The sequence below is a fragment of the Pseudomonas sp. RV120224-01b genome (genome assembly GCF_003208145.1).
GTDB classification, from domain to species: Bacteria; Pseudomonadota; Gammaproteobacteria; order Pseudomonadales; family Pseudomonadaceae; genus Aquipseudomonas; species Aquipseudomonas monteilii.
In genome coordinates this window covers 170,210-227,880 of sequence record NZ_QKMQ01000006.1, presented here as the reverse complement: position 1 = coordinate 227,880, position 57,671 = coordinate 170,210, and the positions used below count along the sequence as shown (strand labels likewise).

Here is a 57,671-nt window from a genome sequence, read left to right as displayed (position 1 = left end):
ATCACCAACGTGCAGCTGTCGATCATGCTGATTGCCGTGGTGATCATGCTTGGCCTGTGGCTGCTGGTGGACAAAACCCGCCTGGGCAAGGCCATGCGAGCTACCGCGCAAAACCAGGAAGTGGCCGGGTTGATGGGCATCAACATCAACCGCGTGATCAGCGCCACCTTCCTGATCGGCGCCAGCCTGGGTGCCATCGCCGGGGTAATGCGTGCGATCAACTACGGCCAGGCCGATGCCTACATGGGCTTGCTGCTGGGCCTGAAGGCGTTCTCGGCGGCGGTGCTGGGCGGTATCGGCAACCTGTTCGGCGCCATGGCCGGCGGCCTGTTGCTGGGGCTGATCGAGTCGCTGGCAGCGGGCTACACCGGCCAGATCACCGGCGGTTTCCTGGGCGCCAACTACCAGGACATTTTCGCCTTCGCGGTGCTGATTCTGGTGTTGCTGTTCCGGCCAAACGGCCTGCTTGGCGAACGCCAGGCCGACCGGGCGTGAGGAGGCGGTCATGAAAAACCTCAAGACCCAGTACCTGCTGTTGATCCTCGGCTTCATCGCCTTGCCGTTCCTGATCGAGGCCATCCCCATGCTCGGCCCCACCTGGGTGCGCATCCTTGGCTTTGCCATGCTCTACGTGCTGCTGGCGTTGGGCCTGAACATCGTCATCGGTTACGCCGGGCTGCTCGACATGGGCTACATCGGCTTCTACGCCATTGGTGCCTACCTGTACGCGCTGCTGGCCTCGCCGCACTTGCAAATGGCCGGCCTGATCGAGGTAGTGCTGGACTGGCCGGTGTGGGTGATCATCCCGCTGGCAGCCGTGGCCGCAGCCATTTGCGGTGTGTTGATCGGGGCGCCGGTGCTCAAGTTGCGCGGCGATTACCTGGCCATCGTCACCCTGGGTTTCGGCGAGATCATCCGCATTTTCATGAACAACCTGGACCAGCCGGTGAACCTCACCAACGGCCCCCAGGGCATCAGCAACATTGCCCCGCTGCACGTCGATTTCGGGCCATGGGCCCATGCACCGGATGCAGGTGCGGCACCCGTGCTGTCGTTGCAGCAAAGCTGGAGCTTGTTCGGCCTGCAGGTTTCGCCGGTGATCAGCTACTACCTGTTCTTCCTGTTCATCGTCATCCTCTGCATCGTGCTGTCCAAGCGCCTGGAGGTGTCGCGCATCGGCCGTGCCTGGATGGCCCTGCGTGAAGACGAAGTGGCCGCCGAGGCCATGGGCCTGAACAAGCGCAACCTCAAGTTGCTGGCGTTCGCCATGGGCGCGACCTTTGGCGGGGTGTCTGGCGTGCTGTTCTCCAGCTATCAGGGCTTTGTCAGCCCCGAATCGTTCACCCTGATGGAGTCGATCATGGTGCTGGCCATGGTAGTGCTCGGCGGCATGGGCTCGATCCGTGGCGTGGTGCTGGGGGCGCTGATCCTGTCAGTGATGCCCGAGCTGTTCCGCGACCTGGTCAACTGGATCCAGCCATGGGTGATGGACAACGTTACCTTCATCAGCCGCGACATCCTGCGCAACGTGCTGGATGCCTCGACCCTGCGCATGCTGGTGTTCGGCCTGGCGCTGATCCTGGTCATGCGTTTCCGGCCCGAAGGGCTGTGGCCATCCGACCGCCGCCGTGCCGAGCTGCACGAGGGTGAAGCGCAAGCAGAGCCCGCGCCGGTCGTTGCAGTACCTCAACAGGCACCCTTCGAACTCCCGATCAAAGAGGCGGACAAGGCATGAGCGATATCCTTCTCGAACTGCATCAGGTCAGTAAATTCTTTGGTGGCCTGCAGGCCCTGCACGGCATCGACCTGAGCATTCGCCGTGGCGAGATTCGCGGGCTGTTGGGCCCTAACGGTGCTGGCAAGACCACCCTGTTCAACGTGCTTACCGGCCTGTACCGGGCCGAGCAGGGACGTGTGATGTTCGACGGCAAGCCGCTGCGCATCAGCAAGCCGCACAAGGTGGTGGAGGCGGGTATTTCCCGCACCTTCCAGAACATCCGCCTGTTCCACAACATGACCGCCCTGGAAAACGTGATGATTGGCCGCCATGTGCGCACCCGCAGCGGTGTGTTCGGCGCCATCCTGCGTACCCCGGCATGCGTGCGTGAAGAACGCGAAATCCGCCAGGCCGCCCGTTACTGGCTGAATTACGTGGGCATCGGCCACCTGGCCGGCGAGTTGGCCAAGAGCCTGTCCTACGGCGACCAGCGTCGCCTGGAAATCGCCCGGGCGCTGGCCACCGAACCCAAGCTGATTGCACTCGACGAACCGGCTGCAGGCATGAATGCCTCGGAAACCGAAGGCCTGCGCCAACTGATGTGCAAGATGCAGGCGGATGGCAAAACCGTGTTGTTGATCGAGCACGACGTGAAACTGGTGATGGGCCTGTGCGACCACATCACCGTACTTGAATTCGGTCGCAAGATCGCCGACGGCTTGCCGGCCGACGTGCGCAAGGATCCACGCGTGATCGAGGCTTATCTGGGTGCAGAGGCAGTGGCATGAAGAACATTCTGCAAGTGAGCGACCTGAAGGTCAGTTATGGCGCCATCCAGGCCATCAAGGGCATCGACCTGAGGGTGGGCGAGGGTGAGATGGTGGCGCTGATCGGCGCCAACGGCGCGGGCAAGACCACCACCTTGAAAACCCTGGCCGGGCTACTGAAACCGAGTGCCGGCAGCATCACCTTCGATGGCAAGGCGCACGCGGCGATCAAGGGCCACGACCTGATCCGCGAAGGGCTGGCGCTGGTGCCGGAGGGGCGAGGGATCTTTCCCAAGCTGACGGTGCACGAAAACCTCGAAATGGGCGCCTTCAGCCGGCGCGACGGCAAGGACGCCATCGCTGCCGACATCGAGCGCATGTACGGCATCTTCCCGCGCCTGAAGGAGCGCGCCTTCCAGCTGGCCGGCACCATGTCGGGTGGCGAGCAGCAGATGTTGGCGATTTCCCGGGCATTGATGGGGCGGCCCAAGCTGCTGTTGCTGGACGAGCCGTCCATGGGGTTGGCGCCGATCATCGTGCAGAAGATTTTCGAAACCATCGTCGAGGTGGTCAAGGGTGGGGTGACGTTGCTGCTGGTGGAGCAGAACGCCCGGCTGGCATTGCAGACCTGCCAGCGCGCCTACGTGATTGATGGTGGGCGCATCAGCCTGGAAGGCTGCGCCAAGACCTTGCTGCATGACGACCAGGTGAAGAAGGCCTACCTGGGCGAATGATTCACTCACAATGACAAGAGCGTCTGTCCTGGGGTTGAACGTTTGTATCGCCGGCCTCTTCGCGGGCACGCCCGCTCCCACAGGAATCGCACAAGCCTGGGATCTGTGCAGTACCTGTGGGAGCGGGCAAGCCCGCGAAGAGGCCGGTAAGCCCTTGCCTGATTTTCGCCCTGGCGAGGCACCCGAAAATGCTTAAATGTGTGGCGCGCTGTGAGCCGTCACTCCTCCCGCATACTCAGGCTTCAGATGCCCCTGCTCATCCAGCAGATAAGCATCCATCACCTCCCGCACCACCGGCCCTGCCACCCGGCCCCCAGCCTCACCGTTCTCGATCATCACCGCCACCACCACACTCGGGTGGTCGGCCGGTGCAAAGCCGACAAACAGGGCGTTGTCACGGTGTCGCTCCAGGGTCTTGTTGCGGTTGTAGCGCTCACCTTGCTTGATCGCCACCACCTGCGCGGTACCACTCTTGCCGGCAATCCGGTATTGCGCCCCCGCTGCCGCCGCACGGGCGATGCCGCGCGGGTCGTGCATGACCATCTGCATGCCCTGGCTGACCTGGTCCCAGGCATGTTTGTCGTGCAGCACGATGTTGGGCATCGGGTTAGGGTCGACTGGCGCATCGCCGCCCACGGTCATCGCCAGGTGCGGGCGGTGCCACACCCCTTTGCTCGCCAGCAGGCTGGTGGCCTGGGCCAGTTGCAGCGGGGTGACCTGCATGTAGCCCTGGCCAATGCCCAGGATCAGCGTTTCGCCCGGGAACCATGCCTGGCGGCGCGTGGCGCGCTTCCACTCGGCCGACGGCATCAGCCCGGAGGCTTCCTCGAACATGTCCAGTGACACCTTCTGGCCCAGGCCGAATTCGGCCATGTAGTCGTGCAGGCGGTCGATGCCCAGCTTGTGCGCCAGGTCGTAGAAGTAGGTGTCGTTGGAGCGCATGATGGCGGTGTACATGTCCACCCAGCCGTCGCCGCTGCGGTTCCAGTTGCGGTACTTGTGGTCGTAGTTGGGCAGCTCGTAGTAGCCCGGGTCGAATACCCGGCTGCCCGGGGTGATCACGCCGCTGTCGAGGCCTGCGATGGCTACCTCCGGCTTCACCGTCGAGCCTGGGGCATACAGGCCGCGCAGCACGCGGTTGAACAGCGGCCGGTCGATGGAATCGCGCAGTTCGGCGTACTGCTTGAAGCTGATGCCTTTGACGAACAGGTTGGGGTCGAAGCTGGGGTTGCTGACCATCGCCAGTACATCGCCATTGGCCGGGTCCAGCACCACCACCGAGCCGCGGCGGTCGCCCAGCGCTTTTTCTGCGGCTATCTGCAGGTGGGCGTCCAGGGTCAGGACGATGTCCTGGCCCGGGGTCGGGTCCTTGTGGTTGAGCACGCGCATCACCCGGCCCTGGGCGTTGGTCTCGACCTCTTCGTAGCCCACGTGGCCGTGCAGCTGGCTTTCGTAGAAGTGTTCAATGCCGGTCTTGCCGATCGATTGGGTGCCTCGGTACTCGGTACTGTCGAGGACCTTGGCCTCTTTCTCGTTGATACGCCCCACATAGCCTACCGAATGGGCGAAATGTTCGGCCAGCGGGTACTCGCGGATGAACCGCGGCTCAACCTCCAGGCCTGGCAGGCGGAACTGGTTCACGGCCACCAGGGCGATCTGCTCTTCGCTCAGCCCCACCATCAAGGTTACGGGCTCGAACGGTTTGCGGCCCCGGCGCAGGTCCTTGTCAAACTGCTTGCGGTCGTCCTCGGTCAGGCCCAGTACCTGGGTCAGGGCATCGAGCACCTTGGCCGAATCGCCACCGGCCCGCTCGCGGGTCATGGTCAGGTCGAAGCTGGGTTTGTTGTCAGCCAGTACTACGCCGTTGCGGTCGTAGATCAGCCCGCGTTCGGGGGCGATGGGCAGTACGTGCACGCGGTTGTTTTCCGACACGGCGGTCTGCTGGTCGTGCTGCAGCACCTGCAATACGTACAGCCGGCCCACCAGAACGGCACACAGGCTGAACACCAGGGCGGCGCAGGCCAGAAGCCGGCGGTTGACCAGGTGCTTTTCCTTTTCGTGGTCCTTGAGGGGAATGGGCTGTGGCATCGGGGCTCTTCTTTCTACGGGTATCGCGTTGGCCATGCGGGCGCGCGAACGGGCGGGGGATGCTACGCAACACGCCCCGCAGCCTCAAGGTGAGTGGCGCCCGTCAGAAAGCGCGTATGGGCTGTGTGCCCCGTGATCAGGGCGCTGGCGCACATCATGAAGATTTGTTCATGGCTAACCCTTGGTGAAGGGGATTGGAGTCGATTCTGGTGTATTTATGGATCCATAAATAAAATTTGTGCGATAAACGAACAAGAAATCATTTTTAGGATAAATATCTAAGCTATTGAAAATAAATAATAAAAATTGATGTTTAGTGGTTTCGTTTCTTTGTTCACCGCGTTTAACCCCGAGCCTCCACGTTTGAAGTGATTGTTTGTGGATCCACTATCTGGTTGATTAGCGCCTGACAACGGCCGGAGCCCTCCAGCCGTATGCGACAACAATTACAAAAAGGGTCCAGTCATGAGTGGTTTTCCAGGGCTACGGAACCGTCAGGGTTCCTTGCGCTTTGCCTGCGTGTGCGTATCTGTTCTCCCACCTGTGAACCGGCAGGTGACCTTATGAATGCCGATCTCAAGCAACGCCTGGACAACGACCCGATGGGCCGCTTCCAGTGCCTGGCCATTGGTATTTGCATCATCCTCAACATGATCGATGGCTTCGACGTACTGGTGATGGCCTTCACGGCTGCCTCGGTGTCTGCCGAGTGGGGCCTGAACGGGGCGCAGGTAGGGCTGCTGCTCAGCGCCGGCCTGTTCGGCATGGCGGCTGGCTCGTTGTTCATTGCGCCGTGGGCCGACCGCTTTGGTCGCCGCCCGCTGATCCTGCTGTGCCTGGCGCTGTCTGGTGTCGGCATGCTGCTTTCGGCGATGAGCCAAACCCCGTTGCAACTGGCGTTGCTGCGTGGCCTGACCGGGCTGGGCATTGGCGGCATCCTGGCCAGCAGCAACGTGATTGCCAGTGAGTACGCCAGCAAACGCTGGCGCGGGCTGGCGGTGAGCCTGCAGTCCACCGGCTACGCCCTGGGCGCGACGTTGGGCGGCTTGCTGGCGGTGTGGCTGCTGGGGCAGTGGGGCTGGCGCTCGGTATTCCTGTTTGGCGGCATTGTCACCGTGCTGGTGATCCCGCTGGTGCTGCTGTGGTTGCCGGAATCACTGGACTTTCTGCTGGCGCGTCGCCCGGCCAATGCACTGGCACGGGTCAATCGCCTGGCCGTTCGCCTCGGCCAGCCGGCGCTGGCACAACTGCCAACACCCACTGCAAGGAAACAGGGCCCCGCCAGCGGCTTCCGGCAACTGCTGGCGCCTGCCATGCGCCGCACCACGCTGGTGATCTGGCTGCTGTTTTTCCTGGTCATGTTCGGCTTCTACTTCGTCATGAGCTGGACGCCGAAACTGCTGGTCGCCGCTGGCCTGTCGGCACAGCAGGGCATTACCTGCGGGGTGCTGCTGAGCGTCGGCGGCATCCTCGGTGCGGCGCTGATCGGCGGCCTGGCTTCGCGTTGGCCGCTCACGCGGGTGCTGGCGTTGTTCATGCTTATCACCGCAGCGCTGCTGGTGTTGTTCGTGGCCAATGGCGCGTCGGTCAGTGCGGCGCTGGCGCTGGGGCTGCTGATCGGGCTGTTTTCCAATGGCTGCGTGGCCGGGCTGTATGCATTGTCGCCGGTGGTCTATGACGCTTCGGTACGTGCGACAGGCGTGGGCTGGGGCATCGGCATCGGGCGCATGGGGGCGATCCTGTCGCCCACCGTGGCCGGTGTGTTGCTCGATGGTGGCTGGCAACCGCTGCACCTGTACGGGGTGTTCGCCAGCGTGTTCGTGCTGGCGGCAGGGTGCCTGCTGTTGCTGCGGCCGGCGGCCAGCCCGGCTCGGCCAGTGATGGCCGATGCCTAAGCCTGGCCGTCGATGATCGCTTCGGCGACCGTGGCGCAAAACCATTGCAGGGCGGCGGAGTTGTCGCTGTTGGGGTGCCAGTTCAACGAAACATTGAACGCGGGGACCTGGAACGGCAACTCAAGCATTTTCAGGCCACCGTCCTGCATGAACAGCCGGGCGATCTGTGCCGGCAGCACGGCGAGCAGGTCGGTGCCGGGAATGATCTTCGGCAACACCGAGAAGTGCGGCACCTGCAGGCTGGTACGCCGCTGCAGCTGCATGCTGTTGAGCACGTCTTCGACACTGCCATGGCCAGTGGTACGGGTAACGCTGATGTGACGTTCGGCAATGAACTGCTCAAGGCTCAGTTCAGTGCCGATGCGTGGGTGGTCGCAACTGAGCAGGCACACATAACGCTCGCGCAGCAGTACCTGGCTGCGAGTGCCCGGCACGGGCGGGCGGCAGATGGCCGCGTCGATCTTGCCGCTGGCCAGCCAGTCGCCCACCTGGTCGACCTGCAGCGGCAGCACCTCGACTTCGGCCTGCGGGGCGTCGCGGTTCAGACGCGCCAGGATCAGCGGCAAGAAGCCCATTTCGCCAAGGTCGGAGAGGGCGATGCGAAACCTGCGCTCGGTGGTGGCAGGGTCGAACTGGCGAGTGCTCTGCACGGCGCCTTCGATACGTGTCAGCGCATCACGCAGGGTGCTGTAAAGCTGGTCGGCGACAAAGGTTGGCTGAATGCCGTCCCGCGTGCGGCTGAACAGGGCGTCGTCGAACAGTTCGCGCAGGCGGGCCAGGCCGTAGCTTACCGACGGCTGGGTGACGAACAGGCGCTCGGCGGCCAAGGTGACGCTGCGGGCTTCGTAAAGCGTGACGAAGGTGCGGATCAGGTTCAGGTCGATGTGGCTCATGGGGCGGCGGCTTCACATAGATAGGTTTTATTTTTGGTAAAGATAGTATCGATTTGATCAATCTTGTGGTGGCTGCAAAAGTAACCCGAATTCCAAAAACAAGCTGCAAGGGGCTTTATGAAAACTGTTCACGGCGCCACCTACGACATCCTTCGCCAACATGGCCTGACCACTATCTTTGGTAACCCCGGCTCCAACGAGCTGCCATTTCTCAAGGGCTTCCCGGAGGATTTCCGCTACATCCTCGGCCTGCACGAAGGCGCCGTGGTCGGCATGGCCGATGGTTACGCACTGGCCAGCGGCCAGCCGACCTTCGTCAACCTGCACGCGGCTGCAGGCACCGGCAATGGCATGGGCGCCCTGACCAATGCCTGGTACTCGCACAGCCCGTTGGTGATCACCGCCGGCCAGCAAGTGCGTTCGATGATCGGGGTGGAAGCGATGCTGGCCAATGTCGATGCCGCACAGTTGCCCAAACCGCTGGTCAAGTGGAGCCACGAACCTGCTACAGCACAGGACGTGCCGCGCGCCCTGAGCCAGGCGATCCACACGGCCAGCCTGCCACCACGCGGGCCGGTGTATGTATCGATCCCGTATGACGACTGGGCTTGTGAGGCGCCAGGCGGGGTCGAGCACCTGGCGCGGCGCCAGGTGGGCAGTGCCGGGTTGCCGTCGCCGGCGCAGCTGCAGCACCTGTGCCAACGCCTGGCGGCAGCGCGCAACCCGGTGCTGGTGCTAGGCCCGGATGTCGATGGCAGCGGCGCCAATGGCCTGGCTGTGCAGTTGGCGGAAAAGCTGCGCATGCCGGCCTGGGTGGCGCCTTCTGCGTCGCGCTGCCCGTTCCCGACTCGGCATGCGTGCTTCCGTGGGGTATTGCCAGCAGCCATCGCCGGTATCAGCCATAACCTGGCCGGGCACGACCTGATCCTGGTGGTGGGAGCCCCGGTGTTTCGTTATCACCAGTTCGCCCCGGGCCATTACCTGCCGGCCGACTGCGAGCTGCTGCACCTGACCTGCGACCCGGGCGAAGCGGCCCGCGCACCAATGGGTGATGCCCTGGTCGGTGACATCGCGCTCACCCTCGAAGCCGTGCTCGGCGGTGTGCCACAAAGCGGCAGGCCGATGCCGGTCGCTTTGCCGGCTGCCGAAGCGGTGGCAGATGACGGTGGCCTGCTACGCCCGGAAACAGTGTTCGATCTGCTCAATACACTGGCCCCCAAAGATGCCATCTACGTCAAGGAGTCTACCAGCACCGTCGGTGCGTTCTGGCGCCGTGTGGAAATGCGTGAGCCGGGCAGTTATTTCTTCCCGGCTGCCGGTGGCTTGGGCTTTGGTCTGCCGGCAGCGGTTGGGGTGCAGTTGGCATCGCCCGGCCGGCGGGTGATTGGTGTGATCGGCGACGGCTCGGCCAACTACGGCATCATTGCCCTGTGGACCGCCGCGCAATACAACATCCCGGTGGTGTTCATCATCCTCAAGAACGGCACCTACGGCGCGTTGCGCTGGTTTGCCGATGTACTGGATGTCAATGACGCGCCCGGGCTGGACGTGCCAGGCCTGGACTTCTGTGCCATCGCCCGTGGCTATGGCGTGCAGGCGGTGCATGCGGCAACCGGCTGTGCGTTCACCGAGGCGCTGCGAGCGGCGCTGGAGAGTGACCGGCCAGTGCTGATCGAAGTGCCGACCCAGACCATCGAACCCTGAACCCGACGCACACCGCGCGACACCCAACAAAAACAAGAACCGAGGTGGCTATGAAGACGACTTCCGTAAGCGAAGTGATCGATGCTGCACCCTTCAATCGCACGCATCTGCTGATACTGTTGTGGGGCTGTTTCATCATGCTGTTCGACGGCTATGACATGGTGATCTATGGCTCGGTAGTGCCGCGCCTGATGCAGGAATGGCAACTCAGCGCCATCGAAGCCGGCACGCTTGGCAGTTGCGCACTGTTCGGCATGTTGTTTGGCGGTACCTTGCTGGCCCCGCTGGCCGACCGGTTCGGCCGGCGCAGACTGATCATCCTCACCACCTTGCTGGCCAGCCTGGCGGCGTTCATGACCGGCCATGCAAGGACGCCGCTGGAGCTCGGCGCGTGCCGCCTGGTGACCGGGCTGGCCCTTGGCGCGCTGGTCCCCAGCGCCGTCAACCTGATTAGCGAGTTCGCCCCGCAAGGTCGGCGTAGCACCCTGATTACCGTCATGTCCAGCTTCTACTCGGTGGGCGCAGTGCTGTCGGCGTTGCTGGCGATTGTGGTGATCCCGCAGTGGGGTTGGCAGGCGGTGTTCTATGTGGCGGTACTACCGGTGCTCGCTGTGCCGTTCATGCTGCGCTACCTGCCGGAATCGGCGGCGTTTCTTGAAATCAAGGGGCGCCGTGCGGAGCTTGAGCAACTGCTGGCCAAAGTCGATCCGGCGTTTCGCCCAGGCACCGAGTTGCGTTTGTCGGGGCGCGGCCAGCCGTTAGGCAAGGCGCGCCTGGCGCAGTTGTTTGGCCGTGGCCAGGCCCTGCCCACCTTGTTGCTGTGGGTGGCGTTCGCCATGTGCATGCTGATGAGTTACGGCCTCAACACCTGGTTGCCCAAGCTGATGGCGCAGGGTGGTTACCCGCTGGGATCGAGCCTGGCGTTTCTGGTCACGCTGAACATCGGCGCCACCGTCGGGGCGTTGTTTGGTGGCTGGCTCGCCGACCGCCTTGGTGTGCAGCGCACACTGGCGCTGTTCTTCGTGCTGGCTGCTGTGTCGTTGGCTGCACTGGGGCTAAACCCTGGCCCGCTGTTGCTGAACCTGCTGTTGCTGATTGCCGGCGCTACCACCATCGGCACGCTGGCGGTGATCCACGCCTATGCCTCTATTGCCTACCCGGCACACATCCGTTCTACCGGGGTGGGCTGGGCCGCCGGTATCGGCCGCCTCGGCGCAATCGCCGGCCCCATGCTGGGGGGTAGCCTGCTGTCGTTGCAGTTGCCTATCCAGCACAACTTCCTTGCCTTTGCCCTGCCTGGGGTGATCGGTGCGCTGGCCATTGCCTTTATCCAGGTGCGCGCGCCACAACAGGCCAGTGAGCCTGAAGCTGCCAACAAACCTACCTGCTGACCAAGGAGCCTTGCATGTCTGCCAATAGCCCCCGTTACCAAGACCTTCAGTTGCTGCCGATTGCCGGGCAGTGGCGCGCCGGCAGCGCCGGCAAGACCCTGAAGGTGCACAACCCCTACAACGACGACTTGTTGCTGCAAGTTCAACAGGCCAGCCGCGCCGACCTCGATGCCGCCTACCAGGAGGCGGCCCGGGCGCAGTTGCATTGGGCGGCCCTGGGGCCTGCCGCACGTGCGGCGGTGTTGTACGAAGTGGTGGCCATCTTCGACCGGCGCCGCGACGAAATCATCGACTGGATCATCCGCGAGTCTGGCAGTACCCGGCTCAAGGCCCAGCTGGAGTGGGGCGCGGCGCGGGCGATTGCGCTGGAGTCGGCATCGTTCCCGTCACGGGTGCACGGGCGCATTGTCGACTCCAACGTGCCGGGCAAGGAAAGCCGCGTGTACCGCAGTGCCCTGGGGGTGGTCGGGGTGATCAGCCCATGGAACTTCCCGCTGCACCTGACGCAACGCTCGATTGCCCCTGCGCTGGCGCTGGGCAATGCGGTGGTGGTCAAGCCCGCCAGCGACACACCGGTGTGCGGTGGCTTGCTGCTGGCGCGCATTTTCGAAGAGGCCGGCTTGCCGGCCGGGGTACTCAGCGTGGTGGTCGGTGCGGGCAGCGACATCGGTGATGCCTTCGTCGAGCACCCGGTACCGGCGCTGATCACCTTCACCGGCTCCACGCCGGTTGGGCGCGGCATCGGCCGTATCGCCAGCGGTGGCGAACACCTCAAGCACGTTGCGCTGGAACTGGGCGGCAACAGCCCGTTCGTGGTGCTGGACGATGCCGACCTCGAACAGGCCGTGAATGCTGCGGTGTTCGGCAAGTTCCTGCATCAGGGGCAGATCTGCATGGCCGTGAACCGGATCATCATTGACGACAGCCTTTACGACGCGTTCGCCGAGCGCTTCGTTGCGCGTGTCCGGGCGCTGGAGGTGGGCGACCCGGATGCGTCTGTCACGGTGATCGGGCCGGTAATCAATGCCCGGCAATTGCAAGGCTTGCAGGACAAGATCAGCCAGGCACGCCGCGAAGGTGCCGAGCCGCTGTACGAGGGCGGGGTCAGCGGCAACCTGCTGGCGCCGCATGTGTATGGCGAGGTCACTGCTGACATGGACCTTGCACGTAACGAAATTTTCGGCCCGTTGGTGGGCTTGCTGCGTGCACGCGACGAAGCCCATGCCCTGGCGTTGGCCAATGCCAGCGAATTCGGGCTTTCCAGTGCGGTGTTCAGCCGCAACCTGGAGCGCGCCGTACGCTTTGCCCGCCAGGTGCGGGCGGGCATGAGCCATATCAACGACATACCGGTGAACGACGAAGCCAACGCACCGTTCGGCGGTGAGAAGAACTCCGGGCTTGGCCGTTTCAACGGTGACTGGGCCATTGACGAGTTCACGCGTGATCACTGGGTCAGCGTGCAGCATGTGCCGCGCCAGTATCCGTTCTGACGCATTGAACCACTGAGTAGCGCCCGGCCCCGGCCGGGCATTCATGCAGCCTTTCGACCACGGGCTCCGGGCAGCCTGCGGGGGACGGCTGCGCCCAAGTAAAGCGGAGAACAATAATAATGATGCACACAACTTGCACGCTGGCCCGTTCGGTCCTGGCGGTATCGCTGGCGCTTGGCCTGGGTTTGCCGGCCTGGGCCGAGGAGGGGGGCTTCCTTGACGATGCCAAGGCCGGGCTGACCCTGCGCAACTACTACTTCAACCGCGATTTCCGCGACCCGGGGGCGGCCAAGGGCAAGGTCGAAGAGTGGGCCCAGGGCTTCATTTTCAAGTTCAGCTCTGGCTACACCCCGGGGTTGATCGGTGTTGGCCTGGACGGTATCGCCATGTTCGGTGTGAAGCTGGACAGCGGCGGTGGCACCAGCGGTTCCGAATTGCTGCCGGTGCACGATGACGGGCGTGCAGCCGACGACTATGGCCGGGCAGGGTTGGCGGCGAAGCTGCGTATTTCCGCGACCGAACTGAAGGTTGGTGAGCTGCTGCCCGACATCCCCCTGCTGCGCTACGACGATGGCCGCCTGCTGCCGCAGACATTCCGTGGGGCGATGCTTGATTCGCGAGAGATCGAAGGCTTGAGTCTGCAGGCCGGCCAGTACCGTGAAGTAAGCCTGCGCAACTCGTCCGACATGCAAGACCTTTCTGCCTGGGCCGCGCCCGGGGTCACCTCGGACGGCTTCAACTACGCCGGTGCCGAGTACCGCTTCAACCAGCAGCGCACACTGATCGGAGCCTGGCATTCGCAGCTGGAGGACATCTACCAGCAAAGCTACTTCAACCTGCTGCACAACCAACGGGTGGGGGAGTGGACGTTGGGGGCCAATCTTGGCTATTTCATCGACCGGGATGACGGCCAGGCGCGCATCGGCGACATTCAGAGCCGCACGGGTTACGCCTTGCTGTCGGCCTCGCACAGTGGTCATACACTGTACCTGGGGTTGCAGAAGGTCAGTGGCGACAGCCAGTGGATGTCGGTGTATGGCAGCAGTGGCCGTACCTTGGGCAACGACATGTTCAACGGCAACTTCAGCAACGCCGACGAGCGCTCGTGGCAAGTGCGTTACGACTATAACTTTGCCGCATTGGGGGTGCCTGGGCTGCTGGCCATGGTGCGTTACGGGCATGGCGAGAACGCGACCACGGCGGCCGGCAGCAATGGCAAGGAGTGGGAGCGCGATACCGAAGTGAACTACACCTTCCAGAGCGGGGCGTTGAAAAACCTTAACATCCGGCTGAACAACGCGACCAACCGGCGTAGCTTCAACAGTGATTTCGACCAGACCCGCCTGATTGTCAGCTATCCGCTGTCGCTATAAAGCTTTTACCGCGCCGCCTTTAAGGCACTGGGGCCGCTTTGCGGCCCATCGCCGGCAAGCCAGCTCCCACAGGTACTGCGCAGTACTGACGAACTGTGCGGTACCTGTGGGAGCTGGCTTGCCGGCGATGGGCTGCGCAGCAGCCCCAATGACACGCCTCACCGTCTCTCGTATTGCCCGAACAAGCCAACAGCACCTCCCCGCCTTACGCTAAGATGCCCGCTCATGTCCCTGGAAGTAGCCCGGATGAGCAAGCCTGGTCAAATGGTGCTGGTCGCGTTGCGCAAGATGATCGCCTCGGGCGAGCTTGCAGCTGGCGAGCGCTTGATGGAAGTCCCCACCGCCGAACTGTTCGGCGTGTCACGCATGCCGGTGCGCATGGCGTTTCGCACCCTTGAGCAGGAAGGCCTGCTGGTGCGTTTTGGCGGTCGGGGTTTTCAGGTGCGTTCGGTCAGTGCCGATGACATCGCCGGCGCCGTCGAGGTACGCGGCGTACTGGAAGGCCTGGCTGCCCGCCAGGCTGCGGAACGTGGCCTGTCAGCCCAGGCCCGCGAAGCGCTGCAACGCTGCCTGGTCGAAGGCGACCAGTTGTTCGACAAGGGCTTCGTCACCGAAGAAGACCTGCAGGCCTACCACGACCTCAACATGCGCTTTCACCAGGTTATCATCGAAGCCAGCCACAACCCGGCCATCGCCGATGCCCTGGCGCGTAACGACCACCTGCCGTTCGCCTCGGTCACCGCTCTGGCCGTGGACCGCCACGACCTGGCCCGCGAATACCGGCGCTTCAACTTCGCGCACATGCAACACCATGCGGCGTTCGATGCCTTGGTCAATCGCCAGGGCGCCCGCGCCGAGGCCATCATGCGCGAGCACGCCAACGCCACCTTGCGCTACGCCGAAACCTTCGGCGGGGCAACGGTGGAAGAGGGCATGAAGGTGATTCTGCCCTCGTCGTAGGCCGGTTCAGATATCCAGCACCAGCAGGGGTGTTTTCGAGCGCGAGCAGCAGGGCGTGAACTGATCGTTCAGCGCCTGCTCTTCGTCGGTCAGGAACATGTCGCGATGGTCTGGCGTGCCTTGCAGCACGCGCGTCAGGCAAGTGCCGCAAATGCCCTGTTCGCACGACATCGCAATCTCGATGCCGTGCTGCTCCAGCACCTGCACCACTGTCTGGTCGGCAGGCACCTCGAACACCTGGCCGGTGCTGCCGACCTGTACCGAGAAACTGCCGTCGTTGCTGGCATCCACCGGCGCTGCGGCAAAATATTCCCGATGCAGGCAAGCCTCCTGCCAGCCCAGGCCCCTGGCGCTGTCCAGCACATGCTGCATGAAACCACCCGGCCCACACACATACAGGTGGACATCCGGCTGCGGGTTATCCAGCACCCGTGCGATGTCCAGTGCCGTTTCTGGCTGCTCGTCAAAATGCACGAACAGGCGGTCGGCGAAAGGCGCTTTACGAATGCGTTCAACAAAGGCGGCACGCTCACTCGAGCGGGCGCAGTAGTGCAGTTCGAAATCCCCACCGCTTTGCGCCAGGTGCTCGGCCATGCACAGGATAGGGGTAATCCCGATACCCCCGGCAAACAGCACACTGCGCCGCGCCCCTTCCGCCAGCGGGAACAGGTTGCGGGGTTCGCTGATGCGCAGGCGTGCGCCGGCCTGTACCTGCTCGTGCAGGCAGCGTGAACCACCCCGCGAGGCCGGGTCGTTGAGCACACCGATCAGGTAGCGGTGGCGCTCTTCGGGGTGGTTGCACAAGGAATACTGGCGCACCAGCCCATCGGGCAAGTGCACATCTATATGCGATCCCGCGCTGAACGCGGGCAGCAGGCTGCCATCCGCTGCTGCCAGCTCGAAGCTGCAAATGCCCTGCGCTTCATCGTTGCGGGAAACCACTACGGCATCGATCATCTTGGCTTCTCCTCAGGCAGGGGTAGCGCTGGTGGCAATCAGTTGTGGCTGCGGCATGCGCTCTTTGGCAATCAGCCGCTCCAGGATCTTGCGCGACTGCACGCCACCGGCATCGATGTTCAGCTTCAGCAGGTTGCGTTCCGGGTAGGCCAACAGGTTCTGTTGCTGCCGCTCCAGCATCTCCAGGTCTTCGCTGAAGATCTTGCCCTGGCCTTCCCGGATGTTGTCGGTCAGCGCCTGGTCCTGCGCCGCAAAATTGCGCGCCATGCCCCAGAAGTACCAGATCGAGGTGTCGCTCTCTGGCGTGATGAAGTCCACCACGATGCTCGACGCCTTGTGCTGCGCCTCCGCGTGGTAGCCTCCTTTGCCGGCATGCGCCACGCCCACTTCGATCAGCACATGGCTGGGCGGGGTGAAGCGGCAGATCTGCCAGCGGTCCACCGGCACATCGTCTGCCAGCCCGTTGCCACGCAGGGCCATGCGCCAGAAGGGCGGGGCCATGATGTTTTCCATGTGCCGGGCGGTGACCACTTCGTCGCCGGTGACGGTGGTGACGGGCGGGGCCTCGTCGATTTCCTTCTGGCCGATGCTGGAGGCGTGCACGTAGGTTTCGTGGGTGAGGTCCATCAGGTTGTCGATCATCAGGCGGTAGTCACAACCGATATGGAACAGCCCACCGCCATAGGCCCACTCTTCATTGACGGCCCATTCCAGGTGCGGGATCAGCGCCGGGTCGGCCAGCGCCTGGTCGCCTGGCCAGACCCAGATGAAGCCATAGCGCTCGACGGCGGCGAAGGTTTTGTTGCAGGGAAAGCCCCGTACCCGCTGGCCCGGCATCGACACGGTCTTGCCATCGCAGCCCATCACCAGACCGTGGTAACCACACACCAGGTTGCCGTCTTCAACGTAACCCAGCGACAACGGCGCACCACGGTGCGGGCAGAAGTCCTCGACGGCGGCCACGCGGTTTTCCTGGGCGCGGTAGAACACGATCTTCTCGCCACAGATCTGCCGGCCCAAGGGTTTGGTGGCGATTTCGTCGGGGGTGCAGGCTACGTACCAGGTGTTTTTGGGGTACATGGGGGAGGCTCTCCGGGTTTTGTTTTTATTTAATGGATTCATTGGAGCCATTCTCTTCATGCGCGGTCAATGATTTGTGCTGTGATTTGCAAGGTTTTGGGCGATTATCGGATTTTTGTGGATCCACTAATAAAAATTTCGATCATGGCTCGGGATTGAGCAGGGTGGTTTAATGCCTGGGAAACGGCCTGAACCTGCTATTCCTAAACAAACCCCACAACCCACCAAGGCCCCTCGATGCTTGCCATCGAACAGCTCCACAAATCGTTCCCCACCCCCCAAGGCCCGCTGCCTGTGCTGCAGGGCGTCAACCTGAGCCTGGCACGCGGCAGCAGCCTGGCATTGATGGGCGAATCGGGCAGCGGCAAGAGCACCTTGCTGCACCTGGTTGCCGGCCTGGACCGCGCCGACTGTGGCCGGATCCTGATTGACGGCACGCCGCTCGACAGCCGTTCAGAGGCATCGTTGGCGCAGTGGCGGCGGCAGGGCATTGGCCTGGTGTTCCAGCAATACAATTTGATCAGCAGCCTGGACGTGGCGACGAACCTTGCATTCCAGGCAAGGCTTGCCGGCCGGCATGACCCGCAATGGGTGGCCTACCTGGCAGAACGCCTGGGCCTGGCAGGTTTGCTGGCGCGCTACCCGGAACAGTTGTCTGGCGGCCAGCAACAGCGGGTTGCCATTGGCCGTGCGCTGGCCGGGCGCCCGGCGTGGCTGCTGGCCGACGAGCCTACCGGCAGCCTTGACGAAGCCTGCAGCGACGAGGTGCTGAACCTGCTGCTGCAACTGGTCGCCGAGGCCGGCAGTGGTGTGCTGATGGTGACCCATAGCCCGCGGCTGGCGGCACGCTTGCAGCAGCGTTGCTACCTGCAGGCCGGCCGCGTTCAGCCAGAGCACGGGTGATGAGGCTTTTGTCGCTGGCCCTGTTGGCGTTGCTCAGCCATTGGCGGCGCCATCGGGTGCAGTTTGTCAGTATCTTCACCGGGCTGTGGCTGGCCACGGCCTTGTGGACGGGCGTACAGGCACTGAACAGCCAGGCCCGCAGCGACTATGCCCGGGCCAGTGCCGTGCTGGCCGGGCCGATGCAGGCGCAGTTTGTACCGCGCAAGGGTGAGCATTTCGACCAGGGGCTGTACGTGCAGTTGCGCAAGCAGGGGTGGCAGGTGACGCCCGTGCTGGAAGGGCGTTTGCGCTTGTCTGGTGAGCCTGTGCGCAGTGTGCGGCTGATTGGCATCGATCCATTGAGCCTGCCGCCGACCAGCAGCATTGCCGGCGTGCAGCCCCAGGCATTCGACCTGCAGGCATTCATCGGCACACCCGGGCAAGCCTGGGTAGGGCCAGATACGTTGCGCCAACTGGGCGCAGGTCCAAGGCACGACAGCGAAGGGCAACCGCTTCCCCCCGTGGTTCTGCAACCTGAGCTGGCGCCCGGGATAATGGTCGTCGACATCGGCCATGCCCAACGCCTGCTGCACGCACCCGGGCAGTTGTCGCGGTTGCTGGTGGCCGGCAAGCCAGGGCCGTTGCCTGCTGATATCGCGGCCCTGCTCGAACTGCAACCTCAGCAGGACGACGGCGGATTGCAGCGGCTGACCGACAGTTTTCACCTTAACCTGACCGCCCTTGGCCTGCTGGCGTTCGTTGTTGGCCTGTTCATCGCCCACGCCGCCATCGGCCTGGCGCTGGAGCAGCGGCGAGGCCTGATACGTAACCTGCGCGCCTGTGGGGTCAGCTTGAACACGTTGCTGTGTGCATTGGTATTGGAGCTGGGCCTGTTCGCACTGCTGGGCGGGCTGGCGGGTGTGGCCAGTGGGTATGCACTGGCCGCGTGGTTGTTGCCTGATGTGGCTGCCAGCTTGCGCGGCCTCTACGGCGCCCAGGTGGCCGGCACGCTGAGCCTGCCTGCAGGGTGGTGGCTGGCGGGTGTACTGGTGAGTGTGCTGGGGGCATTGCTGGCAGGGGTGAGCAGCGTGTTGCGTGCAGCCCGGCTGCCATTGCTGGCGCTGGTGCAGCCTCAGGCCTGGCGGCTGGCACAGGGGTTGTGGTCAAGGCGCCAGGCGTGCGCAGCAGGCTTGCTGTTGTTGCTGGCCTTGGGGTTTGGCGTGCTGGGTAACAGCCTGGCGTGCGCCTTTGCCATGCTGGCCGGGCTGTTGCTGGCGTCGGCACTCCTGTTGCCCGCCTTGCTCGACGACGGGCTTGGCGGGTTGACGCGGTTTTGTCGGCGGCCCCTGGCGCAATGGTTCGTGGCCGACAGCCGCCAGCAACTGCCGGCCCTGAGCCTGGCGCTTATGGCGTTGTTGCTGGCGCTGGCGGCCAGTGTCGGCGTGGGTAGCATGACCGAAGGCTTTCGCAAGACGTTCGTTGGCTGGCTGGACATGCGTCTGTCTGCCGATCTGTATGTCACCCCCCGGGATACCGAACAAGGGTTGCAAATGGCCGAATGGCTCGGCCAGCAATCTGCCGTCATCGCGGTGCTGCCTGGCTGGCGTGTTGAAACCCGGTTGCAGGGGTGGCCAGTGCAGGTCCAGGGTATCGTCGATCACCCCCTCTACCTCAAACGTTGGCCGTTGCTTGAACAGCAGCCGCGCGCCTGGGAGCAACTGTCCAGCGGGCAGGCCGTGATGCTCAGTGAACAATTGGCCAGGCGCTTGAAGCTGCACGTGGGGGACCGCCTTGCGCTGTCTTCGCAGGCCATGACGGTGGTCGGGGTCTATGCCGACTACGGCAACCCCAAGGGCCATGTGCTGGTGAATGCCGGCTGGTTGCGTTCGCATTGGCCAGAGGCGACGCTGACGGGGTTGAGTGTTGACCTGCACGCCGACCAAGTGCCCGTCACCAAGGCGGCGTTGCAACAGCACTTCGCCCTGGACGACAGCCGTGTGGTGGAGCAGGCACGCCTGAAAAGCTGGTCTACCGAGGTGTTCAACCGCACCTTCGCCGCCACCGCCGCACTCAACAGCCTCACCCTGGGTGTGGCCGGGGTGGCGTTGTTCATCAACCTGCTGACGTTGGGCCAAACCCGGCTCGGCCAGCTGGCACCGCTGTGGGCGCTGGGCGTGCAACGCAGGCAACTGGTGTGGTTGAGCCTGGGGCAAACGCTGATGCTAAGCAGTTTCACGGTACTGTTGGCCATTCCGCTGGGGGTGTTGCTGGCATGGTGCCTGGTGGCGGTCGTCAATGTGCAGGCGTTCGGCTGGCGTTTGCCGCTCTACGTGTTCCCTGCGCAACTGCTGCAACTGGCTGTGCTGGGCCTGTTGACCAGCCTGCTGGCCAGCGCCTGGCCGCTGTGGCAACTGGCGCGCCGCCAGCCCCGCGAACTGTTGAGGCCGTTTGCCGATGAAGCGTAGTGCGTGGTTGTTGCTGTGCGGCCTGCTGTGCGCTTGTGATCAACCGGCGCCACAAGGCTATGCCGGGCTTGGGCAGCAGGCGGTCGGGTTCAGCCAGGTAACCCGCGGGTATCACTTGGCGTTCCCCCGTGACCACGGCCCTCACGAAGGATTTCGCATCGAGTGGTGGTATGTCACTGCCAATCTCAAGGACGCCCAGGGGCGCGACTGGGGCGCGCAGTGGACGCTGTTCCGCTCGGCACTGCGCCCCGGCCCGGAAACCGCAGACTGGAACAGCCCGAACCTGTGGATGGGGCACGTGGCTTTGACCGGCCCGGGTGGGCATCAGTCTGGCGAAACCCTGGCACGCGGTGGTATCGGCCAGGCCGGTGTGCAGGCCCAGCCGTTTCGGGCGTGGATCAATGAATGGGCATTGCAGGGCAACGGTGGCATCGAAAGCCTGCGGATGAGCGGCGGTGGTGCAGCGTTCCGCTACGACTTGCGCTTGCACAGTGACCGGCCCTTGGTGCTGCACGGCGATCAGGGTTACAGCGAAAAATCCGGCAAGGGGCAGGCTTCCTATTATTACAGCCAGCCTTTTTACCGCGTGCAGGGGGAGGTGGAACGTGACGGCCTGTGCATTGCTGTTACTGGTCAGGCCTGGCTGGACCGGGAATGGAGCAGCCAGCCGCTGGCGGCCGGGCAGACTGGGTGGGACTGGTTTTCCCTGCATCTGGACAGCGGTGCCAAGCTGATGCTGTTCCAGGTGCGCGAGGCGCAGGGTGAGGCCTATCGCGCTGGTACTTGGGTTGGCCCAAAGGGTGAAGTGATTGCACTGCAAGGAGCGCAGGTTCAGCTGCAGCCCCTTGCCTGGGCCGAGCAGAAGAATGGCAAGCAGATACCGATACGCTGGCGGGTGCAGGTGCCGGAGCATGAGGTGGATATACAGGTTGATGCAGTGGAGCCGCAGGCCTGGATGGATACACGATTCCCGTATTGGGAAGGGCCGGTGCGGTTGACGGGGAGTGCGGGTGGGCGCGGGTATCTGGAGATGACCGGCTATTAGCGATCCTGCAATTGGGGCTGCTTTGCAGCCCATCGCCGGCAAGCCAGCTCCCACAGGTACTGCACATGGCTTGAAGGCGCTACGATCGAGGTGGGAGCTGGCTTGCCGGCGATGGGCCGCACCGCGGCCCCAGGCTTTTAATCCTTGATCAGCCCCCGTAAAACAGTCCGCGCTTCTTCAGTACGCAAACACTCGATAAACAACCGGCTCTCCCGCGCTACCGTCGCCTCCAGCTCGGCCCGCTGGCTGTCCTTGAGCAGCCGCTTGCTGATACGCAGCGCCGCCTGCGGGTAGCCTTGCAGCTGCCGCGCCAGCGTGCGTGCTGCGGCCAGGCATTGTTCGCCATCCTCATGCAGCTCGTTGGCCAACCCCCAGGCCACCAACTGTTCGCCATTCAGCAACTCGTTGCCCAGCAGCAAGCGGGCCGCACGGGCCTGGCCAAGCAAGCGAGGCAGCAGCAGGCTGGAGCCAAACTCCGGGCACACACCCAGTGGCGCGAACGGCATGCGCAGTTTGGTCGAACGGCTGACAAGCACCTGGTCGCAATGCAACAGCAAGGTGGCACCAATGCCGATGGCCGCGCCACTGACTGCCGCGATCAGCGGCTTGTCCAGGCCCATCACCACCCGCATCAGGCGAAATACCGGGCTGTCCAGATCACCGGGCGGGTTGTCGAGAAAGTCGCGCAGGTCGTTGCCCGCGGTGAAGCACTGCGGCCCACCGGTGATGATGATTGCCTCCACGCCCGGGTCTTCACTGGCCGCCAACAGCAGGTCGCCCAGCCGCTGGTACATGGCCGTGTTCAGTGCGTTGAGCTTGTCGGGGCGGTTGAAGGCCAGGGTCAGCAGGCCCTGGTCCAGGTCGCGTGTGATCAGGTCGTTCATGGCAGCCGCTTTTGTTGTTGTGGGCAGGAGAGCCAAGGGTTTATCACGCACGCCGGCTTGTTGTACAGTCGTTCAGTCCAGCCCCAGAACCGAGAGCCGCCCATGAACCAGGAAGCCCGCTACCACCGCATGCTGCCGGAATTGCGCAAAGCCAACCTGGTCGAAGCGACCCTGGTGTGCCTCAAGCGCCATGGCTTCCAGGGGGCTTCGATCCGCAAGATCTCGGCCGAGGCCGGGGTTTCGGTAGGGCTGATCAGCCACCACTACGCCGGCAAGGACGAACTGGTGGCCGAGGCCTACCTGGCGGTTACCGGGCGGGTGATGGGCCTGTTGCGTGAGGCCATGGCCCAGGCCGCGCCCAATGCCCGCGAGCGGTTGTCGGCGTTTTTCCGCGCTTCGTTCTGCGCAGAGTTGCTCGACCCGCAACTGCTTGACGCCTGGCTGGCGTTCTGGGGCGCGGTCAAGACAGCTGATGCAATCAACCAGGTGCACGACCATTCCTATGGCGAGTACCGTAAGGAGCTGAGCCAGCTGCTGGCCTCGCTCGCCGGGGACGAGGGCTGGCAGGGCTTCGATGCCGACCTCGCCGCCATCAGCCTCAGCGCCCTGCTGGACGGCCTGTGGCTGGAGTCGGGGCTCAACCCCGGCACCTTCACGCCCGAGCAGGGCGTGATTATCTGCGAAGCCTGGGTCGATGGCCTGCAAGCCGGTGGTCGGCGCCGTTTCAGCCTGCCCGAGGGCTGTTGATCGCCTGTTCAGTAACGAGTACGCTGCTGGCGCGAGTGTGTAGAACAACACCAATAAAAAGAGACGACACGCAATGACGCCTCGGGTATTGATCGTCGATGACGATCCGCTTATTCGTGACTTGCTGCAGGCCTATCTTTCCCAGGAAGGCTACGACGTACACTGCGCTGATACGGCAGAAAAAGCCGAAGCCCTGCTCGGCAGCCAGGATGTCGACCTGGTGCTGCTGGATATCCGCCTGCCCGGCAAGGACGGCCTCACCCTGACCCGCGAGCTGCGGGTGCGCTCGGAGGTGGGCATCATCCTCATCACAGGGCGCAACGACGACATCGACCGTATCGTCGGCCTGGAATGCGGCGCCGATGACTATGTGATCAAACCGCTCAACCCCCGTGAGCTGGTGTCGCGCGCCAAAAACCTGATCCGCCGCGTACGCCATGCTCGCGAAGTGCACCCCGTGCCTGCCTGTGCGCAGTCGCTGAAGCAGTTTGCCGACTGGGCGCTGGACACCGACCGGCGCCGCCTGATCGACGCCCGTGGCGGGCAAACCTTGCTGACTCATGGCGAGTTCCAACTGCTCAGTGTATTCCTGCGCAACAGCGGCCATACCCTCAGCCGTGATCAGTTGATGGACCAGATTCGCAACCGTGAGTGGGTGCCCAACGACCGCTCCATCGACGTGCTGGTCGGCCGCCTGCGGCGCAAGCTACACGACGATCCGGCCGAGCCGCAACTGATCATCACCATCCACGGCACCGGCTACCTGTTCACTGCCAGCGTGGCAGCATGACCCCTCGCGCCTTGGGGGTGGCGCTGGCGATGCTCGCCGCGCAGGCCGGTGCGGCCGAGACGGTGCGCTATTGCGACTACCCGGTGTACCCGCCGATCTCCTGGAGCGATGGCCACCAAGTGCGCGGCCTGGCGCCGACCGTGGTGCGCGAGCTGTTCACCCGCATGGGCTACGACGTGCAGACGGTGGTGCTGGGCAACTGGAAGCGCTGCCTGATGGACGCCGCCGCCGGGCGGGTGGACGTGGTACTGGCCTACAACAGCGACCAGCGTGACCAGCGCATGCGTTTTTCCACCGAGCCGGTGGTACGCGAAGAGGTGGCGGTGTTCTACAACCGCCTTCGGCCGGTTCGGTTCCAGCGCGTGGAGGACCTTGCAGGCTACCGTGGCGGCCTGCTGTACGGTGAAAGCTACGGCGCCGAATTCGACCGCTTCGTGGCCCGCCACCAGAACATCGAGCGGGTGTCTTCCAGCCAGCAGAACTTCGGCAAGTTGATCCGTGGGCGCATCGATTATGTGATCCAGGAGCGGCGCACCGGCCAACTGTTCATCGAGCACCTGCCCGGGGCGCAGGATATCCGCGTATTGCCCAGCGCCCTGAGCGTGGACTACCTGCGCGTTGCGGTGTCGCGGCGATCACCCCTGAGCCGGCACATGGACGAAATCGACGCGCAGTTGCAGCGTATGAACCAGGCCGGAGAGATCGCGCGCTGGCTGGAGCAGAGTGAAGTCACCTACAGGGACATGATCAACCTGCCGGTGGATGCGCGATGATCCCGCTACGTGCCGACGGCCTGCTGCGCCGCCTGCTGTTGTTCATCCTGTTGTTCAGCCTGTGCTTCACCGTGCTGGCCAGCGGGGTGCAGCTGTACTTCGAGTACCGCCGCGAGATGCGCGACATTGACGCGCGCATGGCGCTGATCCGTGCGGGCTACCTGGCCAGCCTGGAGCGCAGCTTGTGGGACCTGGACGAGGCGCAGCTGGACACCCAACTGCGCGGCCTGGTGGACTTTTCCGATGTGGCCCGGGTGCGCCTGGTCAGCGACGACTTCCAACTGCTACGAGGGGCGGCCGAGCCCAAAGGGCCGCTGCGCGTCGAACGCTTCCCGCTCGACTTTCAGCCCCCTTCGGGGCCTGCCAGGCACCTGGGTGAGCTGGAAGTGACCATTGACCTGGGGGCCGTGCATCAGCGGCTGTATGCCACCGGCTTGACCAGCCTGCTGTGGATGGGCGTGTTTTTGTGCGGATTGGCGGTGGCGCTGTCGGGGCTTTTCTACCGACTGGTCACCCGCCACCTGCAAGTGATGGCCGAGTTCGCTCGCCGTATTGGCGCCGGCCAGTGGCAGGAGCCGTTGCGCCTGGGCCGTCGTCCTTCATCGCGCCCGGATGAAATCGACACGGTGGCCAATGCCTTGGACGATATGCGCCGCGCCATACTCAGCGACATCGAGCGCCGCGAGCGTGATCGGCTTGAACTGCAGGACAAGCGCGACGAACTGCAGGCCATGGTCGAGCGGCGTACAGCCAGCCTGGCTCGGGCCAAGGACGAGGCCGAGGCTGCCAACCTGGCCAAGTCGCGCTTTCTGGCGACCATGAGCCATGAGCTGCGTACGCCGCTTAACGGCATTCTGGGCATGGCCGAATTGTTGCGTGGCGGGCGGCTGGAGTTGCCTGACCGTCAGCGCGTCGAGGCCTTGTACAAGGCCGGCGAGGGGCTGCTGGCGATTCTCAACGAAGTGCTGTATTTCGCCCGGCTCGAAGAAGGCGAGAGCCGGGCCGAGCTGGTGGGTTTTTCCTTGCGCCAATTGTGCCAGGAAGTGTTGACGCTGCTTGAGCCCATGGCCAAGGACAACGGCGACACGTTGCACCTGCATATCGATGAGCCGTTGGGCGAGTACCAGCACGGTGCCGAGCAGTACCTGCGCCAGGTGCTCAGCAACCTGCTGGCCAATGCCATCAAGTTCACCGAGCACGGCCAGGTGCAGCTTGGGGTGCGGGTGCTTGCCAGTAGCGAACACGCGCAGCGCTTGCGGCTGTCGGTCAGTGACAATGGCATCGGCATCGAGCCCGCCGTGCAGGCGAAAATCTTCGACCGCTTCGTCCAGGCCAGCGAGGCCGTGGCCCGTCGCTATGGCGGCACCGGCCTGGGCCTGGCGATCTGCAAGCACCTGGTGGAAAAACTGGGCGGCAGCATCGGCCTGGACAGCGTGCCGGGGCAGGGCAGTTGCTTCTGGTTCGAGCTCGAAATGGCCCACGGGCACCCCGTGCCGGGCCGGTCACCCGCCACGCCGCCCATGCCCAGCCTGGATATCCTGGTGGTCGAAGACGTGGCACTGAACCGCGAGGTGGCGAGTGGGTTGCTACTGCGCGATGGCCATCGGGTGAGCTTTGCCGAAGACGCCGGGCAGGCCCTGCAGGTTTGCGCGCAACGGCGCTTCGACCTGATCCTGCTGGACGTACACTTGCCGGGCATGAGTGGGGTGGAACTGTGCCAGAGGCTGCGTGCCTCGCCCGGACCGAACCGCGCCAGCCGGATTCTGGCGCTGACGGCCGGGGTGCAACCGGGGCAGGTATCGGGTTATCTGGCGGCCGGCATGCAGGGGGTACTGGCCAAGCCGTTGCGGTTGGAGACCCTGCGCAAGGCGTTGGCCGAAGTGGCGCCCAGCGAAGGGGTTGGCACTGACGCAGACATGGACTGGTCGCTGCTGGACACCCACCGTTCGCTGCTGGGTGAGCAGAAGCTGCAGGGCTTGCTGAAGGTGCTGCGCCAGTCACTGGAGCAGCACGCCACGGCACTGGCCGAGGCGCTGCTGGCCCAGGACAATACCGAGGTGCTGCACCTGGCCCATCGTTTGGCCGGCAGTTGCGACTCCCTGGGCTTTTCTGGCCTGGCGGCGCTATTGCGCTGCCTTGAAGAGGCGGCCCGGCAGCACGACGAACAGGCGTTGAAGGCGCTTGGCGAGCCATTGGCCAGCCAGCTCGGTCAGGCCCGCGCCACCCTGGAACAGCTGATCCAGGGCTGACGTACAAAAAACTTACGACTTTTTACATCTTCGATCCGTTCGTACAACGGCGCCTTACATCTGTTTCCAATAATCCATGGCAACCGTGCTGTACGCGGTCCATGAGGCTTACTGGAGACAAGAACAATGACATGCCCTAGTGCTCAGCCCTTCCTTCGCACCACACCGCGCACCGGCCGCAATGGCGAGGTGCACCATGACTGAGACCCACGAGAAGATCCAGCTCACCCGCGCACTGAAAAGCCGCCACATCTTCATGTTGTCGCTGGGTGGGGTGATCGGCACCGGCCTGTTCATGGGCTCGGGCGTGACCATCAACCAGGGCGGCCCGGTGGGCGCGATCCTGGCCTACCTGGTGGCAGGCTTGCTGATGTACCTGGTGATGGTCTGCCTGGGCGAGCTGTCGGTGCAGATGCCGGTGTCCGGCTCGTTCCAGGCCCACGCCACCAAGTTCATCGGCCCTGCCACCGGCTTCATGATCGGCTGGGTGTACTGGATGAGCTGGGCCACTACGGTGGGCCTGGAGTTCACCGCCGCCGGCATGCTGATGACCCGCTGGTTCCCCGAGGTGCCGATCTGGTACTGGTCAGCGCTGTTCGTGGTCGTGCTGTTCGGCCTCAACGCCTTGGCCACCCGCGCTTTTGGCGAGGCGGAGTACTGGTTCTCGGGCATCAAGGTGGCGACCATCCTCGGTTTCATTGTCATTGGCCTGTTGGTGATTTTTGGCGCCATCCCGCTGAGCAGCGGGGCACCGGCACCGATGCTGGACAACCTGGTGGGCGAGTCGCTGTTCCCACACGGCCTGTCGGCAGTCTTCGCCGTGATGATGACCGTGGTCTATGCCTTCCAGGGGTGTGAAATCATGGGCGTGGCAGCCGGTGAGACCGAGCACCCGGAAAAGAGCATCCCGCGGGCCGTGCGCAACGTGGTGTTCCGTGTGCTGATCTTCTATGTGCTGGCGATTGCCGTGCTGTCGGCCATCGTGCCGTACGAGCAGGCCGGCTTGATGGAAAGCCCGTTCGTGCAGGTGTTCGACATGGTCGGTATCCCTTACGCCGCCGACCTGATGAACTTCGTCATCCTTACCGCCATCCTGTCGGTGGGCAACTCCGGGCTGTATGCGTCCACGCGCATTCTGTGGGCCATGTCCAAGAGCGGCATGGCGCCGAAAAGCCTGTCGCCGCTGAGCAAGCGTGGTGTACCGCTGCGGGCGCTGAGCATCACCCTGTGCTTTGCGTTGATCTCGTTGATGACCAGCTTCATTGCCGCCGACACCCTGTTCATGGTGCTGATGGCGGTGAGCGGCATGTCCGGCACCGTGACCTGGATCGTCATTGCCCTGGCGCAATACCGCTTCCGCAAAGCCTACCTGCGTGAAGGTGGGCAACTGCAAGGCCTGAAGTACAGGGCGCCGCTGTACCCGTTGGTGCCGCTGCTGTGCATCACCCTGTGCAGTTCGCTGTTCGTGTTCCTGGCGCTGGATGAAACCCAGCGGCCGTCGCTGTACTGGGGCTTTGGCTTCATTGCCCTGTGCTACGCGGCGTATTTCTTCGTCAATCGCCGTCGGCAGGGTGCCCTGGCACCCAGCGCGCCCGGCGTCTGAACCGACAGCCCATACCGCACCCCCCCCTGCAATCACAGGGGGGGGTGTAACGTCGAAGACCAAGTTGTGCGAAGTTGTAACAGCCCATCCCGCCTTGTTGAACACTCGTTTAGTATCTCCCTCGTCAGCCCCTCAAATAGACACAACAATACCGAGGCCCACATGACCACCCCGTCGTCGTCTCTGTTGAGCAAGGTCGAAGCCGGCGTTGCCTGGATCACCCTCAACCGCCCCGAGCAGCGCAACGCGCTGGATATCCCCACCCTCAAGCAGCTGCACGCCTTGCTCGACAGCCACAACGGCGACCCGGCCGTACGCGTGGTGGTATTGACCGGCAGCGGCCGCAGCTTCTGCGCCGGTGCCGACCTGGCCGAGTGGGCCGCCGCCGAGGCCGCAGGCACCCTGGAAACCTATGGCTGGACCGAAACCGCCCACGCCCTGATGTTGCGCTTGCACAGCCTCGACAAACCCACCCTCGCGGCCATCAACGGCACCGCTGTGGGTGGGGGCATGGACCTCAGCCTGTGCTGCGACCTGCGCATCGCCGCCGCCTCGGCGCGCTTCAAGGCCGGCTACACCAGCATGGGCTACAGCCCCGATGCCGGCGCCAGCTGGCACCTGCCTCGGCTGATCGGCAGCGAACAGGCCAAGCGCCTGTTGTTCCTCGATGAACTGTGGGGCGCCGAACGCGCCCTGGCAGCCGGGCTGGTCAGCGAAGTGTGCCCTGACGAACAACTGCCCGCCGTAGCCGCCGAACTGGCCGGGCGCCTGGCCAACGGCCCGACCTTCGCCTACGCGCAAACCAAGCGGCTGATCCGCGACGGCGCCCGGTGCACCCTGGCCGAACAGCTGGAAGCCGAGCGCCACGCCGGCCTGCTGTGTGGCCGTAGCCAGGACGGCGCCGAGGCGCTGCAAGCCTCGGTTGAACGTCGCGCCCCCCGTTTCACCGGCCAGTAACCCGATACCGACCCTGACCAGGACCTTCGCAGATGAATTTCCAACTGACCCAAGAACAAGAAATGTTGGTGGAAGCGGTACGCAGCTTTGTTGCCAAAGAGCTGCTGCCCCATGAGGAAGCGGTGGACCGTGCCGATGCCGTGTCCCCGGAACTGGCCGCGCAGATCCGTGGCAAAGCCCTCGCTGCCGGGTTCTACGCCTTCAACATGCCCGAGGAAGTCGGCGGCGGTGGCCTGGACTACCTGTCCCAGGCGCTGATCGAACGCGAGCTGTCCAAGGTGTCCTGGGCGCTGCATGTGTTCGTTGCCCGGCCTTCGAAAATCCTCATGGCCTGCAAGGACGAGCAGATCAACGACTACCTGCTGCCCTGCGTGCAAGGCGAGAAAACCGACTGCTTCGCCCTCACCGAGCCGGGGGCCGGCTCTGATGCCAACGCCATCAAGACCCGCGCCGTGCGCCAGGGCGATGACTTTGTCATCAATGGCAGCAAGCACTTCATCAGCCACGCGGGCCATGCCGACTTCGCCATTGTCTTTGCCGTCACCGACACCTACGAGCACAACGGGCGCAAGCGCAACGCGGTCACGGCCTTCCTGGTGGACCGGGGTACGCCGGGCATGACCATCCGCCGTGGCCCCAAGTGCGTGAGCAACCGCGGCTATCACACTTATGAGCTGTTCTTCGACGATTGCCGGGTACCGGCCAGCAAGGTGTTGGGTGAAGTCGACAAAGGCTGGGAAGTGGCCAACGCCTGGCTCACCGCCGGCCGGGTGATGGTGGCCGCCAACTGCGTAGGCCAGGCCCAGCGCGCCCTCGACCTGTCGCTGCAATGGGCCGCCGACCGCAAGCAGTTCGGCCAGGCCATTGGCAGCTATCAAGGTGTGTCGTTCAAGCTGGCCGACATGGCGACGCAGATCCGCGCTGCCGAAATGCTCACCCTGCACACTGCCTGGAAGATGGACCAGGGCAGCATGACCGATGGCGAGGCCGGCATGGCCAAATTGTTTGCCAGTGAAGTGCTGGGCAAGGTGGCCGACGAAGCCGTGCAGATCTTCGGTGGCATGGGCCTGATGGATGAAGGGCCGGTCGAGCGCATCTGGCGCAATGCGCGTATCGAGCGCATCTGGGAGGGCACCTCGGAAATCCAGCGGCACATCATCGCCCGTGAACTGCTGCGCCCGCTGCTGCGCTGACCGGCCTGGAGAACGCACATGTCGCAATCGATTCGTGACAACCTCAAGCGCCTGCTGGCGCCCCGGCACCTGGCCTTCGTGGGCGGGCGCAGCATGGCGCGGGCGCTCAAGCGTTGCGCCGAAGGGGGCTTTGGTGGCGAGCTGTGGCTGGTCAACCCGCAGCACGAAAGCCTGGAGGGCATCCCTTGCGTAGCGCGGGTGGCCGACTTGCCCTATGCCCCGGACGCGGTGTTCATCGCCACCAACCGCGAGCTGACCTTGCAGTGTGTGGCCGAGTTGGCTGCACGCGGGGCCGGTGGCGCCATCTGCTACGCCTCGGGCTTTGCCGAGTGTGGCGAGGAGGGCCGCCAGTTGCAGCGGTGCCTGCTTGACGCTGCTGGCGACATGGCTTTGCTCGGCCCCAACTGCTACGGCCTGCTCGACTACCTGCACGGGGCCGCCCTGTGGCCGGTGGCCCATGGCGGCAAACAGGTGGAGAAGGGCGTGGCGATTCTCACCCAGAGCGGTAACTTCGCCTACAACCTGTCCATGAGCGACCGCTCGCTGCCGGTGGCCTACATGGCTTCGGTCGGTAACCAGGCGCAACTGGGTGTGGCCGAGTTGATGGACGTGCTGCTTGACGATCCACGGGTAACGGCGATCGGCCTGCATCTGGAAGGCCTGAAAAACGTGCCGGGCTTCGCGCGTGCCGCTCACAAAGCGCTGCAACAGGGCACGCCAATCATTGCCCTGAAAACGGGCGTGTCGCAGATCGGTGCTGAACTGGCGCTCAGCCACACCAGCTCGTTGTCCGGCTCCGATGCTTTGTACGACAGCCTGTTCCAGCGCTTGGGCGTGATCCGTGTCAGTGGCCCGGTCAGCTTTGTCGAAACGCTAAAGGCCGCCGCTTGCGGACGCTTGCCGGTCGACGGCGAGCTGATCGCGCTGGCCTGCTCAGGCGGCGATGCCGGCCTGATTGCCGACTATGCCGAACGCAACCAGTTGAACCTGCCCAAGCTGGAACAAGGGCAGGTGGCGCAATTGGCCGACGTGTTGCCGGCCTATGCCAACCTGGTCAACCCGCTGGATTTCACCACGGCCATCTGGGGCGATGAAGCCGCCCTGCAACGCATGCTCGACAGCACGCTGAGCGGCGCAGCCGATGCGGCCATGCTGGTGCTGGATTACCCGGCGGCATTTACCGGCGAACGCAAGGAGTGCGACCTGTTGCTGGGGCTGTACTGCGATGCGCTGGAACGCCACGGCAAGATTGGCTTCGTTACCTCGGCCTTCCCGGAGCTGCTACCCGCCAGCGCACGTGAGCGCCTCCATTCACATGGCATTGCTGCCTTGCAGGGTGTCGAGGACGGCTTGGCGGCCTGGGGCCGCATTGTCGCCTACCAGCGTAACCGCCAGCGGCTGCTGGAGCAGGGCGAGGCCGCACGCGTACCGTTGTGCCCACAGGCGCTCACGGGCGAAAACCGGTTGTTGGATGAATGGCAATCCAAGCAAGCGCTGCGCGCCTTTGGCTTGCCGGTGCCCGCGGGCGTACTCAGCACGCCCGAGCGTGCCGTGGCAGACGCCGCACGCGTGGGTTACCCGCTGGTGCTGAAGGCCGTCAGCGCGCAGTTGCCACACAAGACCGAAGCCGGTGCGGTGGCGCTGAACCTGCGCGATGCTGCTGCGCTGGAAGCCGCACTGGTGCAGATGCGCCAGCGCATCGCCGCCTACGCCCCGCACGTAGCATTCGACCAGGTACTGCTCGAACCCATGGCCGAGCCGCCGCTGGCCGAGCTGATCGTTGGCATCAAGCGTGAGCACGACTTCGCCCTGGCTCTGGTGATGGGTGCCGGAGGCGTGTTGGTCGAGCTGCTCAAAGACAGTGTCAGCCTGTTGTTGCCCACCACCGACAGCGCCATCCGTGCCGCACTGCTGAACCTGCGCAGCGCCAGCCTGCTGCAAGGCTTCCGTGGTCGCCCGGCTGCGGACCTCGACGCCCTGGTTGCAGCCATCCGCGCGGTGGCCGACTACGCCTGCGAAAACGCCGGGCACCTGCTGGAACTGGATGTGAACCCATTGATGGTGGGGGCCCGTGGCACCACTGCGGTCGACGCGTTGATCCGTCTCGGCCAGGCGCAAGGAGAACGACATGAGTAACCACAGCATGACTGCCGGTCAGGCGCTGGTACGGCTGTTGGCCAATTACGGCGTGGAGACCGTGTTCGGCATCCCCGGCGTGCATACCCTGGAGCTGTACCGTGGCCTGCCGGGCAGTGGCATCCGCCATGTGCTGACCCGCCACGAGCAGGGAGCCGGTTTCATGGCCGACGGCTACGCGCGGGTCAGTGGCAAGCCTGGAGTGTGCTTTGTCATCACCGGCCCGGGCGTGACCAACGCCGCCACCGCCATCGGCCAGGCCTATGCCGACTCCATCCCGATGCTGGTGATTTCCAGCGTCAACCACACCGCCAGCCTGGGCAAGGGTTGGGGCTGCCTGCACGAAACCCAGGACCAGCGCGCCATGACAGCGCCGATCACCGCGTTTTCCGCTGTGGCCCTGCGCGGCGAAGACCTGCCCGAGCTGATCGCCCGCGCCTGGGCCGTGTTCGACAGCGAACGGCCGCGCCCGGTACACATTTCGGTGCCGCTGGACGTGCTGGCCGCACCGGTAAGCCGCGACTGGAGCAACGAGGTGGTGCGCCGCCCCGGCCGTGGCCAGCCGTGCCGGGAAACCCTCGACCGGGCGGCCCTGAAGCTGGCGGCGGCCAAGCGGCCGATGATCATCGCCGGCGGGGGGGCGCTGCACGCTGCCGAGCCACTGGAGCAGTTGAGCACTCGCCTGGCGGCACCGGTGTTCACCAGCGTGGCCGGCAAGGGCCTGCTGCCACCGGACGCGCCTCTCAATGCCGGCTCTAGCCTGTGCCTGGAGCCCGGTTGGCAACTCATCAGCGAGGCCGATGTGGTGCTGGCCGTGGGCACCGAAATGGCCGACACCGATTTCTGGCGCGAGCGCCTGCCGATCACGGGTGAACTGCTGCGCGTGGACATCGACCCGCGCAAGTTCAACGACTTCTACCCCTGTGCCATGGCCCTGCACGGCGATGCCCGGCAAACCCTGTGCGGTTTGCTCGACCACCTGCCGGAGCTCGCCCGCGAACCGGCTCAGGCCCACGACGCCGTGGCCAACCTGCGCCAGGCCATCCGCAACGGGCATGCGCCATTGCAGGCCACGCACCAGGCCATTCTGGACCGCATTGCCGCCGTGCTGCCCGACGACGCGTTCATCAGCAGCGACATGACCCAGCTGGCCTACACTGGCAACTACGCTTTCGCCAGCCGGGCGCCACGCAGCTGGCTGCACCCCACCGGCTACGGCACCCTCGGCTACGGCCTGCCGGCCGGCATCGGCGGCATGCTCGCCACCGATCACCGCCCAGGCCTGGTGCTGGTGGGCGACGGCGGTTTTCTTTACACCGCCCAGGAACTGGCCACTGCGGTCGAAGAACTGGACCGCCCGTTGGTCGTGCTGCTGTGGAACAATGACGCCCTCGGTCAGATCCGTGACGACATGCTCGGCCTGGACATCGAACCGGTCGGCGTACTGCCACGCAACCCGGACTTCATCGGCCTGGCCCGCGCCTTTGGTTGCGCAGTGCGCCAGCCGCGAGACCTGGACGCGCTGCAGGCCGACCTGGCCATTGGCTTCGCCACACCTGGTGTGACCTTTATCGAACTCAAACATACCTGTGTGCGCTAAACCGCGCACAACACCCATAACAAGAGAAACCACCATGCCATTTCGCCGTACCCTTCTGGCCGCTTCCCTGGCCCTGCTGATCACTGGCCAGGCTCCGCTGTACGCTGCGCCGCCGCTGTCGATGGACAACGGCACCACCGCTTTGACCGTGCAAAACAGCAACGCCTGGGTCGAAATCAGCGCCAGCGCCCTGCAACACAACATCCGCACCTTGCAGGCCGAACTGGCCGGCAAGTCCAAGCTGTGTGCCGTGCTCAAGGCCGATGCCTATGGCCACGGTGTCGGCCTGGTGATGCCGTCGATCATTGCCCAGGGCGTGCCCTGTGTGGCGGTGGCCAGCAACGAGGAAGCCCGCGTGGTCCGCGCCAGTGGCTTTACCGGGCAACTGGTACGGGTGCGCCTGGCCAGCCTCAGCGAAGTGGAAGACGCCTTGCAGTACGACATGGAAGAACTGGTGGGCAGTGCCGAATTCGCCCGCCAGCTCGATGCCATCGCCGAGCGCCATGGCAAGCCGTTGCGCATCCACCTGGCGCTCAATTCCAGCGGCATGAGCCGCAACGGGGTGGAGATGAGCACCTGGTCCGGCCGTGGCGAAGCGCTGCAGATCACCGACCAGAAGCACCTCAAGCTGGTCGCGCTGATGACCCACTTTGCGGTGGAAGACAAGGACGATGTGCGCAAGGGCCTGGCAGCGTTCAACGAGCAGACCGACTGGCTGATCAAGCACGCCAAGCTCGACCGCAGCAAGCTTACCCTGCACGCCGCCAACTCGTTCGCTACGCTGGAGGTGCCGGAAGCGCGCCTGGACATGGTGCGCACCGGTGGCGCGCTGTTCGGTGACACCGTGCCGAGCCACACCGAGTACCAGCGTGCCATGCAGTTCAAGTCGCGTGTGGCTGCCGTGCACAGCTACCCGGCCGGCAACACCGTCGGCTACGACCGCACCTTTACCTTGGCTCGTGACTCTCGGCTGGCCAACATCACCGTCGGTTACTCCGACGGTTACCGCCGGGCGTTCACCAACAAGGGCCATGTGCTGATCAACGGCCACCGTGTGCCGGTAGTGGGCAAGGTGTCGATGAACACGCTGATGGTCGATGTCACCGACTTCCCGGATGTGAAAGGGGGCAACGAAGTGGTGCTGTTCGGCAAGCAGGCCGGGGGCGAGATCACCCAGGCCGAAATGGAAGACATCAACGGCGCGTTGCTCGCCGACCTGTACACCGTGTGGGGCAGTTCCAACCCGAAGATCCTCGTCGACTGAACCCGCCATTGAAGGGAGATTGCCATGCGCTACGCCACGCTCACCCAACGCATCGCCGGCGACGGGGCTGCGGCCTGGGACATCCACTACCGCGCCCTGGCGCTGCAGGCCGAGGGCAAGGACATCCTGTTGCTGTCGGTGGGGGACCCGGACTTCGACACCCCTGCGCCGATTGTCCAGGCGGCCATCGACAGCCTGCGAGCGGGCCACACCCATTACGCCGATGTGCGCGGCAAGCTGGCCTTGCGCCAGGCCATCGCCAACCGCCACCGGCAGCGCAGCGGCCAAGCCGTCAGTGCGGACCAGGTGACCGTGTTGGCGGGGGCTCAGTGCGCGCTGTACTGCGTGGCCCAGTGCGTGCTGGACCCGGGCGACGAGGTGATCGTTGCCGAGCCCATGTATGTCACGTACGAGGCCGTGTTCGGTGCTTGTGGTGCCAAGGTGATACCGGTGCCGGTCAAGCCGGAGAACGGTTTTCGCGTCTGCCCGCGAGACGTGGCCGAGCGCATCACGCCGCGCACCCGCGCGCTGGCCCTGAACAGCCCGCACAATCCCTCGGGTGCAAGCCTGCCCCGTGCGACCTGGGAAGCACTCGCCGAATTGTGCATCGCCCATGACCTGTGGCTGATCTCCGACGAGGTGTACAGCGAGTTGCTGTACGAAGGCGAACATGTCAGCCCAGCCAGCCTGCCGGGCATGGCTGAACGTACCGCCACCCTCAACAGCCTGTCGAAATCGCATGCCATGACCGGCTGGCGGATGGGCTGGGTGGTCGGCTCGAAGGAACTGGCCACGCACCTGGAAAACCTCGCCCTGTGCATGCTGTACGGTTCGCCGGACTTCATCCAGGACGCTGCGGTGGTGGCGCTGGAGCAGCAGCTACCAGAACTGGACGCCATGCGCGAGGCCTATCGCCAGCGCCGTGACCTGGTGTGCGAGCAACTGGCTGGCTGCCCGGGCCTCAAGGCGTTGAAGCCCGATGGAGGCATGTTCGTGATGGTCGATATCCGCGAAACCGGCCTCAGTGCCCAGGCCTTTGCCAACCGCCTGCTGGACAGCCAGGGCGTGTCGGTACTGGCCGGCGAAGCCTTTGGCCCCAGCGCCGCCGGGCATATTCGCCTGGGGCTGGTGCTGGACAACGAGGCGCTGGTCGATGCCTGCCAGCGCATCGCCCGCTGTGCCGGCGAGCTGATGCAAGGCTAAGCGACGGCGGCCAGACAACCTGTTTTGTGCAAGGAGAACACGAGTGAATGTACTGATCGTCCACGCTCACCCCGAGCCACAATCGTTTACCGCCGCACTGCGCGACCAGGCCGTGGAAACCTTCCGTGCCCAGGGCCACCAGGTGCAGGTCAGCGACTTGTACGCCATGGGCTGGAACCCGGTGGCCAGTGCCGAAGACTTTACCCAGCGTGAGAACCCGGAGTATCTGGTGTATGCCCTGGAGCAACGCCAGGGGGTCAAGCGCGGTGCCATTGCCGAGGACATCCAGCAGGAGCTGGACAAGCTGCTGTGGGCTGACCTGCTGGTGCTTAACTTCCCGATCTTCTGGTTCTCGGCGCCGGCCATGCTCAAGGGCTGGATCGACCGGGTGCTGGTGTCGGGGGTGTGCTATGGCGGCAAGCGCTTCTACGACCAGGGTGGTTTGGCGGGCAAGAAGGCGCTGGTGACCGTGACCCTGGGCGGGCGCGAGCACATGTTTGGCGAAGGGGCGATTCATGGGCCGCTGGAAGACATGTTGCGGCCGATTCTGCGGGGTACGCTGGCCTACGTGGGGTTCGAGGTGTTGCCGCCGTTCGTGGCCTGGCATGTGCCGTATATCAGCGATGAGGCGCGCCAGGGCTTCTTGCAGCAATACCGACAGCGGCTGGAGCAGCTCTCGGATGATCAGCCGCTGGTGTTCCCGCGGTTGGCGCAGTTCGATGAGGCTTTGTACCCGCTGACCTGACCTTTCTCCTGTACTGACCATAGGGGCCGCGTTGCGGCCCTTTCGCGACACAAGGCCGCTCCCACAAGGACAGCTCAGGCATCGAAGCTGACGGTAATCCTGTGGGAGCGGCCTTGTGTCGCGAAAGGGCTGCAAAGCAGCCCCAAAGATTCGGCAGGCTGTTGAGATCCACCTGCTAAAAAACGACCACCCACACATTCGGGGTATGTTCCCCCTCGGCAAATCCCCCGATAGTGAACCCATCGGCTCGATCCGGAGCATTCACACGATGGAGTTGCCATGCGCAAGGTACTGAAGGTGATGGGTGGTCTGCTGCTGGTGTCTGGCGCCAGCCTCGCCCTGGCGGCAGAGGTGGACAGCGGCAACACGCTACGGTTGTACAACTGGACCGACTACATCGGCGAAACCACCCTGGCCGACTTTGAGAAGGCCACCGGCATCAAGGTCATCTACGACACCTTCGACGGCTACGAAACGGTACAGACCAAACTGCTCACCGGCCGTTCCGGTTACGACCTGGTCATGCTCAACGCCTCCCTGGTACCCCCGCTGATCAGCGCCGGCGTGTTCCAGGCGCTGGACAAGCAGCAACTGCCCAGCTGGCACAACCTCGACCAGCAAGTCGTCAACAACCTGCAAGGCTATGACCCAGGCCTGAAGTACTCGGCACCCTACACCTGGGGCAGCTCGGGGGTCACCTACAACGTCGACAAGATCACCGCACGCATGCCCGATGCCCCCATCGGCTCGCTGGCCATGCTGTTCGACCCCAAGATCGTCTCGCGCTTCGCCGACTGTGGCGTCACCCTGATGGACGCGCCCACCGAGGTCATCCCGCTGGCCCTGCAATACCTGGGCAAGGACCCGCGCAGCGCATCTGCGGCCGACCTCAAGGCTGCCGAACAACTGCTGCTGAGCATCCGCCCCTACATTCGCAAGTTCGACTCGGTCAACTACCTCACCAGCCTGCCCAATGGCGATGTCTGCCTGGCACTGACCTGGTCTGGCGACTACGCCACCGCCCAGGCCCGTGCGGTGGAGGCGAAGAAGGACATCAAGCTGTCGTTCTTCATCCCCCAGGAAGGCTCGTTGATCTGGTTCGACAACCTGTACATCCCCAAGGATGCGCCGCACACGGCCAACGCCCACCGCTTCATCGAGTTTTTGCTGCAGCCGCAGACCATGGCCAAGGTCACCGACTACATCCACTACGCCAACAGCAACGCCGCCGCCACTGCGCTGGTGCGTGACGACATCCGCCAGGACCCGGCCATCTACCCCGATTCATCCACCCGCGAACGCCTGTTCGCGCAGAAAACCCAGAGCCCCAAGGACATGCGTGCCATTACCCGGGTCTGGAGCACGGTCAAGACCGGTTTCTGAACACTGCCCAACGATTCCCGCCAAGGAGCTGCCCATGGCCACCCCAAGCAAAGCATTCGCCATCGCCCACGACCCGCTGGTGGAAGCCGACAAGGCCCACTACATGCACGGCTACCATGTGTTCGACGAGCACCGCGAGCAAGGCGCACTGAACATCGTCGCCGGCGAGGGCGCGTACATTCGCGACACCCACGGCAACCGCTTCCTTGATGCTGTTGGCGGCATGTGGTGCACCAACATCGGCCTGGGCCGTGAGGAAATGGCCTTGGCCATCGCCGACCAGGTGCGCCAACTGGCCTATTCCAACCCGTTCTCCGACATGGCCAACGATGTGGCCATCGAGCTGTGCCAGAAACTTGCGCAGCTGGCCCCCGGCGACCTGAACCATGTGTTCCTCACCACCGGCGGCTCGACCGCTGTCGACACCGCCTACCGGCTGATCCAGTACTACCAGAACTGCCGCGGCAAGCTACACAAGAAGCACATCATTGCTCGCTACAACGCCTACCACGGCTCCACCACCCTGACCATGTCGATCGGCAACAAGGCCGCCGACCGGGTGCCGGAGTTCGATTATCACCATGACCTGATCCACCACGTCTCCAACCCCAACCCGTACCGTGCGCCGGACGACATGGACGAGGCCGAGTTCCTCGACTTCCTGGTGGCCGAGTTCGAGGACAAGATCCTCTCGCTGGGCGCCGACAACGTGGCGGCGTTCTTCGCCGAGCCAATCATGGGGTCGGGCGGGGTGATCATTCCGCCCCAAGGCTATTTCCAGCGCATGTGGCAGCTGTGCCAGACCTACGACATCTTGTTCGTCGCCGACGAGGTGGTGACCTCGTTCGGGCGCCTGGGTACCTTCTTCGCCAGCGAGGAACTGTTTGGCGTTACCCCCGACATCATCACCACCGCCAAGGGCCTGACCTCGGCCTACCTGCCGCTGGGCGCGTGCATTTTCTCCGAGCGCATCTGGCAGGTTATCGCCGAGCCGGGCAAGGGCCGTTGCTTCACCCATGGTTTCACGTACAGCGGTCACCCGGTGTGCTGCACGGCGGCGCTGAAGAACATCGAGATCATCGAGCGCGAGCAGTTGCTGGAGCACGTCAAGGACGTTGGCAGCTATCTGGAGCAACGCCTGCAAAGCCTGCGCGAGTTGCCGCTGGTGGGCGATGTGCGTTGCATGAAGCTGATGGCCTGCGTCGAGTTCGTGGCCGACAAGGCCAGCAAGGCGCTGTTCCCGGATGAGGTGAACATCGGCGAGCGTATCCACAGCAAGGCCCAGGCCAAGGGGCTGCTGGTACGCCCGATCATGCACCTGAACGTGATGTCGCCGCCGTTGATCATCACCCATGCGCAGGTGGATGAAATCGTCGAGACCCTGCGCCAGTGCATCATCGAAACCGCGCGCGAACTCACCGCGCTTGGCCTGTACCGGGGCCGATGAGCCTGGCGCAAAGGGCTGTGCGGGGGCGTGCCTGGCAGGCTAGACTGCCGGGCATGACCCAGGCCACCCCCGACACCCCGCTTACCCTCACCATGGGCGCGCTGCAGCAATGGCATGCGGCGTTGCAGCGCGCGCTGGCCAATAGCGAAACGCCTGAGGCGCTGGAGTATGTGGCCGCTGCCATCGGCCAGCTGGTGCAGGTGGAATCGATGATGATCAGCCTGGAGTGCCAGGGGCGGGCGCCGCAGCTGTTGTACCAGCAAGGCATCCCCGAACTGCACCGTGCCGCTGTGCTGGAACGCTACTTCAGCGCCGGCTACCTGCTTGACCCGTTCTGCCTGGCCGTGCAAGGCGGCCTGGCAGAAGGCTTTTACCACCTACAGGAAATCGCCCCCGACAACTTCCTCGACAGCGACTACTACAAGGCTTATTACCTGGCCACCGGTTGCAGCGAAGACAGCTACTACATCGTCGACCTCAGCGCGGGTCGCAAGCTGTCATTGAGCCTGTTCCAAGGTTGCAGCGGTACGCCCCTGAGTGCCGGGCAGGTCGACCTGCTGCGGGCGCTGGAGCCGATGGTGCGCGAACTGCTGGGGCGCTATGCCCGGCATAACCTGGAGCCTGGCACCGCATCGGTTGAGCGCGGCGGCTTGCAGGCGGCGTTCGACAGCTTTGGCTGCCAGGTGCTGACCGACCGCGAGCGCGAGGTGGCACACATGATTCTGCGCGGACACTCGGTAAAATCCACCGCGCTGGAGCTGGGTATCTCGCCTGAGACGGTGCGCATGCACCGCAAGAACCTGTACCTGAAGCTGGAGATCAACTCCCAGTCCGAGTTGTTTGCACGGTTTATCGACTGGTTGCGTCAGGGGAGTGCGGTGGTGGTCGCTTGATGCTTTTCTGTTAGCTTTTTTCGTCAGAAACTGCCTTTTGTTAAAGTTTTCGCAACGCCGTTAGTCAATTCGTGCGTACCCGGTTAGCGTTTTCGCGTAAATTCTTTTAATTGGTAGTGTTTTCGTACCGAAGGTAAAGGATTCAGCAATGCAGGTAGGCTTCAAGGCGTTGGCCGATCGGTATGGCATCACGATGGTGCAGCCGCTTCGCGTCGAATCGATGATCGGGACGACCCGGGTGAGCCGTGACAGCGACGGGCTCATTGTGAATCAGTACCCGCCAAGCTATCGGCCATCCGACAGCTTTGCAGGCCATTTCGAATTCGGTCTTAAGTACGAGGAAATTCACCTCGAATTCTTTGCGCGCTTGTTCGCAGCCGTGGGGCCTGAGCCGATCGAGGCCTGGTGCAGGCAATCCCCCTTTGGCCAGTTTGCCCGGCGTACCGGTTTTTTCTACGAATGGCTCACCGCAACCCGTCTGGATATACCGGATATTGGCAATGGTGCTTACTGCGATGCTGTTGCCAGCCAAAAGTACTTGGTACGTACCCTGCCATTGCGTGTGCGTCGCTGGCGGGTAAATGACAACCTGCCTGGCACGCCTGGCTTTTGCCCGATGTTGCGCCGTACTGAGGAGATTCAAAACGCGTTGGCATTCGACCTGACGGCTGCGCTGGGTGAACTCGACCAGGCATTTGGTGCCGACATTCTGATGCGCAGTGCGAGTTGGTTGACCTTCAAGGAGTCGCGCGCCAGCTTTCTGATCGAAAAAGAAGCCGACCAAGCTGACAGAATCCAACGGTTTGCACATGTCATTGCCAGGTACTGTGGCATTGTCGAAGAGCCGTTGAGCGAGCGAACACTGCACAAATTACAGGCCGGGATATTGGGGCACGAAGCGCTTGGCCTAGGGTTGCGGCAGTCCCCTGTTTTTGTTGGGCAAGCGACCATGCGCGAAGATATCGTGCACTACATTGCGCCCCATTACACGCAGGTCGCGGAGCTGATTGAGGGGCTCAAGGCCTTCGAAGCTGCTACACGGGGTGCTGAATCATTAGCCAGAGCTGCAGTTTTGGCATTCGGCTTCGTGTACATCCACCCAATGCGTGATGGCAACGGTCGGATTCATCGGTTTCTCATCAACGACACCTTGATTCGTGACAAGGCCATGCCGGCTGGGGTCATCCTGCCGGTGTCTGCCACGATCACCAGCTCAATCGCATTTCGTGTGGGCTACGACCAAGTGCTGGATGTTTTTTCCAGGCCGTTCATGCAGCGCTATGGGGCGTCGTACCGTTTCGGCAAAACCACTACATACGCTGACGGCACGTCGAGCAACTTCATGTTCGATGAGTACGATGATGCAGCCGTAGCCTGGCGATACCCGGACTTGACCGCACACGTGCTGTATACCGCTCAGGTCGTTGCGCAAACCGTGCGCAAGGAAATGGCCGATGAAGCGCGGGTGCTGGTGGTATTCCGGCGTGCACAGGAGCGCCTGAAGGACGTGCTGGAAATGCCCGATCAGGATGCCAATCGCATCATCCGCTCGCTCAAGGAAAACGGCTGGCACGTGTCCGGTAAATTGAAAAAAGCTTATCCACAACTGGAGGATGCTGCGCGGGCCGAGCGCGTTGTGCAGGCTGTGCGCTCGGCTTTCGAAGGCGACCTATAGGGTGCTTAGCGGGAGGCCAGTCGAGCCTCCAGCGCGGCGATGTGCGCCTGCAGCCGTTCATGTTCCAGGCGCTCGGCGCTGATGTCTTCGAACACGCTGATCAGGTGCTCCGGCTCGCCATTGGCATGGCGCTGCAACGAGGTGCGGGCGCGCACCCAGATGTACGCGCCGTTCTTGTGGCGCACGCGTTTTTCTACCTCGTAACGCTCGGTTTCACCGGCCAGCATGCGTTGTAACAGCTGCAGGTTCTGCCCCAGGTCGTCAGCGTGGGTGATTTGCTGGAAGGTCATGCCGTAAAGCTCTTCGGCGCGGTAGCCCAGCAGCTCGCACAGGCTGTTGTTGACCCGCTGCCAGGTGCCGTCCGGGTCGATGTAGGCGAGGGCGCCCCAGGCCAGTTCGAAGATCGCCCGGAAGCGTTCCTCGCTTTGGCTCAGCGCCTGTTGGGCCACCTGGCGTTCGGTGTTGTCCATGCTGATGCCGACCATTTTCACCGAGCGCCCGGCGCTGTCGCGTACCACCGTGGCGCGGGAGGAAATCCAGCGTATTTCGCCATCGGGGCGGGTGATGCGGAAGTCGCACTCACAACCCGTGCCTTCGGCTACCGCCTCGGCGTACATCGCCTGCATGCGCTGCACGTCTTCGTCGGGCAGGTGCTTCCAGAAGTCTTCGTTGTGGTGCACCGGCCAGCCGTACACCTGCTCGACGTTAGGCGAGTAGGTGACTTCGTCGCTGATCAGGTTCCACTCCCAGGTGACGATGCGCGCGCCTTCCTGGGCCAGCTTCATGCGCGTTTCGCTTTCCATGATCTCGGCGGTCAGGCGCCGGCGCAGGTCGGTCATCGGCAGTTCGACCACCTGCGGTTGCTGGATGTTCTGCAGGGCTTCGTCGCCATAGCGTAGCCAGATCCAGTTGACCTTGAGAAAGTCGGCCAGCTTGCGCAGGTTGTCGTAGTCGATCTCGCCGCCACGGGTCCACTTGTGCACTGCGGTGCGCGAGATGCCCAAGGCCGTGCCCACGGCTTGCAGGGTCAGCTTGTGATGCTCAAGCAGTTCCTTGAGGCGGAAGGCAAAGCTGTTTTCCAACATCGGCAGGGTGTCCTGATCTGGGCCAAGAGCCTGCCAGTATACGCAAGCCGTCAACTTTTGGTTGACGGCCTTTGCAACGCTAACTTACAGATCCAGCACCAGCCGCGCCGTACGGGCGCGCGAGACGCACAGCATGATGCTCTGCTGGGCAGCCTTCTCCTCGTCGCTCAGGTACTGGTCATAATGCTCGGCCTCGCCCTCCAGAATGGCGGTCTCGCACGTACCGCACACGCCTTCGCGGCACAGGCACTCGACCTTGGCGGCCTTGGACTTTTCAATGGCCTGCAGAATGGTCATGCCTTCTTCCACCTGCAACTCCACGCCCGACTGCGCCAGCACCACGGTAAAGGCGCTGCCGGTGACGGGGGTGGCGGCAAACTGTTCCCAATGCACGCGGTGCTCGGCAATGCCGGCCTGGGCCGCGCAGGCGATGACCGCGTCGATCAGTGGTTTGGGGCCGCACACGTACAGGTGCGCTTGCTCGTCCAGCCCGGCGCACAAGGCGGCCAGGTCGAGCTTGCGGTCGAGGCTGTCGATGTAGAAACGGGTATTGGCCGCGTGCGGGCCACTGGCCAGTTGCTCCTGAAACGCGCCGTGTTCCGGTGCGCGGAAGGCATAGTGCAGCTCGTAGTCGGTGCTGCCGCCTTCCAGCTCATGCAGTTGCGCGAGGAACGGGGTAATGCCGATACCACCGGCAATCAGCACATGGCGGCCAGCTGAAGGGTCCAGGGCAAACAGGTTGTTGGGCGAAGAAATGGTCAGGCGGGTGCCGACTTCCACCTGCTGGTGCATGAACGCCGAGCCGCCCTTGGACTGCTCTTCCAGGCGCACGCCAATCTGGTAGCTGCGGGTGTCGCGCGGGTCGCTCATCAGCGAGTAGGCGTTGCTGAACTGGCTGCCGTCGGCGCCTTGCATCTGCACGATGACGTGGCTGCCACCGGTGAAGGCGGGCATCGCCGCGCCGTCTTCGCGGGCCAGGGTAAAGCGCTTGATCAGCGGCGTGGCGTGTTCCACGTCAGTTACGCGGACGCTGAACATTTCATAAGTGTTGGCCATGGTTCACCTCGACTGCCGGGGTGTGCGGCAGGCCCTGCCGCGCACCTTTACATGCACATTAACGTGGAGCGGTTGCCATCAATCGTCGAGGTGGGCCACGGCGATCAGGTTGTGGAAGTGGGCGATGCCGTGCTCGCTCATGCCGCTGCGCTCGCGGTCGGCCATGATGCGGCCCTGGCCACGGTAGCCACGCGATTTCAGGCCCTTTTGCACGCTTTCGACCAGGCGCAGGTCTTCTGGGCGGAACACTTCGCGGTACCAGTCGATCAGCTTCTGCTGCTCTTCAGTGATGTCCTTGTTGAGGAAGTAGATGTCGTAGTGCTGCAGGGTGGTTTCGGCATCGACCGGGAACTCGTAGATCACGGTCATGAAGTTGGCCCCTGGCGGCACGTTGAACATGGTGCATGGCCAGGCCCAGAAGCCGGCGAACGACGGGTCCTTCACATTTTCGTCGAACTTGAACGACTGCTCCGAAGGCTTGGCCAGGCCGTACTGCAGGGTCCAGTTGCCGTGCAGGCTGTGGCTGTACTGGCCAACGTCCACCGAGTCGGAGAAGCCTGGGTGCGCCGGGGCGCAGTGGTAGCATTCCAGGTAGTTGTCGACGATCGACTTCCAGTTGGCCGGGGTGTCGCTGACGAAACGCGCCGCCAGGTGCAGGTCGTCGATTACCGCGCAGGCCTCACGCATACGGGCTTGCATACCTGGCAGCTGGTCTTCGACGGAGCCGGCGTCCATGTCCATGTTGATGAAGATGAACCCGGCGTATTCTTCTACGCGCAGCTGCACCAGGGTGGAATTTTCCTTGTCGAAGTTGACCACGTTGTCGCAGTTGCGGGCGTGGGCCAGCTCGCCGTCGAGCTTGAAGGTCCAGGCGTGGTACGGGCAGGTGATGACGTTCTTGGCCTTGCCGCTGCCGCTGAGCAGCTGGTGGCCACGGTGCGGGCAGACGTTGTAGAACGCACGCAGCACGCTGTCACGGCCGCGCACGACAATGATGCTTTCGCCAATCACTTCGCGGGTGATGTAGGCATTGTTGTCTGCCACTTCGCTGCGGTGGCCCACGCAGATCCAGCTGCGGGCGAAGATGGCTTCTTTCTCGTGCTCGAACACGGCGGCCTGGGTGTAGAAGTTGGCCGGGATGGTGAAGGCCTCGTCGGCATTCGCGCAGAAATCGGCGGGCAGGCGTTTGAAGTCGTTCATGACAGGTATCTCACAAGCTCGGTTTATAGTTGTTGGTTAACGCGTATCTGTTGGTTAACAGATCAGGCAAAAAAATTTGCAGTCTTGCAAAGGGGCTGTGGTGCAGCCCCGATGATTCAATCAATGCACGGCAGCGGCGCTGCGTGGGGCATGCTCGGCGGGTTCCTCTCCGGCCATGCGTGCAGCTTCTTCCTCGATGACGTGGGCCGATACCTGGCCGTAGTCAGCGATCATCCACTTGAAGAAGCCGTAGATCTTCACCAGCAGAATCACCATGAACGGGATCGCGGTCAGCACCACGGCCGTCTTCATGGTCGACAGCGAGGCCTTGGCGAACAGCATGGCCAGCGGCACCAGGGTCAGCACCACGCACCAGAACAGGCGGTGGGTTGGCGTCGGGTCATCGCCTTCACGCAGGTTGCGGGTGCTGGTGGCGGCCACCGCGTAGGCTGCGGCATCCATGTGCGAAGCACAGAAGATGGCCATGATGAACAGGTACACACCGAGGAACACCTGGCCCCACGGCAACGCCAGCAACAAGTGCGTCACGGCCGATTCGCCGCCTTGTTCAGCGAGCATCTTCGGTACATCCACCGCGCCGGTGATGAACTGGTGCATGCTGTAGCTTTCCAGCGCGCCGAAGAAGAACCAGCAACCGAAGCTGCCACCCAGCAGCAGGGCCAGCACCACTTCCTTGATTTGCCGGCCACGCGAAACGCGGGTCACGAACATGGCCACGCCTGGTGCGTACGACACCCACCACAGCCAGTAGAACACCGTCCAGTTGCGGGTGAAGGCGCCGTCGCCGGCCGGGTCGGTGAACAGGCTCATGTGCACGTAGTTCTGGATCATCAGGCCAATCGAGTTGGCGGTGTTGTTGATGGTGAACTGGGTCGGGCCGACCAGCAGGATCACGGCAGCAAATACCAGGGCGCCGATGCACACCATCTTGCTCAGGCGCTGCAGGCCGCCATCGATACCGATGTACGAGCTGAGCGAGAACATCACCGCCACGCCACCGATCACCATCAGTTGCACGGTGAAGGTGTCCGGGGTGCCGGTCAGGTCATGCAGGCCACGGGTGAGGGTGGAAGCGGTCAGGGCCAGCGACACGGTCAGTGCGCCCATCATGGTCAGCAGGAAGATCAGGTCGACGCTGCGGCCCACCGGGCCGGTGGCCTTGAAGCCGGTCACCGCTTCGACGATCGAGGCCAGGTTCAGGCCGCTCTTCTTGCGAACATGGAAGTGATAAGCCATGGCCAGCGAAGCCAGGGCGTAGATCGACCAGGCGCTGATACCCCAGTGGAAGAACGAGTAGCCGACGCTGTATTCCAGCGCCTTCGGGGTGGCGGCGGCGATGTTCAGGCCCGGGGTCTGGTAGTAGTAGGCCCACTCCATCACACCCCAGTAGAGGGTCGACGACCCCATGCCGGCGCAGATGAACATGAACACCCAGGTGGCGGTGGCATATTCCGGCTTGCCACTGCCCAGGCGGATGTTGCCGTACTTGCTGAAGGCCAGGTACAGCACGGCCAGGGTACTGGCGAACACCAGCACCTGCACGCTGGTACCGAAGGTGCGGGTGGACAGTTCGAACAACTGGTTGGCGGCGCTTTCAGCCTGGGCGGGGAAGGCTGCAAGGCCAATCACGGTGAGCAGTACGGCAATCAGGCTCACGGTAATCAGGAACACATCAATCTTTTTATTCTTGTGCGACATCATCGTCTCCTGGACGTTGGCGTACTTGTTATACCCGGCAGGCATCCGGGGTGTTGCGGTGCTGCTCCTTCCTTGGTTGTTAACCTTTAGTTGACTAGAATCTAACGGTTAACAGATTTTGCATACAATCCACGCCGCTCGCAAGAGGCAAGGGGCCGATTGTCAGACAGTTCTGACAATCGGCCCCTGTGCATCAGGCTTCGACCAGTGCAGTGATGGCCTGGCCCACCTGCTGGGTGGTCTGCTGCCCGCCCATGTCGCGGGTCACCTCGCCGGCGGCGATGACCTGCTCGATGGCCTTGAGGATGTCGTCGTGGGCGGCGCGGTAACGTGGATCGGCGCCGTCGTTGCCGAGGAAGTCCAGCATCAGTGCGCCCGACCAGATCATCGCGATCGGGTTGGCGATGTTCTTGCCGTAGATGTCTGGTGCCGAGCCGTGTACCGGTTCGAACAGCGACGGGAACTTGCGCTCGGGGTTGAGGTTGGCGGACGGTGCGATGCCGATGGTGCCAGCGCAGGCCGGGCCGAGGTCGGACAGGATGTCGCCAAACAGGTTCGAGGCTACAACCACGTCGAAGCGGTCGGGCTGCAGCACGAAGCGGGCGCAGAGGATATCAATGTGCTGCTTGTCCCAGCTGATTTCCGGATAATTGGCAGCCATGGCTGCGGTGCGCTCGTCCCAGTACGGCATGCTCACGGCCATGCCGTTGGACTTGGTGGCCGAGGTGACGTGCTTGCGTTCGCGGGTCTGGGCCACGTCGAAGGCATACTTGAGGATGCGGTCGACACCGCGGCGGGTGAACACCGACTCCTGCAGCACGAACTCGTTCTCGGTGCCTTCGAACATGCGGCCACCCAGGGAGGAGTATTCGCCTTCGGTGTTTTCGCGGATGACCACGAAGTCGATGTCACCTGGCTCACGGCCAGCCAGCGGGCACGGCACGCCCGGGAACAGGCGCACCGGGCGAATGTTCACGTACTGGTCGAAATCGCGGCGGAACTTGAGCAGCGAACCCCACAGCGAGATGTGGTCCGGCACCTTGTCTGGCCAGCCCACGGCACCGAAGTACAGGGCGTCGAAGTCCTTGAGCTGTTCGAACCAGTCGTCCGGCATCATCTTGCCGTGGGCCAGGTAGTAATCGCAGCTGGCCCACTCGAAGAACTCGAAGCTGATATCCAGGCCGTGCTTGCGCGCAGCGGCCTCGACCACGCGAATGCCTTCTGGCAGTACTTCGTTGCCGATGCCGTCGCCAGGGATTGCCGCGATTCTGAAGGTCTTGCTCATGGGGTGCACTCGTTGTCTAGGGAACAGGTGCTGGCCATGCTATAAGGGCTTGCTTCGGAGATAATCTGGCCAATCATGGATTCTTGGAACACACTACGTGAATAATCTGCCCAGCCTCGACGACCTCAACATTTTCCTGCAGGTGGCCAAACGTGCCAGCTTCGCGGCCGTGGCCGACGAGTTGGGTATGTCGGCGGCGTACATCAGCAAACGCATTCGCATGCTCGAACAAACCCTGGAGGTGCGGCTGCTACACCGCACCACACGGCGGGTGACGGTGAGCGAGGAGGGCGAGCGGGTGTATCAGTGGGCGTTGCAGATTTTCGATGCCGTGCAGCGCATGGGCGATGACATCAGCGCCCAGCACCGCGAGCCGGCCGGCCAGCTGCGCATTGCCAGCAGCCTGGGGCTGGGCCGGCGCTTCGTGGCGCCGGCCTTGTCGGAGCTGGCCGAACGCTACCCGCGACTGGACATTCGCCTGGACGTGCACGACCGCCTGGTGGACCTGATTGCGGAGGGCGTGGACCTGGACATCCGCGTGGGTAATGCCATTGCCCCCAACCTGATTGCCAAGCCGCTGGCGCGTAACCGCCGGGTGCTGTGCGCCGCGCCGGCCTACCTGGCGCGGCGCGGTACGCCCAAGGTGCTGGGCGACCTGGCCAGCCATGATTGCCTGGTAATCAAGGAGCGTGATCACCCGTTTGGTGTGTGGCAACTGATGGGGCCTAACGGCGAAGAAAGCGTGCGGGTGACCGGCGGCCTGTCGACCAACCATGGCGAAGTGGCGCACCAGTGGTGCCTGGATGGGCGCGGGATATTGCTGCGTTCGTGGTGGGATGTGCACGACAGCCTGCAGGACGGGCGCCTGGTGCAGGTGCTGGAGGACTATCACCAGCCGGCGGATATCTGGGCGGTGTATACCTCGCCGCTGGCCAGTTCGGCCAAGGTGCGGGTGGCGGTGGACTTTTTTCGGCAGTACTTTGCCGAGCGTTACAGCTTGCCGGGGTAGGCCGCTGCCTTTGATTTTTTGTGGGAGCGGCCTTGTGTCGCGAAAGGGCTGCGCAGCAGCCCCGGGATTTCAGCAGAGGTGCAGAGTTTGCTGGGGCTGCTTTGCAGCCCTTTCGCGACACAAGGCCGCTCCCACAAAAGTCAAAAGCATATCGTGTAAGCCTTCATGCCACCGGTATCCGGGAAACCGCCTTCACTTCCCTTAACGCCAAACTCGACTGGATCGAGGCAATCCCCGGCTGCCTGCGCAACACCTCTTCCACAAACCGCCCATAACTCTCTAGATCAGTCGCCAAAACCGTCAGCACATAATCGGCTTCACCCGTCACCTTGTGGCACGACAACACCTGCGGCAGCTTCAGAATCACCTGCTCGAACTCATCCGGCGCTTCGGCCGAGTGGTTACCAAAACGCACCTGGGCAAACGCCATCACGTCGTAGCCCAGCTTCCGGCGGTCAAGGTTGGCCTGGTAGTCCTTGATGATGCCCAGCTCTTCCAGGCGTTTGCGTCGGCGCCAGCAAGGCGTCACGGTCATCGACAGGCGCTCGCCCAGCGCAGCACTCGACAGGGTGCCGTCTTCCTGTAAAAGACGCAGCAGCTCGCGGTCGGTGTCGTCCAGTTGTTCAATGGCAAAAGCTTTGCTCATAACAGGCTGACTCTGTGAATACTTTGCTCAATCATCGGGTGCGAATGAGCATAAAGCAAAGCATTTTCAGCGTGCTCTCGCGAAAATTGGTTATCCGGTAACCCCTTGAAAAAGGACATTCGCGTGCTGACAGTCTTTAGCAACAACCACCGCTTGCACCACGGCTCGGAACTCAAGGACGGCGCCATCACGCCCTCGTTCGAAAACCCCCGGCGCGCCGACACCGTGCTGGCCCGGGTGCACAGCACCGGCCTGGGCGATGTGATTGCCGAGCAATCCTTCGACCGCGCCTGCTATGTGGCGGCGCACAGCGAGCGCTACGTCACCTTCCTGGAAACCGCCTGGTCGGAATGGGCCGCCACCGGCAAGCGCCACGATGCCCTGCCGCTGGTATGGCCGGTGCGTGACCTGGCCATCGACCGCGAACCCGGCTTCATCGACGGCAAGCTGGGTTTCTATGCCATGGACGCGGGTGCGCCGATCACGGCCGGCACCTGGGAGGCCGTGCGCAGCAGCGCCAACGTTGCCCTCACCGGCATGCAGCGCATCATCGACGGCGCCAACAGTGCCTTCGCCCTGTGCCGTCCACCGGGGCACCATGCGGCTCGCGAATACATGGGTGGCTATTGCTACCTGAACAACGCCGCCATCGCTGCAGAGCGCTGCCTCAGCCAGGGCGCCAGGCGTGTGGCGGTGCTGGACGTGGACTTCCACCATGGCAACGGCACACAGAACATCTTCTACGACCGCCCTGACGTGTTCTTCGCCTCCCTGCATGGCGACCCGCATGTGTCCTACCCGTACTTCTCCGGCTACGCCCATGAGCAGGGCGCAGGTGCGGGCGAGGGATTCAACGCCAACTACCCGATGGGTAAAGGCACGCGTTGGGCGCAGTACCAGCCAGCCCTGCAGGACGCGCTCAAGCGCATCGTCGCGCACAAGCCCGAATTCCTGGTGGTGTCGCTTGGTGTGGACACGTTCGAGGATGACCCGATCAGCCACTTCAAGCTCACCAGCGAAGACTTCCTGCGCATGGGCGCCGAGATCGCCAGTGCCGGCATCCCGACCCTGTTCGTGATGGAAGGCGGCTACATGGTCGACGAAATCGGCATCAATGCGGTGAACACCCTGCAAGGGTTCGAAAGCGCGCGCTGACCGACACAACACCCCGTGGCCAGGCCCCGTGCAGGCCTGGCACGGCGTAGCACAACCTGCAGACCAACAATAACAAGAGGTCGCCATGCAAGACATGCCCGCAAGCCTTGAGCAAAGCAAACCGGTAACGCCCGACCGTGACGGGCACCTGCAACGCACACTGGAAAACCGCCACATCCAGCTGATTTCCATCGGCGGCGCCATCGGCACGGGCCTGTTCATGGGCTCGGGCAAGGTGATTGCGCTGTCCGGTACCTCTATCCTGCTGGTGTACGCCATTCTCGGGTTCTTCGTGTTCCTCGTCATGCGCGCCATGGGCGAACTGCTGTTGTCCGACCTGCGCTTCAAGTCGTTTGCCGATATCGTCGCCCATTACCTGGGCCCGCGCGCCGGCTTCGTGCTGAGCTGGTCGTACTGGCTGAGCTGGAGTGTGGCGGTGGTGGGGGACGTGGTCGTGGTGGCCGGGTTCTTCCAGTACTGGTACCCGGACACGCCAGCCTGGGTGCCGGCGTTCTTCACCTTGTTCGTGCTGCTGGGGCTGAACATGCTGGCGGTCCGTATATTTGGTGAGGTGGAGTTCTGGTTCGGCATCATCAAGATCGTCGCCATCGTGCTACTCATCATCACGGCGGCGGTGATGATCGCCACGTCCTATACCTCGCCCAATGGCGTGGTGGCCTCGCTGTCCAACGTGGTCGCGCCGGGCGCCGTGTTGCCCCATGGCATCAGCGGTTTCTTCGCCGGGTTCCAGATTGCCGTGTTCTCGTTTGCCGGTACCGAGCTGATCGGCACCACCGCGGCAGAAGCGAAAAACCCGCAGCGCTCGCTGCCCAAGGCGATCAACACCATCCCGCTGCGCATCCTGCTGTTCTACATCCTGGCGCTGGTGTGCATCATCAGCGTGGTGTCGTGGGCAGAAGTGCCGGCCAACCGCAGCCCCTTTGTCGAACTGTTCCTGCTGGCGGGCTTCCCGGCGGCGGCAGGCATGATCAACTTCGTGGTGCTGACGTCGGCAGCGTCCTCGGCAAACAGTGGGGTCTATTCGGGGTGCCGGATGCTGTTCGGCCTGGCCGAGCGGCGTAACGCGCCGGCCGTGTTCGCCAGGCTTTCGGCACTCAGTGTGCCGGTATACAGCCTGGTGTTTTCCGGGGTGTGCATGGTGATCGGGCTGAGCCTGCTGTTCATCATTCCCGAGGTGATGACGGTGTTTACACTGATCTCGACGGTGTCGGCGATTCTGGTGATTTTCACCTGGTCGATGATCCTTGCGGCGTACCTTGCCTACCGCAAGCGCAACCCGGCCGCGCACCAGGCTTCGCAGTTCAAGCTGCCGGGCGGGGTGCCGATGGCGGTCACCAGCATGGTTTTTCTCGCCTTTGTGTTGGTGCTGTTGGCGTTGCAACCGGATACCCGGTTGGCGCTGTGCGTGATGCCGTTGTGGTTCGTGTTCCTGTTGGTGGCTTACCACCGTCGCACTCAACCACATATCTGAGCCGATCACATACCCTGTGGGAGCGGGCGAGCCCGCGAACACCGGCGTAGCCGGTGCCATGTACCGAGTCGCCTGCTTCGCGGGCATGCCCGCTCCCACAGGACCTGTGTCAGGCGAACAACTGCATATACCTCCCGGTATATGGACAGCCCATCACCTTGCCGCATAGCTTAACCCCTCGACGGGGCGCACCTTGCACACGCCATAACAACAACGATGCCCCGTGACCTTTCAGTCCTGCCAACCCGACAACTCTAAAAATGAGGCGGCAAATGGAAAGCATCGGCACCTATGTCATCTACGTCATCATGGTGTGCGCGGTATTGGGTGCGGTGGCATCCATTTATAATCCCGAGGGCGAGCTGGGCCAGGAGTTCATCGCCGGCCTGCACAGCATCGGCCCCATCTTCATCCCGGTAGCGGGCATCATGGCGGCGATCCCTTACATTTCGGCGGGCATCAGCCATGTGATCGCGCCGCTGTTCCTGGCCATCGGTGCCGACCCCGGCATTGCCGGCCCCATCTTCATCGCCTCGGACATGGGCGGCTACCAGCTGGCCAAGGCCTTGGCGCAAAGCCCCGAAGGCTGGATCCTGGGCCTGATTACCGGCTTTCAGTGCGGCGCCACGATCATCTTCGTCATCCCGGTGGGGCTGGCCATGTTGCGCAAGGTCGACCACAAGTATATGGCCCTGGGGATCATGGCCGGGCTGCTGACCATCCCGCTGAGCATCATGATCATCGCCATGGCCATGCAGGCCCTGGGCCTGAGCGTGCGCCCCGACATCGCCACCACTGGCGCCGCCACCCAGGCGCTGCACTTCACCTGGGCGATGCTGCTGCGCAACCTGATGCCGCTGATCCTGTTCTGTATCGCCCTGGCGGCGGCATTGCGCTATTTCCCGACGCTGATGGTGTACCTGTTCCTCAAGCTCGGCCAGTTCATGTACATCGCCGTGGTGCTGGTGCTGGTGGCGTCCATCGTGCAGTACTTCACCGGCCTGTTCAGCCACCTGTTCGGCAGTTGGGGGTTCGCGCCAATCATTGCCGACGCCGACGACCAGTTCCGTGCCCTGGAAATAGCCGGCTACATCGGCCTGATGCTGTGCGGTGCGTTCCCCATGGTGCACCTGCTCAAGCGCTTCCTGGCGCGGCCGATCGAGCGGGTGGCCTCGCGCTTTGGCATGTCCGGTGTCGGTGCGGCCGGGGTGCTGGCGGCCTCGGCCAATATCCTGGCCATGTTCCGGCTGGTCAGCGAAATGCCGCCCAAGGACAAGGTGCTGGTGATCGCCTTTTCGGTGTGCGCCGCCTTTACCTTTGGCGACCACATGGCCTTCTCGGCCAACTTCCAACCCTCGCTGATACTGCCGCTGATGATCGGCAAGCTCAGTGGTGGCCTGATCGCCATGCTGCTGGCCAGTTGGCTGGCGGTGCCCAAGGCGCAGGAGATGGGGCGCCAGGATGATGCCGCCGGTGCGTTCAAGGTAGCGGCCGAACCGTCCTGAGCCAAAAACGTCATGCACATGATCCGGAGCGTCCAGGGCGCCCCGGATTTTGTGCTTTTTGCCAATCAAGCCGGTAAGGTCGCACAGGCCTTCCGTGCACGAGAGCGTGGTGAACAATGACAAAAGATGAGGCGAAGGGGCTGGCGGCGGTAATCGAGGCGATCGGCAGTGAGCAACTGGGGCCGGCGCTGGATGTCTGGCTGCGGGGCACGCTGGCGTTCGACATGAGTTGCGCTTACCTGTTCCAGTTCAACCAGCCTGCGCTGCTGGTGCATAACGGCTACAACCATTCGGTAACCGAGCGCACCCTGAATGCCTACGTGCGAGGCGGTTACCTGCTCGATCCTTTCTACGTTGCCTGCGTCAACGAGCATCCGGCCGGGGTGTGGCGCATGAGCGAGCTGGCGCCTGACTGCTTCTTCTCTTCGGGCTTTGCCATCTCCAAGGATATCCACCCTTGTGTGTCGTCCGACTACGGCACGGCGGTAGAAGAGGTGGGCTTCATCATGCCGTTGCGGCCCCAGGTGGCGATGGTCTATTCGCTGATGCGCAACCACGGCAGTGGCGATTTCAGTGCTGTTGAAATGGAGCTGCTGGCGGGCATGGCGCCACTGCTGGCGTCGGTGTTCGGTCAGCATTGCCGGTTGCGTTATGCCGATTGCCTGCGCGCTACGCCGGAGGGGGCGGTGTTGGAGGATGCCTTTGTCGAGATCCTGCAAGGGCAGTTGACCGAGACCCAGCGCCTGATCGCCAAGTTGCTGTTGCAGGGGCACAGCAATGCGTCGATTGCGCGGCAGCTGAGTATTTCCGATGGGACGGTGAAGGTGCACAAGCACAACATCTACCAGCGTCTGGAAATTTCCACCAACGCCGAGTTGTTCCGCCTGTTCATCGACTACCTGGCCAAGGCCTGATAAAGAAAGGGGCCGCAAAGCAGCCCCAGGATGTGAAATCAGCAGGTTATTTGAACAGCGGGCTCAGGTGCTCGCTGAGATAGATGCCCTGCGGGTCAAGCTGCCGGCGCAAATTACGGAAGTCCTCAGCCCGCGGGTAGATGGCACTCACATCCTCACCGGTCAGGAAGTGCAGCTTGCCCCAGTGCGGCCTGGCGCCATACGAACGCAGAATCTGATCCACCGCCCGCAGGTAGTCCCAGTAATCGGTACCCGGTTGGCCAGACACCGAAATGGTCACGCTGTCCTGCTCGAAGAACGGGCTCATCCATGCGCCGTCACCGGCCGTGAAACGGTACTCGATGGGGTAGATGGCCTCGGGGAAGTCCTCCAGCATCAGCTTGCGCACTGCCCGCAGCGCTTCCTTGCTGTGTCGCAGCGGCACGGCGTATTCCAGTTCGTGGAAGTTGGGCAGGTACTCGATCGGGTACACATCCGAGCTGTACGCCACTTTCTCGAATTCGCTCTCCCAGGCCGGGCGGTCGGTAATGTCCATGACCTTGACTTCGCACACGTCGGTAGTGCGCCCGGTGGTGGAGGTGGCGGCAGTATCGGGCAGGCAATAGCAGTGGCGGCTTTGTTCGTAGGGGCACCAGAAGAAGCTGAAGTGGCGGTGCGTGCGCGCCAGTTCGTCGTGCTTTTCCATCACGCTTTCGAAGTCTTCCCGCCAGATGCGCTCGTGCAGGTTGAAGCTGTCGGTCACTTGCAAGGTCAGTTCGGAAACGATGCCCAGCACACCCAGCGACACCCGGCCGGCCTGCAACAGGTCGGGGGTGCTTTCGTCCACCACCAGGATTTCGCCATTGGGCTGCACCAGCTTCATACCGACAATCGACGAAGCGAGGTTGCCCAAGGTAAGGCCGGTGCCGTGGGTGCCAGTGGTCAGGGCGCCGGCAATCGACTGGCTGTCGATGTCGCCCTGGTTGACCATCGACAAGCCCGCTGCACGCAGTGCCTTGCCAAAGGCATTGATGGTGGTGCCGGCGGCAGCGGTGACGCGCTTTTTCTCAGGGTCGATGTGGCGCACGCCACTCATGTTGGCCAGGCTCAGGTGCAGGCCATTGGTCAGCGCCACCGGGGTAAAGGAATGTCCGGAACCGGCCACACGCACATTCATGCCATTGCTGCTGGCCTGGTTCACCATCGAACACAGTTCGTCTTCACTGGCTGGCGCCCCGCGTGCTGCACGGATGCAGGACTGATTGCCGGCCCAGTTGCGCCAATGCGCGTGTTCCAGGCCAAATTCGTTGATGTGCATGTTGTTGGAAGAGGTGGTCACGTTGGTCTCTCCTGCTTGTTGTTCTTCTGCTCAGATGGCCGTGTAGCCGTTGTCGGCAAACAGGTGTGCGCCGTTGACGAAACTGGCGTCGTCACTGGCCAGGAACAAGGCTGCGCTGGCCACTTCCGAAGGCTCGCACAAGCGCCCCTGGGCGGCTGCAATGGCTTCTTCGCTCACATCCACGCCATGCCGGCGCAGCATGTCGATCTCGCGCAGGCCGTGGGCGGTGGCGATAAAGCCTGGGCAAATGGCGTTGGCGCGGATGCCCCGGTCACGGAACTCCACGGCGATGGCCCGGGCGAAC

At 63.4% G+C, this 57,671-nt stretch carries 47 protein-coding genes (2 of these 47 running past the window's edge); 34 read left to right on the top strand and 13 right to left on the bottom strand.

What is annotated here, in order from left to right:
• The 4 genes in view from N436_RS12445 to N436_RS12430 are tightly spaced (at most 10 nt apart) and all read left to right on the top strand, a layout consistent with a single transcriptional unit that may run on beyond the window.
• A protein-coding gene (locus tag N436_RS12445; protein WP_105948504.1) for a branched-chain amino acid ABC transporter permease crosses the window boundary here: on the top strand, window positions 1-495 show its 3' portion. 444 nt of this gene lie to the left of the window's left edge; the window shows 495 of its 939 coding nt (coding positions 445-939); the start codon falls outside the window, past its left edge; its stop codon occupies window positions 493-495.
• Window positions 496-505: 10 nt separating this feature from the next.
• Window positions 506-1,735 (top strand): ABC transporter ATP-binding protein, encoded by a 1,230-nt coding sequence (locus N436_RS12440; protein ID WP_105948505.1) that lies wholly within the window; start codon window positions 506-508, stop codon window positions 1,733-1,735.
• Entirely contained in the window at window positions 1,732-2,505 is a 774-nt protein-coding gene (locus N436_RS12435) for an ABC transporter ATP-binding protein (RefSeq protein ID WP_105948506.1), read from the top strand. Before N436_RS12440 ends, N436_RS12435 begins: the two co-directional genes overlap by 4 nt.
• Window positions 2,502-3,218 carry an ABC transporter ATP-binding protein gene (locus N436_RS12430; protein WP_060497150.1) on the top strand — a complete coding sequence of 239 codons (717 nt, stop codon included), beginning with the start codon at window positions 2,502-2,504 and terminating at the stop codon, window positions 3,216-3,218. Before N436_RS12435 ends, N436_RS12430 begins: the two co-directional genes overlap by 4 nt.
• A 192-nt stretch (window positions 3,219-3,410) precedes the next feature.
• Here N436_RS12430 and mrdA read toward each other — a convergent pair whose 3' ends face one another.
• Window positions 3,411-5,306 carry a penicillin-binding protein 2 gene (mrdA, locus tag N436_RS12420; RefSeq protein WP_110741156.1) on the bottom strand — a complete coding sequence of 632 codons (1,896 nt, stop codon included), beginning with the start codon at window positions 5,304-5,306 and terminating at the stop codon, window positions 3,411-3,413.
• Window positions 5,307-5,869: 563 nt separating this feature from the next.
• Here mrdA and N436_RS12415 point away from each other — a divergent pair.
• Entirely contained in the window at window positions 5,870-7,201 is a 1,332-nt protein-coding gene (locus N436_RS12415) for an MFS transporter (protein WP_110741155.1), read from the top strand.
• Here the strand turns inward: N436_RS12415 and N436_RS12410 are convergent.
• Window positions 7,198-8,094: a LysR family transcriptional regulator gene (locus N436_RS12410; RefSeq protein ID WP_105948509.1), complete on the bottom strand. Its 897-nt coding sequence runs from the start codon at window positions 8,092-8,094 to the stop codon at window positions 7,198-7,200. The genes N436_RS12415 and N436_RS12410 overlap by 4 nt on opposite strands.
• 117 nt (window positions 8,095-8,211) lie before the next feature.
• Between N436_RS12410 and mdlC the strand changes: the two genes are divergently transcribed.
• From mdlC to N436_RS12380, 5 genes are all read left to right on the top strand, one after another.
• The gene (gene mdlC, locus N436_RS12405; RefSeq protein WP_110741154.1) at window positions 8,212-9,798 is read left to right on the top strand and encodes a benzoylformate decarboxylase; all 1,587 of its coding nucleotides are present in this window, start codon (window positions 8,212-8,214) and stop codon (window positions 9,796-9,798) included.
• Window positions 9,799-9,848: 50 nt separating this feature from the next.
• Window positions 9,849-11,189: an aromatic acid/H+ symport family MFS transporter gene (locus N436_RS12400; protein WP_110741153.1), complete on the top strand. Its 1,341-nt coding sequence runs from the start codon at window positions 9,849-9,851 to the stop codon at window positions 11,187-11,189.
• A 14-nt stretch (window positions 11,190-11,203) separates the two neighbouring features.
• Window positions 11,204-12,679: an aldehyde dehydrogenase family protein gene (locus N436_RS12395; RefSeq protein WP_105948512.1), complete on the top strand. Its 1,476-nt coding sequence runs from the start codon at window positions 11,204-11,206 to the stop codon at window positions 12,677-12,679.
• A gap of 119 nt (window positions 12,680-12,798) precedes the next feature.
• Window positions 12,799-14,052 carry an OprD family porin gene (locus tag N436_RS12390; RefSeq protein WP_177410312.1) on the top strand — a complete coding sequence of 418 codons (1,254 nt, stop codon included), beginning with the start codon at window positions 12,799-12,801 and terminating at the stop codon, window positions 14,050-14,052.
• Between the two features lie 246 nt (window positions 14,053-14,298).
• Window positions 14,299-15,012 (top strand): GntR family transcriptional regulator, encoded by a 714-nt coding sequence (locus N436_RS12380; protein WP_016714586.1) that lies wholly within the window; start codon window positions 14,299-14,301, stop codon window positions 15,010-15,012.
• 6 nt (window positions 15,013-15,018) lie between these two features.
• Here the strand turns inward: N436_RS12380 and N436_RS12375 are convergent, their stop codons facing one another.
• Together N436_RS12375 and N436_RS12370 are read right to left on the bottom strand one after the other, a co-directional pair.
• The gene (locus N436_RS12375) at window positions 15,019-15,969 is read right to left on the bottom strand and encodes a PDR/VanB family oxidoreductase (protein ID WP_105948513.1); all 951 of its coding nucleotides are present in this window, start codon (window positions 15,967-15,969) and stop codon (window positions 15,019-15,021) included.
• Between the two features lie 12 nt (window positions 15,970-15,981).
• Window positions 15,982-17,049 (bottom strand): aromatic ring-hydroxylating dioxygenase subunit alpha, encoded by a 1,068-nt coding sequence (locus tag N436_RS12370; RefSeq protein ID WP_105948514.1) that lies wholly within the window; start codon window positions 17,047-17,049, stop codon window positions 15,982-15,984.
• Between the two features lie 237 nt (window positions 17,050-17,286).
• On the opposite strand from N436_RS12370, the gene N436_RS12365 reads away from it, so the two are divergent.
• Genes N436_RS12365 through N436_RS12355 form a run of 3 tightly spaced genes read left to right on the top strand, consistent with a single transcriptional unit; the run spans window position 17,287 to window position 21,441 of the window.
• The gene (locus N436_RS12365; protein ID WP_105948515.1) at window positions 17,287-17,952 is read left to right on the top strand and encodes an ABC transporter ATP-binding protein; all 666 of its coding nucleotides are present in this window, start codon (window positions 17,287-17,289) and stop codon (window positions 17,950-17,952) included.
• On the top strand, window positions 17,952-20,396 hold the full coding sequence (locus tag N436_RS12360) for an FtsX-like permease family protein (protein ID WP_110741152.1): 2,445 nt from the start codon (window positions 17,952-17,954) through the stop codon (window positions 20,394-20,396). Before N436_RS12365 ends, N436_RS12360 begins: the two co-directional genes overlap by 1 nt.
• Entirely contained in the window at window positions 20,386-21,441 is a 1,056-nt protein-coding gene (locus tag N436_RS12355; protein WP_105948517.1) for a lipocalin-like domain-containing protein, read from the top strand. The genes N436_RS12360 and N436_RS12355 overlap by 11 nt, the downstream gene beginning before the upstream one ends.
• A 137-nt stretch (window positions 21,442-21,578) precedes the next feature.
• On the opposite strand, the gene N436_RS12350 is transcribed toward N436_RS12355, so the two are convergent.
• Window positions 21,579-22,325, bottom strand: coding sequence for an enoyl-CoA hydratase-related protein (locus tag N436_RS12350; RefSeq protein WP_105948518.1), 747 nt, complete (start codon window positions 22,323-22,325; stop codon window positions 21,579-21,581).
• 102 nt (window positions 22,326-22,427) lie between these two features.
• On the opposite strand from N436_RS12350, the gene N436_RS12345 reads away from it, so the two are divergent.
• The 16 genes from N436_RS12345 (at window position 22,428) to N436_RS12270 (ending at window position 42,983) form a co-directional block, all read left to right on the top strand.
• Window positions 22,428-23,072, top strand: coding sequence for a TetR family transcriptional regulator C-terminal domain-containing protein (locus tag N436_RS12345; protein WP_105948519.1), 645 nt, complete (start codon window positions 22,428-22,430; stop codon window positions 23,070-23,072).
• Window positions 23,073-23,145: 73 nt separating this feature from the next.
• Entirely contained in the window at window positions 23,146-23,862 is a 717-nt protein-coding gene (locus N436_RS12340) for a response regulator (RefSeq protein WP_016715658.1), read from the top strand.
• Window positions 23,859-24,635, top strand: a complete 777-nt coding sequence (locus N436_RS12335) for an ABC transporter substrate-binding protein (protein ID WP_110741151.1) — start codon at window positions 23,859-23,861, stop codon at window positions 24,633-24,635. The genes N436_RS12340 and N436_RS12335 overlap by 4 nt, the downstream gene beginning before the upstream one ends.
• The gene (locus tag N436_RS12330; protein ID WP_110741150.1) at window positions 24,632-26,884 is read left to right on the top strand and encodes an ATP-binding protein; all 2,253 of its coding nucleotides are present in this window, start codon (window positions 24,632-24,634) and stop codon (window positions 26,882-26,884) included. Before N436_RS12335 ends, N436_RS12330 begins: the two co-directional genes overlap by 4 nt.
• A 196-nt stretch (window positions 26,885-27,080) precedes the next feature.
• Window positions 27,081-28,487, top strand: a complete 1,407-nt coding sequence (locus N436_RS12325; RefSeq protein ID WP_105948522.1) for an amino acid permease — start codon at window positions 27,081-27,083, stop codon at window positions 28,485-28,487.
• Between the two features lie 162 nt (window positions 28,488-28,649).
• Entirely contained in the window at window positions 28,650-29,444 is a 795-nt protein-coding gene (locus N436_RS12320) for an enoyl-CoA hydratase/isomerase family protein (RefSeq protein ID WP_110741149.1), read from the top strand.
• A 32-nt stretch (window positions 29,445-29,476) separates the two neighbouring features.
• On the top strand, window positions 29,477-30,637 hold the full coding sequence (locus N436_RS12315) for an acyl-CoA dehydrogenase family protein (RefSeq protein ID WP_105948524.1): 1,161 nt from the start codon (window positions 29,477-29,479) through the stop codon (window positions 30,635-30,637).
• Window positions 30,638-30,655: 18 nt separating this feature from the next.
• Entirely contained in the window at window positions 30,656-32,773 is a 2,118-nt protein-coding gene (locus tag N436_RS12310; protein WP_110741148.1) for an acetate--CoA ligase family protein, read from the top strand.
• Window positions 32,766-34,373, top strand: coding sequence for a 5-guanidino-2-oxopentanoate decarboxylase (locus tag N436_RS12305; protein WP_110741147.1), 1,608 nt, complete (start codon window positions 32,766-32,768; stop codon window positions 34,371-34,373). Before N436_RS12310 ends, N436_RS12305 begins: the two co-directional genes overlap by 8 nt.
• Window positions 34,374-34,407: 34 nt before the next feature.
• Window positions 34,408-35,637, top strand: a complete 1,230-nt coding sequence (gene alr / locus N436_RS12300; protein WP_110741146.1) for an alanine racemase — start codon at window positions 34,408-34,410, stop codon at window positions 35,635-35,637.
• Window positions 35,638-35,661: 24 nt separating this feature from the next.
• Entirely contained in the window at window positions 35,662-36,840 is a 1,179-nt protein-coding gene (locus N436_RS12295; protein WP_110741145.1) for a pyridoxal phosphate-dependent aminotransferase, read from the top strand.
• Window positions 36,841-36,883: 43 nt separating this feature from the next.
• Window positions 36,884-37,585, top strand: a complete 702-nt coding sequence (locus N436_RS12290) for an NAD(P)H-dependent oxidoreductase (protein ID WP_105948529.1) — start codon at window positions 36,884-36,886, stop codon at window positions 37,583-37,585.
• A 279-nt stretch (window positions 37,586-37,864) separates the two neighbouring features.
• Complete coding sequence (locus N436_RS12285; RefSeq protein WP_110741144.1) at window positions 37,865-38,968, top strand: polyamine ABC transporter substrate-binding protein; 1,104 nt, start codon at window positions 37,865-37,867, stop codon at window positions 38,966-38,968.
• 34 nt (window positions 38,969-39,002) lie between these two features.
• Entirely contained in the window at window positions 39,003-40,415 is a 1,413-nt protein-coding gene (locus N436_RS12280; protein ID WP_110741143.1) for an aminotransferase, read from the top strand.
• 53 nt (window positions 40,416-40,468) lie between these two features.
• Complete coding sequence (locus N436_RS12275) at window positions 40,469-41,308, top strand: helix-turn-helix transcriptional regulator (RefSeq protein ID WP_177410313.1); 840 nt, start codon at window positions 40,469-40,471, stop codon at window positions 41,306-41,308.
• Window positions 41,309-41,456: 148 nt separating this feature from the next.
• Complete coding sequence (locus N436_RS12270; RefSeq protein WP_105948533.1) at window positions 41,457-42,983, top strand: Fic family protein; 1,527 nt, start codon at window positions 41,457-41,459, stop codon at window positions 42,981-42,983.
• Between the two features lie 5 nt (window positions 42,984-42,988).
• Here the strand turns inward: N436_RS12270 and N436_RS12265 are convergent, their stop codons facing one another.
• The 5 genes from N436_RS12265 to N436_RS12245 all read right to left on the bottom strand — a co-directional run bounded on the left by N436_RS12265 (window position 42,989) and on the right by N436_RS12245 (window position 49,328).
• On the bottom strand, window positions 42,989-44,068 hold the full coding sequence (locus N436_RS12265) for a helix-turn-helix transcriptional regulator (protein WP_110741142.1): 1,080 nt from the start codon (window positions 44,066-44,068) through the stop codon (window positions 42,989-42,991).
• Between the two features lie 84 nt (window positions 44,069-44,152).
• Window positions 44,153-45,124, bottom strand: a complete 972-nt coding sequence (locus N436_RS12260) for a PDR/VanB family oxidoreductase (protein ID WP_110741141.1) — start codon at window positions 45,122-45,124, stop codon at window positions 44,153-44,155.
• A 78-nt stretch (window positions 45,125-45,202) separates the two neighbouring features.
• Window positions 45,203-46,324 (bottom strand): aromatic ring-hydroxylating dioxygenase subunit alpha, encoded by a 1,122-nt coding sequence (locus N436_RS12255; protein ID WP_105948536.1) that lies wholly within the window; start codon window positions 46,322-46,324, stop codon window positions 45,203-45,205.
• A gap of 120 nt (window positions 46,325-46,444) precedes the next feature.
• Window positions 46,445-48,043, bottom strand: a complete 1,599-nt coding sequence (locus N436_RS12250; RefSeq protein ID WP_060497138.1) for a BCCT family transporter — start codon at window positions 48,041-48,043, stop codon at window positions 46,445-46,447.
• Between the two features lie 193 nt (window positions 48,044-48,236).
• On the bottom strand, window positions 48,237-49,328 hold the full coding sequence (locus N436_RS12245; RefSeq protein WP_110741140.1) for a tartrate dehydrogenase: 1,092 nt from the start codon (window positions 49,326-49,328) through the stop codon (window positions 48,237-48,239).
• A 97-nt stretch (window positions 49,329-49,425) separates the two neighbouring features.
• Between N436_RS12245 and N436_RS12240 the strand changes: the two genes are divergently transcribed.
• Window positions 49,426-50,337, top strand: coding sequence for a LysR substrate-binding domain-containing protein (locus N436_RS12240; RefSeq protein ID WP_105948539.1), 912 nt, complete (start codon window positions 49,426-49,428; stop codon window positions 50,335-50,337).
• A gap of 163 nt (window positions 50,338-50,500) precedes the next feature.
• Here the strand turns inward: N436_RS12240 and N436_RS12230 are convergent, their stop codons facing one another.
• Entirely contained in the window at window positions 50,501-50,983 is a 483-nt protein-coding gene (locus tag N436_RS12230; RefSeq protein WP_105948541.1) for an Lrp/AsnC family transcriptional regulator, read from the bottom strand.
• Between the two features lie 123 nt (window positions 50,984-51,106).
• Here N436_RS12230 and N436_RS12225 point away from each other — a divergent pair, with 123 nt between their 5' ends.
• From N436_RS12225 to N436_RS12210, 4 genes are all read left to right on the top strand, one after another.
• Window positions 51,107-52,138 (top strand): histone deacetylase family protein, encoded by a 1,032-nt coding sequence (locus tag N436_RS12225; protein ID WP_105948542.1) that lies wholly within the window; start codon window positions 51,107-51,109, stop codon window positions 52,136-52,138.
• Between the two features lie 85 nt (window positions 52,139-52,223).
• Window positions 52,224-53,630, top strand: a complete 1,407-nt coding sequence (locus N436_RS12220) for an amino acid permease (protein WP_105948543.1) — start codon at window positions 52,224-52,226, stop codon at window positions 53,628-53,630.
• 272 nt (window positions 53,631-53,902) lie between these two features.
• Window positions 53,903-55,135, top strand: a complete 1,233-nt coding sequence (gene eutH / locus N436_RS12215) for an ethanolamine utilization protein EutH (protein ID WP_060497114.1) — start codon at window positions 53,903-53,905, stop codon at window positions 55,133-55,135.
• A gap of 116 nt (window positions 55,136-55,251) precedes the next feature.
• Window positions 55,252-56,049 (top strand): helix-turn-helix transcriptional regulator, encoded by a 798-nt coding sequence (locus N436_RS12210; protein ID WP_110741138.1) that lies wholly within the window; start codon window positions 55,252-55,254, stop codon window positions 56,047-56,049.
• 46 nt (window positions 56,050-56,095) lie between these two features.
• Here the strand turns inward: N436_RS12210 and N436_RS12205 are convergent, their stop codons facing one another.
• On the bottom strand, window positions 56,096-57,367 hold the full coding sequence (locus tag N436_RS12205; RefSeq protein WP_104834566.1) for a D-arabinono-1,4-lactone oxidase: 1,272 nt from the start codon (window positions 57,365-57,367) through the stop codon (window positions 56,096-56,098).
• Between the two features lie 30 nt (window positions 57,368-57,397).
• Window positions 57,398-57,671, bottom strand: partial view of an SDR family NAD(P)-dependent oxidoreductase gene (locus N436_RS12200; RefSeq protein WP_105948586.1) — the final stretch only. The gene runs 494 nt beyond the window's last position; 274 of the gene's 768 nt are visible here — the last part of the coding sequence; its start codon lies beyond the right edge, outside the window — the gene reads right to left on this strand; its stop codon occupies window positions 57,398-57,400.

Bases quoted from the DNA above. Each gene is read 5' to 3' on its own strand.
- N436_RS12440 (WP_105948505.1), top strand. From the start codon at position 506: ATGAAAAACCTCAAGACCCAGTACCTGCTGTTGATCCTCGGCTTCATC.
- N436_RS12435 (WP_105948506.1), top strand. From the start codon at position 1,732: ATGAGCGATATCCTTCTCGAACTGCATCAGGTCAGTAAATTCTTTGGT.
- N436_RS12430 (WP_060497150.1), top strand. From the start codon at position 2,502: ATGAAGAACATTCTGCAAGTGAGCGACCTGAAGGTCAGTTATGGCGCC.
- mrdA (WP_110741156.1), bottom strand. From the start codon at position 5,306: ATGCCACAGCCCATTCCCCTCAAGGACCACGAAAAGGAAAAGCACCTG.
- N436_RS12415 (WP_110741155.1), top strand. From the start codon at position 5,870: ATGAATGCCGATCTCAAGCAACGCCTGGACAACGACCCGATGGGCCGC.
- N436_RS12410 (WP_105948509.1), bottom strand. From the start codon at position 8,094: ATGAGCCACATCGACCTGAACCTGATCCGCACCTTCGTCACGCTTTAC.
- mdlC (WP_110741154.1), top strand. From the start codon at position 8,212: ATGAAAACTGTTCACGGCGCCACCTACGACATCCTTCGCCAACATGGC.
- N436_RS12400 (WP_110741153.1), top strand. From the start codon at position 9,849: ATGAAGACGACTTCCGTAAGCGAAGTGATCGATGCTGCACCCTTCAAT.
- N436_RS12395 (WP_105948512.1), top strand. From the start codon at position 11,204: ATGTCTGCCAATAGCCCCCGTTACCAAGACCTTCAGTTGCTGCCGATT.
- N436_RS12390 (WP_177410312.1), top strand. From the start codon at position 12,799: ATGATGCACACAACTTGCACGCTGGCCCGTTCGGTCCTGGCGGTATCG.
- N436_RS12380 (WP_016714586.1), top strand. From the start codon at position 14,299: ATGAGCAAGCCTGGTCAAATGGTGCTGGTCGCGTTGCGCAAGATGATC.
- N436_RS12375 (WP_105948513.1), bottom strand. From the start codon at position 15,969: ATGATCGATGCCGTAGTGGTTTCCCGCAACGATGAAGCGCAGGGCATT.
- N436_RS12370 (WP_105948514.1), bottom strand. From the start codon at position 17,049: ATGTACCCCAAAAACACCTGGTACGTAGCCTGCACCCCCGACGAAATC.
- N436_RS12365 (WP_105948515.1), top strand. From the start codon at position 17,287: ATGCTTGCCATCGAACAGCTCCACAAATCGTTCCCCACCCCCCAAGGC.
- N436_RS12360 (WP_110741152.1), top strand. From the start codon at position 17,952: ATGAGGCTTTTGTCGCTGGCCCTGTTGGCGTTGCTCAGCCATTGGCGG.
- N436_RS12355 (WP_105948517.1), top strand. From the start codon at position 20,386: ATGAAGCGTAGTGCGTGGTTGTTGCTGTGCGGCCTGCTGTGCGCTTGT.
- N436_RS12350 (WP_105948518.1), bottom strand. From the start codon at position 22,325: ATGAACGACCTGATCACACGCGACCTGGACCAGGGCCTGCTGACCCTG.
- N436_RS12345 (WP_105948519.1), top strand. From the start codon at position 22,428: ATGAACCAGGAAGCCCGCTACCACCGCATGCTGCCGGAATTGCGCAAA.
- N436_RS12340 (WP_016715658.1), top strand. From the start codon at position 23,146: ATGACGCCTCGGGTATTGATCGTCGATGACGATCCGCTTATTCGTGAC.
- N436_RS12335 (WP_110741151.1), top strand. From the start codon at position 23,859: ATGACCCCTCGCGCCTTGGGGGTGGCGCTGGCGATGCTCGCCGCGCAG.
- N436_RS12330 (WP_110741150.1), top strand. From the start codon at position 24,632: ATGATCCCGCTACGTGCCGACGGCCTGCTGCGCCGCCTGCTGTTGTTC.
- N436_RS12325 (WP_105948522.1), top strand. From the start codon at position 27,081: ATGACTGAGACCCACGAGAAGATCCAGCTCACCCGCGCACTGAAAAGC.
- N436_RS12320 (WP_110741149.1), top strand. From the start codon at position 28,650: ATGACCACCCCGTCGTCGTCTCTGTTGAGCAAGGTCGAAGCCGGCGTT.
- N436_RS12315 (WP_105948524.1), top strand. From the start codon at position 29,477: ATGAATTTCCAACTGACCCAAGAACAAGAAATGTTGGTGGAAGCGGTA.
- N436_RS12310 (WP_110741148.1), top strand. From the start codon at position 30,656: ATGTCGCAATCGATTCGTGACAACCTCAAGCGCCTGCTGGCGCCCCGG.
- N436_RS12305 (WP_110741147.1), top strand. From the start codon at position 32,766: ATGAGTAACCACAGCATGACTGCCGGTCAGGCGCTGGTACGGCTGTTG.
- alr (WP_110741146.1), top strand. From the start codon at position 34,408: ATGCCATTTCGCCGTACCCTTCTGGCCGCTTCCCTGGCCCTGCTGATC.
- N436_RS12295 (WP_110741145.1), top strand. From the start codon at position 35,662: ATGCGCTACGCCACGCTCACCCAACGCATCGCCGGCGACGGGGCTGCG.
- N436_RS12285 (WP_110741144.1), top strand. From the start codon at position 37,865: ATGCGCAAGGTACTGAAGGTGATGGGTGGTCTGCTGCTGGTGTCTGGC.
- N436_RS12280 (WP_110741143.1), top strand. From the start codon at position 39,003: ATGGCCACCCCAAGCAAAGCATTCGCCATCGCCCACGACCCGCTGGTG.
- N436_RS12275 (WP_177410313.1), top strand. From the start codon at position 40,469: ATGACCCAGGCCACCCCCGACACCCCGCTTACCCTCACCATGGGCGCG.
- N436_RS12270 (WP_105948533.1), top strand. From the start codon at position 41,457: ATGCAGGTAGGCTTCAAGGCGTTGGCCGATCGGTATGGCATCACGATG.
- N436_RS12265 (WP_110741142.1), bottom strand. From the start codon at position 44,068: ATGTTGGAAAACAGCTTTGCCTTCCGCCTCAAGGAACTGCTTGAGCAT.
- N436_RS12260 (WP_110741141.1), bottom strand. From the start codon at position 45,124: ATGGCCAACACTTATGAAATGTTCAGCGTCCGCGTAACTGACGTGGAA.
- N436_RS12255 (WP_105948536.1), bottom strand. From the start codon at position 46,324: ATGAACGACTTCAAACGCCTGCCCGCCGATTTCTGCGCGAATGCCGAC.
- N436_RS12250 (WP_060497138.1), bottom strand. From the start codon at position 48,043: ATGTCGCACAAGAATAAAAAGATTGATGTGTTCCTGATTACCGTGAGC.
- N436_RS12245 (WP_110741140.1), bottom strand. From the start codon at position 49,328: ATGAGCAAGACCTTCAGAATCGCGGCAATCCCTGGCGACGGCATCGGC.
- N436_RS12230 (WP_105948541.1), bottom strand. From the start codon at position 50,983: ATGAGCAAAGCTTTTGCCATTGAACAACTGGACGACACCGACCGCGAG.
- N436_RS12220 (WP_105948543.1), top strand. From the start codon at position 52,224: ATGCAAGACATGCCCGCAAGCCTTGAGCAAAGCAAACCGGTAACGCCC.
- eutH (WP_060497114.1), top strand. From the start codon at position 53,903: ATGGAAAGCATCGGCACCTATGTCATCTACGTCATCATGGTGTGCGCG.
- N436_RS12210 (WP_110741138.1), top strand. From the start codon at position 55,252: ATGACAAAAGATGAGGCGAAGGGGCTGGCGGCGGTAATCGAGGCGATC.